This window comes from Streptomyces sp. NPDC020379 (assembly GCF_044387105.1).
GTDB lineage: Bacteria > Actinomycetota > Actinomycetes > Streptomycetales > Streptomycetaceae > Streptomyces.
Genome location: NZ_JBIRVR010000028.1, coordinates 1 through 57,112 on the forward strand (window position 1 = coordinate 1; position 57,112 = coordinate 57,112).

The following is a 57,112-nucleotide window of genomic DNA, read 5'->3' on the forward strand; positions in this document are numbered from 1 at the left end:
CACCGAGATGATGCTCGCCGCCGCCGGCGCCCTCGCCGACGTCGTCGCCGAAGACGAACTCAACGCGAACTACATCATCCCCAGCGTCTTCAACGCGCGCGCCACCGAAGCGGTGGCCTCGGCGGTGAAGCGGGCCTCACAGGAACTCCGCCCGACGGAGTGAATCCCGGGCTCTGACGCCATGCGGCGCCGCTGTGCCCGACGGTACTTGTCCGTCGGGTACAGCGGCGCTTCGCTTTTTGCGGCCGACCAACTGAACCATGTCGGCAACAGCAACATGGTTGCAGCCGAAGGCTCCTGACCCGGGAGACGGACGCGGGGCTCCGGCAAAGTCGCACAGAGGGCGTCGGTTTTGGGTATCCGGTCGGCAACATGGCAACTGACTCTGTGTTTGAGTGAGTACCATCCCGCAACAACACACCTGCCCAGAAGAGGGAGCGGTTCATGACCGACGGTACGGACGACGCCGGCATCCAGGCCCGGTACGCGGCACGGTTCGCGGCTGATCTGGAGAACAACGAGAAGGAGCAGGAGGCACTCCGCGCCCGCCTCGCGAAGCTGGAGACGGAGCGTGCCTGGCTGATGGGCATGCGGGGCACGGTGGCCAAGGAGCAGGACGCGCCGGGCAAGGAGGCCGGGAAGGCCGAGGTCACCGCGGGTGTGCCGCAGCCGCGCCGGGCGAAGAAGGCGGCCGCCGCACCGGGCCGCCGGAAGAAGGCGGCGCAGGCCAGGGACGCCGAGGCGCCGAAGCCGGCCGGCACTCGCGCCAAGAAGGGTGACGGTCCCACCCTGGGCGAGCTGGTCCTCGGCCTGCTCGGCCGGCACCACCAGCCGCGTATGGTCAGCGAGGTCGTCAACGAGCTGACCCAGGCCCACCCGGAGCGCGTCGCGAGCACCCAGGTGGTGCGCAACACCGTCGAAGCACTCGTCGCCAAGGGCAGGCTGGAGCGCGAGCGCAAGCAGGGATCGGTGTTCTACACCGCGCCCGGGGCCAAGGACGCGGCCGTGCCCGAGGCGGCCGCCCCGGCCCAGGCGTCCGAGGCCAAGACGGCCGGGGAGACCGCGGCCAAGGCCTGACCGGCACTCACCGGTGGCCCGGCCCCGAGGCGGCGGCCGGCTCCCGAGGGAGCGGGCCGGTGACGACATGGGTGCGGGTGACTCCCAGGGCCCCGGCCCGCGGCACGAGGACTCCCTCGGAGCGCGCGGGGCGGGGCCCGGTGTGTGGGCCGCGCACCTGTTGTCTCAGGCGACTTGACGGCGCATCACCTGACGGGGCGTTCCGCGGTGACCGTGAAGTAGTCGAGGGTGCCTTCACGGTAGGCGCGCAAGAAGTTGCGGGGCCAGGTGTCGGGCTTCCACGCGTCGGCCAGCCAGCGGTCCCAGCCGGGCCACACCGAGGCCCCGATGGATGTGACACGGACCCCGCTCAGACCGGCCCGTTCGAGGCTGCCGGTCAGCAGGGGGACGGTGTGCGCGACGTCCAGGCCGGACGCGAAGCTGTCGAGCAGTTCGGCCAGCCGCCCGGCACGGGCCGGACCGGCGTCGGGCACGAAGAAGCCGGCGATGGCGACGCGGCCGCCGGGCCGCAGCACGCGAGCGGTCTCCCGGGCGAAGGCCCCGAGGTCACGGAAGTGCTGGGCGGCTTCGACGCTGAGCACACGGTCGAACTCGCCGTCGTCGAACGGCATGTCCTCGGCCGCGCCTTGCACGAAGTGCAGCCGACCGGGACGGCGGCCCAGCAGGCCGGAGTTGGCCTGCCGGGCGCGTTCGAGCTGCTGGGGGTGGATGTCCATGCCGGTGACGCGTGCGAAGCCGTACTCCTCCAACGCCACCGCGGCGCCGGCCCCCAGCCCGCAGCCGACTTCCAGGGCGCGCAGGCCCTCGGTGGGCACCAGCGCGCCGAGGGCCTGGCGGTACATGGCCAGTTGGCTGCCGATCCGGTCGTCCTCGGTCAGCGACCGGCCGAGGTCGAAGCCCTGCCAGTAGCCGAAGTTGATGAATCCGCCCGCGAACATGGGCATCGAGCCGAGGTCGGCCGGGCCGTACGCCTCCTGGACGGCGGGCGGGATCGGATGCGGGGTCGCGCCGGGGCCTTGCGTCATGCTCCACCTCCGTGACGATGAGCGTGCCGCCGTACGGCGGCCGCACACCCAGCCCGTTACCCAACATCGGCGGCCCGCACCACTCCGCCCGCGTCCGCCCGGGCGTTCGCGTCAGCCGACGGTGAGGCTGCCGCGCCCTTCGAGGTAGCCGAGACCGGCGGTGAAACACCTCTTGACGTCGTTGGTGGGTACGGCGGTGCCGGAGAAGGTGTGGCCCGCCATGAGGCCGGAGGCGGCCTCGCCGCTGAGGAAGGAGTCGACCGGGGTGTAGCCCTGGCCGCCGCCGGAGGCGGGCCGGACCGTGGTCCGGCCGATCACACGCCCCGTGCGGTTCCCCCCGGAATACCAGGTGACCGTGCCGGTGCCCTGGACTCCGGTGGCTCCGGAGCAGGTCGCGAGGCCGCTGCCGCTGAGCACCAGCCGGCCGGACTTGATGCGTGACTGGCGTCCGTCGGGTGAGGTGCAGTCGTCCAGGTCGACCGTGCCGTGGGCGGAGATGCGTCTGGGTGTGCTGGAGACGGCGGGCGAGAAGGTGATGCGGCCGCCCGGCGCGGTGCGCAGGGAGCACTTGAGGGTGCCGCCCGCCCCTGCGGAGGGCTGGGCGAGAGCGGCGGTGGTGCCGGTCACGAGCAGCACGAGCGTCGCCCCGGCCGAGGCCAGTGCGCTGATGCCACGACGCACACGAGCGGTGGCGCCGACGGTGGTGTGAGCCCTGTCGGGCATAGGTCTTCTTCCTTGCGCTGGGGGGTTCTTGCGGTCGCCTGGTCGAGTTCGAGTGACGCAAGCTAGCCGAACCACCTCCCGCTTGCCAGATTCAGCCGGTTTTCCGCACCCACACGGCCTACAGGACATTTGCTCCAGTCACCCCCCTTTCGCCACGATCGCCACGCCGACGAAAGGACCCGCACATGCGATGGCGCCGTTCCGTGCCCGATCCGACAGCCCGTGCGCGGAAGGGCTGTGCGGATGGGGGCGGGGCCGTCCGGTGGGCCGTACGCCGCCCGTGGTGGGTGCTGGCGACGGCCCTGGGGCTGGGCGCGCTGCTGGCTCTCGCCGCGCTCGGCTTCCCCGCCCGCCTGTCGAACGGCGGTTACATCGCGGGCGGCACCGAGGCGAGGCGCGCCGAGAGCATCCTCAAGGAGCGGTTCGACGCGGGCATTCCCGATCTCGTCCTGCGCGTACGGGCCGACGCGCCCGTCACCGCCCCGGCCGTGGAGCGGGCGGGCCGCGAACTCGCCCGCGTGGCGGCGGAGCAGCCGGGGGTGCGCCGGGTGCTGTCCTACTGGACGGTCGGGGACTCCCGGCTGCTGAGCAGGGACGGGCACGCCGCCCTCGTCACCGTCGACCTCCAGGGCGGTGAGCACGTGGCGGCGCGGCGCGCGGCGGCGCTGGTGCCGCGGCTGACGGGCCGGCACGGCCCGCTCCGTGTCACGGCGACCGGCCCCGCCTGGGTGATGGCGCAGGCCACCGAGCTCAGCAGCCGGGAGCTGCTCCGGGCCGAACTGATCGGCGCGCCGCTGGCCGTACTGGTCCTGCTGTTCGCCTTCGGCTCGATGACGGCCGCTCTGCTGCCCGCGGCCGTCGGGGGGCTCGCGGTGGCGGGCACGTTCGCGGTGCTGCGGCTGCTGACGGCGCTCATGCCGGTCTCCGCGTTCGCGTCGAACATCACCACCGCGCTCGGCTTCGGACTGGCCGTCGACTACGGCCTCTTCGTCGTCACGCGCTACCGGGAGGAGATGGCCACCGGCGGCGGACCCGCCGAGGCGATCGCCCGCACCATGCGCACGGCCGGCCGGACCGTGCTGTACTCCGCGGCCACGGTCGTCGTCTGCCTGAGCGCGCTGCTCCTCTTCCCGCTGGGTTTCCTGCGCTCCCTGGCCGTCGCGGGGATGAGCGTGGTGGTGCTGGCGGCGGCGACCACCGCGCTCGTCCTGCCCGCCCTGCTGGCCGTCATCGGCACCCGCATCGACCGGGGTGACGCGTTCGCGCCGCTGCGCCGGGCGCGGCGGGACGGCGATGCCTCGCTGTGGCACCGCGCGGCCCGCGTCGCGACGGCGCGGCCGGTACTGGCGGGCGGCTGCGCGGTCCTGTTCCTGGTGACGCTGGCGTTCCCCTTCGCCCACGTCCGCTTCGGCGTCACCGACGAGCGCGTCCTGCCGGAGCGGGTGGAGTCACACGCGACGGCCACCAGGATCGAGCGCGAATTCGACCTGCCGTGGAACCGGACCCTGGCCGTGCTGCTGACCGGCACCGACGCCGTGGACCAGCGGGAGCGGCTGGACGCCTACGCGCGCCGTGTCTCGGCCCTCCCCGCGGTGCGGGAAGTCGCCACGGCGGGCGGGGTCTACGAGCGGGGCCGGCTCACCTCGGGCCCCACGGTCGGCTCGCTCCTCTACATCACGCGGGGCGCGACCTGGCTGTCCGTGATCGGCGGCGGTCCGCCGGCCCGGGACGAGCACCTGGTCGAGGAGCTGCGCGCGCTGCCGTCTCCCGGGCCGCACCTGGTCGCGGGCCGTCCGGCCCGGGTGCTGGACACCGAGAACGCGGTGCTCGGCGCCCTGCCGGGGGCCGCGGCGATGGTCGTCGGCAGTGTTCTGCTCCTGTTGTTCCTCTTCACGGGTTCGGTTCTCATCCCGATCAAGGCGGTGCTGATGGGGGCGCTGAGTCTGAGCGCGAGTTTCGGTGCCATGGTGTATGTCTTCCAGGACGGCCATCTCCGCGACCTGTTCGGGCACTTCACCGTCACGGGTGAGCTGGACACCGCCATGCCGGTGCTGATCTTCGGTGCCGCGTTCGCGCTCTCGGTCGACTACGAGCTGTTCCTCATCTCGCGCATCCAGGAGGAGTACCGGAACTCGGGCGACCACCGGGCCGCCGTGGTCACCGGGATCGCCCGTACCGGCAGGATGGTCACGGTCGCCGCCACCATCCTCGCGGCCGCGCTGTTCCCGCTGGCGGCCTCCGGCATCACCTTGCTCAAACTCTTCGGCTGCGGGCTGGCGTTGGCGGTCCTGGTGGACGCCACCGTGGTGCGGGGTGTGCTCGTGCCGGCCTTCATGCGGCTGACCGGACACGCCAACTGGTGGGCGCCCCGGCCGCTCGCCGTGCTCCACGAACGCCTGGACCCGGGCCGGTGGCACCGGCCCGGAGCCCAGGGCGCCGAAGGTCTGCCGGGCCCCCGGGACACCTCGGCTACGCCGGTGCCGCCGCCCGGTCACCGGCCTGCGCCCCTGCCGCCGGGGCCGGCACGGCCGTAGCCGTCCCGGTCGTGGCGGTGGTGCCGGGGCCGGTCCCGAGGCCCAGGCGGAGCAGCACCAGATGGGCGACGTCGGTGATCGTGCCGCCGCTGCGCAGGAGTTCCAGCGGCGGGATCTCGACGTCGAACCGCTGGCGCAGCGACACCAGCATCTCGGCGAGCATCAGCGAGTCGAGGCCGTACTCGTCGAGCCGCCGGTGGTGGTCGAGGTCCTTCGCGTCCATGTGCAGGACGCCGGCCAGCAGGTGGGCCAGCGCGTCGGCGACGGCGCGTACCGCTTCCTCGGGTTCCATGGCCGCGAGGGCGCGCAGGATCTCCTCCCGGCTCCGGTCCGCGGCACCCATCCGCTCGGGAAGCAGCAGACGGAAGCGGGGGGCGTCCAGGGCGGGCAGCAGACCGCGCAGGCGGGACCAGTTGTAGCGTCCGGCACCCGCCACCTCCACGTCGCCGCCGAGCAGCCGGTCGAGGGCGGTGAACGCCTGACGGAGCGTGAGGGGTTCGATGCCGACCGAGGCCAGGGTGTGGGTGAGGTCGTTGCGGGCGACGTATCCGGTCTCCCCGATGGCGCCCCAGGCGATGGCCGCTCCGGCGGCTCCGGCGGCTCGGCGTCGGCGGGCGAGGGCTTCGAGGAAGAGGTTGGCGGCCGCATAGTTGGACTGCCGGATGTTGCCCATGAGGGCCGTGCCGGAGGAGTACAGCGCGAAGAGGTCCAGATCGCGCCCGCCGAGGGCGTGGTCCAGTACGAGGGCACCGGCCATCTTCGCCTTCAGGGCGGCGGCGAACCGTTCGTCGGTGAGCTCGGTGAGCAGGTCGTCCTCGAGGTGCATGGCGCAGTGGACGACGCCCCGCACCGGGTGCCCGCCGGTGTCGATCCCCTCGACGAGGCTCCGCGTCGCGGCGAGGTCGGAGATGTCGGCGGCGTACGCGGTGGCCCGTACGCCGCGCTCGGCGAGGCGGTCCAGCAGCTCCGCGGCGCCGGGGGTCGTATCGCCGCGGCGGCCGATCAGGGCCAGGTGGCGTGCGCCCCGGTCGGCGAGCAGGCCGGCGGTGGCGGCGCCGAAGCCGCTGAGGCCGCCGGTGACGAGGTAGGTGCCGTGCGGGTCGAGGCCCGGTGCCTGGGCGGGCCGCTCGACGCGCACGGGTTCGTCGAGCGGGTCGAAGGCGACGACGACCTTGCCGACGTGCCGGGAGTGCTGCATGAGCTGGAACGCCTCGCTGACGCGGGCGGCGGGGTAGATGTGGTGCGGCAGCGGGCGGTAGGAACCGTCGCGTACGCGCTCGGTGACGTCGGCGAACAGCTTGGCGGCGACCCGGGGGGCGGAGGCCAGTGTGGTGAGGTCGACGCCGAAGAAGGCGATGTTGTTGCGGAAGGGGCGCAGGAGGAGTGGTTTGTTCTCGTAGATGTCCCGCTTGCCGAGCTCGATGAAGCGCCCGCCCGGGCGCAGGAGTTCGAGGCTGCGGGTGATGGCCTCGCCCGCGAGGGAGTTGACGACGACGTCCACGCCGGCTCCCCCGGTGAGCTCCATGGTCTCGGCGGCGAAGTCCAGGCTCCGTGAGTCGAGGACGTGGTCGACCCCCAGGTGGCGCAGCAGTTCCCGCTTGGCGGGGGTGCCCGCGGTGGCGATCACCCGGGCGCCGCACAGCCGGGCGTACTGGAGCACCGCGAGCCCGATGCCGCCCGCCCCGCCGTGCACCAGCACCGTCTCGCCCGCGGAGAGCCGGGCCAGGTGGTCGAGGCTGTAGTGGACGGTGGAGAAGACGACGGGCAGGGTCGCGGCCTCGGTGAAGCTCATGCCGTCGGGAATGTGGCCGATGGCCTGGGCGGCGGTGAGGGTGTGCGAGGCGAGGGAGGCGGGGGCCATCCCGAACACCCGGTCACCCGGCCGGAAGCCGGTCACGTCGGGGCCGACGCCGGTGACGGTCCCTGCGCATTCCAGGCCGAGGCCGACCTCGCTGAAGGTGCCTTCGACCGCCTCGGCGGGCAGCAGCCCGACCGCCTGCATCATGTCGCGGTAGTTGAGGGCGGCGGCCCGTACGGCGATCGCGACCTGGCCGGGGCCAGCCGTGACCGGTGGCCGTTCGGACCAGGGCAGTTGGTAGGAGAGGCCGGGGGTGCGGACGTCGAGCGCGAAAGGCCGCGGCCCCGTGGGACTCACCACGCGGTGATCGGCGGGCAGGGCCTTCTCGCGGGGTACGAACCTGCCGCCGCCCGATGTGAGCACGACTTCGGTCTCGGAGTGGTCGGCGAGGAGTTCGCGGGCCAGTCGCAGGGCGTCGGTGGCTGTCTCCCCGCTCCGGTCGAGGGAGACGGTGCGGACGGCCAGCCGTGGTTCCTCGTTGGCCAGGGTGCGGGCCATGCCCCACACGGCGGCGTCCTGGGTGGCGGAGGTCCGTTCGGGGGCCGGGAGCGCGCCGCTGGGCCGGGTCACCACGGTCAGCGGTGTCCGTGTGCCGTCGGGCAGTTGTGCGCAGGCGGCCGAGACGGTGCGCAGGAGCGCCGCGCGCCGGGTGGTGAGTGCCACCAGGTCGTCCGGGCCGGCCGAGGGCGCCTCGCCGAGGACGACGCAGAGGGCCGCGCCCTGCCCGAGCGGCCCGGGCACCCACTCGGCCGCGTCGTCCCCCACGAGCCGCGCCTGGGACTTCCCGCCGTCGGCCGACGGGAGAAGCGCGGCCACCTCCTCGGCGAGCCCCAGTTCGCCGGTGGTCTCCGCGGCGACGACCCAGTGAGCGGGCGCCGTGGTGGCCGGCGGTGGGAAGGTGACGGTGCGTTCGGGGGCTGCGGCGAGGACGACGGAGAAGTCCTCGCGGCAGGGCCCGGCGTCGTCGCCGGTGAGCACGGTGTCCGTGAAGCCGCACCGCGCGAGCAGCTCCGGCCACCGCTGGGCGGGCAGCAGCAGCGAGTCCGGCCGCTCGTCGTGGTCGGTGCGGTCCCAGAAGCTGTCCAGCGTACCGAAGCAGGGCGCGAGGACGTACGGGTCGTGGGACTCGACCGCCAGCAGCAGCCCGCCGGGAGCCAGCAGCGTGGCGACGCGGCGCAGCGCGGCGGCGAGGTCCTTGGCCGTGTGGAGGGCGTTGGCGGCGACGACGATGTCGAAGCCCGCCTCGGGCAGACCCTGCTCCTCGGGGTCGGCGTCGAGGTCGAAGGGGTGGTACGTCACGAAGTCGTACGCGGCGAAGCGCCGTTCGGCGCGGGCCAGGAAGACCGGTGAGATGTCGGTGTAGACGTACCGCGTGCGCTCGGCCGGGAGCAGTGGGAGCAGGGCGGCGGCCGTGCCACCCGTACCGGCTCCGATCTCCAGGACGCGCAGTGGCCGGCCGACGGGCCAGGAACGGACCACTTCGCCCAGGAGTGCCTGGGCGAGGCGGTTGTGGAAGCGCATGATGACGGCGGTGTCGTAGAGCTGCTCGACGTCGGTGAGGCTGCCGTCCGAGACCAGCAGGTCCATGGGGTCGGTGCCGTCACTGGTGAGGACGTCGCGCAGGCCGCGCACGGCGAGGCGGCTCTCCGTGGAGCAGCGCGGGAAGTCCAGTGCCAGCCGGCGCAGCAGCTCCTGGTCGTCGAAGGTGGTCCGGGTGAGCCTGAGTTGTCCGTCCTCCTGCCGTTCCACCAGGCCGTGGCGGTGCAGTTCGGGGATCATCGCTTCGAGGTAGGGCGTGCGCCGGGGTTCCATGCCCGCGGCGAGGAGGGCGGTGACGTCGAAGGGGGCGCGGGCGTCGGGCAGGAGCGCCGCGACGGCCGCCGCGTGGCGGTGTGCGCTCGCCTCCTTGAGTACGGCGACGAACTCCTCGTAGCCGTACTCGTGCCAGCCCGCGCGGAGCGCCGCCACACGGTCGGCCGCCGCTGCCGCGATGCCCGAGGGCGTGACCGGGGGCTTGTCCGTCACCGGCTCCGTGGCGTGCGGTGCCGCGCGCAGCACGGTGTGATGGAGGGTCACCGGTGTGCGGTGGCCTCCGGTCAGACGCCGCTGTCGGCACCGTTCCAGTTCGACGCTGACCGTGCCGTCCTCGTCGGTGACGACGATGTCCCAGCACGCCTCGGTCGCCGACAACGACCGCTCGCGCACATGGATCCAGCCGGAGGCGGCGGGAGTGCGCCACACCCGGGCCGCTCCGATGGCGGCCGGGAGGTACACATCGCCGTCGTTGACCACGTCGGCGATCAGCGGCGCGCCCGCCTGGAGCGCTCCGTCCAGCAGGGCGGGGTGGGCCTCGTGGTCCTCCGAGGGGGCGTCGTGCCGGTAGGCGGCCAGCACCTCGCCGTTCCCCGCGCGCAGTTCCCGCAGCACCTGGAAGGCGGGGCCGTACTGAAGACCGGCGCGCCCGATCTCCTCGTAGTGCGCCTCGCCGCTCACGACGCGCCCGCAGCGCGCGTGGACGGCGGGGATGTCCAGGGGCGCGGGTGCCCGGCCGAGGAGGGTGCGCACCCTCGCCCGTACGTGGGGGCGCGGCTGCCGGGTCTGGGCGTCGGTGCTGGTGATCTCCACCAGCCCGTCGTCGGGGGTCAGGGCCGTCTGGATCCGTACGCTGCCGGCGTCCGCCCACGGCACGACCAGGGGACGGGTGATCTCCAGGGAGTCGACCTCGGCGGCGGCGCCGAGGGTGAGGCGCCCGGCCGTCAAGGCCATGTCGACGTAGGCCGTGGCCGGGACGACGACGGAGCCGGCGAGTTTGTGGTCGACGAGCCAGGGCGTGATCGCCGGTTCGACCGCGCCCTGCCAGGTCGGCAGCGGGGACGGCAGCCGCTCGCCCAGGAGCGGGTGCTCCAGGAGCCCGGTGCCGCTGGTGCGCAGCCATGTCTGCGGGGTGCCGTTCCAGTGGCGCTCCCGCTGCCAGGGGTACGCCGGCAGCGCCGTGACCCGGCCCCGGCGGGGGAAGTACACGCCCCAGTCCACCTGGGCGCCTTGGGCGACGAGGGCCGCCACCGCCTGGCGCATGGCCGTGCGCGCGTCGATGCCGCGCCGCAGGGTGGCCGTCACCGCGGTGGGCGTGCGGGGGCGGGAGGCGGTGATGCGCCGCAGGTAGGAGCGGAGCACGGGGTGGGGTCCGATCTCCACGAGGACGTCCGCGCCCGCGTCGAGGGCGTGCTCGACGGCGGCGGCGAACCGGACGGGTTCGCGGACGTTGCGCCACCAGTAGCCGGCGTCCAGCGCGGTGCCGTCGACGGGCTCGCCGGTGACGGAGGAGATCATGGGGATGCGGGCCGGGCCGGGCCGCAGTCCGTCCAGTGCCTCGCGCAGCGGCTCCTGGATGGGGTCCATCGCGGCACTGTGGAAGGCGTAGTCCAGGTCGAGTTCGGTGCAGGTCACTCCCTGCGGCGGCAGTTCCGCGGTGAAGGCTCTCAGCTCGGCGGCGGGCCCGGCGACGGTCACGTCCCGGGCGCTGTTCACCGCGGCCAGCTCCAGCCCCGGGTGGGCGGCGAGAAGTTCCCGGGCGCGGGCCGGGGGCAGGCCGACGGCGGCCATCCGGCCCGTGCCCGCGGTGGCCGCCTGGGTGCGGCTGCGCCCGGTGACGACCCGCGCGGCCTGCTCCAGGTCGAGAGCGCCCGCGACATAGGCGGCCGCGACCTCCCCCACGCTGTGGCCGAGCACGGTGTGCGCGACGATGCCCGCTTCCCCGAGCATCCGGGCCACGCCGACCTGCACGGCGAAGAGCAGTGGCTGGGCGATCTCGGTGAGCTCCAGGCGGGCCCGGTCCGCGGGTGCGGCGAGTTCCTCGGCGACCGACCATCCCAGCCCGGGGGCGAGGGCCGCGTCGACCGCCTCGACGGCCTCCCGGAAGGCGGGGCTGTGCGCGAGGAGTTCGGCTCCCATGCCCGCCCACTGCGAGCCGTTGCCGGAGAAGACGAAGGCGACGCGGCCGTGTTCGACCGCCTGCGCGGTGGTGCCGATGGCCTCGTCGTCGCGTGGGGAGGGGATGGCCACGGGCTCCGCCGCGTCGGCGGGTGCGGCCTCTCCGGCGAACCGGCGCAGCCGCTGGGCGGCGGTGCCCGCGGTGGCCAGTACGGCCGCGCGGTGCGGGTGCTTCCCACGCCGCAGGCAGGCGGTGTACGCGATGTCGTAGAACTCCTGCGGCGTCGCCTCCGACAGCCGGTCCGCGAGGTCGGCCGCGGCCTTCTCCAGCGCCTGTCGCGTGCGGGCGGAGACGATCACCGGCAGTGCCACGGGCTCCGCGGCCGGAGCGCGCTCCCGTGGAGCGGAGGGCAGGGCCGGGGAGGAGGTGACGATGACGTGGGCGTTGGAGCCGCCGAACCCGAAGGAGTTCACGCCCACCACGGGACGCCCGGTGGCGGGCAGCGGCCCGAGCCGCTCGGCGGGGGCGAGGTTGAGCGCCGCGAAGTCGATGTCCGGGTTGGGCGGGGAGGCGTGCAGGGAGGCGGGGATCGCCCGGTGCCGGAGCACCAGCAGGGCCTTGAGGAGGCCCGCCATGCCGGAAGCGGGCTCCAGGTGCCCGATGTTGGTCTTGACCGATCCGATCGGCAGGACTCCGGCGGTGCGGTTCCTGCCGATGGCGCGGCCGATGGCCACGCACTCCAGCGGGTCGCCGACCAGGGTGCCGGTGCCGTGCGCCTCCAGGTAGACCAGTTCGTCGGGGCCGACGCCCGCCTCGGCGTACACGGCGCGCAACAGCTCTTCCTGCGCCTCCGCGTTGGGCAGGGCGAGGCCCATCGTCCTGCCGTCGCTGTTGGACGCGCTGCCGAGGATCACCCCGTGCACGCGGTCGCCGTCGGCGATGGCGTCCGCGAGCCTTTTGAGGACGACCAGGCCACCGCCCTCGGCACGTACGAACCCGTCGGCGTGCGCCGAGAAGGACGCGCACCGGCCGGTGGGCGAGAGCATGGACGCCTGGCAGAAACCCACATAGTGGTAGGGGCTGAGCAGCACGTTGACGCCGGCGGAGAGCACGGCGCGGCTGCTGCCGTCCAGCAGGGTCCGGCAGGCCCGGTCGAGGGCCACCAGGGACGAGGAGCAGGCGGTGTCCACCGCCATGCTCGGGCCGCGCAGGTCGAAGAAGTGGGACAGCCGGTTCGCGGCGATCGACGACGCCGAACCCGACATCGTGTAGGCGTTGACGGTCTCCGGGGCCATCATCTGCAGTCCGCCGTAGGAGGTGTCCGAAACCCCCACGTAGACGGCCGTGTCCGAGCCCGCGAGGCGGTCGGGGGCGATGCCGGCGTCGTCCAGCGCCTCGACGGCCAGTTCCATCAGCAGCCGGTGCTGGGGGTCCATCCGGGCCGCTTCCTTCGGCGCGATGCCGAAGTATCCGGCGTCGAATCCCATGACGTCGTCCAGGAAGCCGCCCGCGGCCGTGTAGCTCTTCCCGGGGCGCGGCATCGCGGGGTCGACGAACCTGCGTGCCTCGAAACGGTCCGGCGGCACCTCGCCGATCACGTCACGGCCCTGCTCCAGCACCTCCCAGAGCCCGTCGAGATCCCTGACTCCGCCGGGGAACCGGCATGCCGCGCCGACCACCGCGATCGCCGGATCCGAAGCCGCGGTCCTGTTTTCACGCATGTACGAACAGCTTTCCTCTTGGGTCCGAAGGACAGGAACGCCCGACGGGCAGGGCGAGTACGTGCTGCGCGGTCATCGCTCCACCGCGATGCCGTGCGGCCGAGTCTCGGGGATCCAGCCGCACGGCACGTGCGCGAGACCATAACTCATCCGGATATATCGGTTGCGTTCATCTCGCTGTGCCATTCGGGTACCAAGCGTGAAAGCCTCCAGCCACAGCTTTTCCCTTTGTGTGACTGACACATGGTCCGCAACGCACTCCGCCCGCCGGTCGTGGGACCGGCGGGCGGGAACAGGGGAGTGCGGATCAGCCGACGTGGACGCGCGGACGGCGGGTGAGGTCGGGTTCGGCGCGGCGCAGGACCTCACGCGTGACCGGGGCGACCTCGCCGTCACCGAAGACGAGGAACCGCAGCAGGTGGCTGAGCGGGTGTCCTTCGGTCCAGTTGAAGTACGCGTGGGGCACCTGGCCGGTGCGGTCGCGCAGTTCGAGCAGGACCGCGGCGATGGTGTTCGGCACTCCGGCGCCCTGCACCCGCAGGATTCGGATGCCGTAGCACTCCTCGCCCGTGACGGTGACGTCGGTGGCGAAGTCGGAGGAGTCGCGCACGGTCACTTCGAGGAAGAGGACGGGGCCACCGCTCGGGATGTGGGTCTCCTCGCGCTGGGTGTACTCCTTCGCGTGGTACTCGGCCGCGTCGCTCTCCTGCGGTTCGTTGGCGATGACCCGCAGCGGCCCGGAGCGGACGGCGTCGTCGATGAGCCGCGCGGCGGTCTCGTCGAAGGTGACGTCGGCGGCCCGCAGTTCGAAGGCCCGGTGGACCCGGGAAGCCAGCGAGGTCAGCAGGATGCCCACGATGAACAGCGACGCGATCTTCAGGCCGTCGGGACGCTCGATGACATTGGTGACGAAGGTGTAGCCGAAGACGAGGGTGATGAAGCCGAACCCGATCGCGGCGGGGCGGTGGCCGCGGTGGTGGGCGGCGATGGTGGCGGCGAAGGACGCGGAGAGCATCAGCACGAGCACGCCGGTGGCGTAGGCGCCGCCCTGGGCGTCGACGTCGGCGTCGAAGAGGAAGGTGACGGTGAAGGCGATCGCCATGAAGAGCAGGACGAGCGGCCGGACGGCCCCGGCCCACTCCGGCGCCATCCCGTAGCGCGGGAGGTAGCGGGGCACGAGGTTGAGCAGACCGGCCAGAGCGGAGGCACCGGCGAACCACAGGATCGCGATGGTCGAGATGTCGTAGACCGTGCCGAACGCCTCGCCCAGGTGCTGGTGCGCCAGATAGGCCAGCGCGCGCCCGTTGGCCGCGCCGCCCTTCTCGAACTCCTTGGCCGGGATGAGGATCGTGGTGGCCAGGCTGCTGACGAGCAGGAACCCGCTCATCATCAGGGCGGCCGTGGTGAGCAGCTTGCGGGTGTCGCGGATCCGGCCGGCGGGCTTCTCACGGCTGTCGGAGGCGTCCCCGCGGACCTGCGGCATCACGGCGACACCGGTCTCGAAGCCGGACATGCCCAGGGCCAGGCGCGGGAAGACCAGGAGGGCCACACCGATCATGGCGATGGGCGAGGAGTGCTCGGCGGACGCGGCGTGCCACCAGTCGCCGATGGCGACGGGGTGGCCGGCTATCTCCCAGACCGCGCTGACGAGCACGATGACATTGAGCAGGAGGTAGACCGACACGAGCACCACGGCCACGTCGATCGCCTCGCGGAAGCCCTTGAGGAAGACCGCGCCGAGGGCGGCGATCAGCACCAGCGTGATCCACATGCCGCCGCCGTGCATCCAGTGCGGCGCGAAGGGGTTCTCCACGGCGTGCGCGGAGGCGTCGGCCGCCGACAGCGTGATGGTGATCATGAAGTCGGTGGCGGCGAAGCCGAGCAGCACCAGCACGAAGAGCTTCCCCGCCCACCAGGGCAGCAGCCGCTCCAGCATCGCGATCGAGCCCTCGCCGTGCGGGCTCTCCTTCGCCACGCGGCGGTAGACGGGCAGGGCCCCGAGCAGCGTGAGCGCGATGAGCACGAGCGTCGCCATCGGCGAGAGCAGTCCGGCGGCCAGCGCGGCGATACCCGGCTGGTAGCCCAGCGTCGAGAAGTAGTCGACGCCGGTCAGACACATCACCCGCCACCACCGGTTGCCCTTGTGCTCGGCCGGCGGGGTGCCGTGCGGGCCGGGGTGCCGGGCCGACTGCTCGCTCAGCCCCTCCAGGAGCCAGGCCCGCCAGGGGCGGGTGGCTGATTCCGGCTCGGGTGGATTGTCGACCTGTGTGGCGCTCATGGGTGGTCCCCTGTTGGGTCATGCGGGCAAGAGGAGCGAGTATCCACCAGGCCCTCGCCTGCCCACTCCTCGGGGTTCCACAGCGACGGAATGACCGCACCTTCCGGACAGTTGATCACTAAGCGGGACACATTCCGCATAGGGGGCCCGGAGGTTCACGGCCCTCCGGACCCCCATGGCGGGGATGCCGTACGGATCAGGCCGGCGCGATCTCGGCGGCCGCGCCGCCGGGGATCAGCCCCGCCGGCCGCGGGCGCGCGGACGCAGGAGCACCGCCGCCAGTACGGCCGGGGTGGTGAGCAGCATGGTGAAGATGACCACGGAGGTCGCGCGGAGCAGCCTCTTGCCGGCCGACAGGGCGGCGTCGTGGTACGAGGGGTGGCTGCGCCTGGTGCCGGGCGGACGGGTGGGCGGCTTCGGAGCCGAGGTCGAGGGCGCCGAGGGCGGGGAGACGCGAGGCGGCGCCTGGACGATGGGGGCGGCCCCCGGCGGGAGTTGAGCGGGGGGCGCGGGGGCGGCCGGGGCCGCGGGTGCGGCGGGCGCCGGTGGCACGGCGGGTGCGGCCGGCGCTGCCGGTGGCGGGGCAGGCGCGGCGGGAGCCGGAGCCGCGGGCGGTGCGGGGGCAGCGGGGGCCGGGGCGCCGGCCGCCGGTGGAGCCGGAGGCGGTGCGGGAGCGGCCGGGGCGCCGGCCGCCGGTGGGGCAGGTGCGGGAGCGGGCGGGGCGGGCGCCGGGGCACCGGCCGCGGGCGGAGCGGGAGCAGGCGGAGCCGGGGCAGGGGCACCGGCCGCAGGCGGTGCGGGAGGAGCTGGGGCAGGAGCGGGAGCGGCGGGAGCAGGGGCCGGAGCCCCCGCCCCGGGAGCACCGGGGGCCGGGGCGGCGGGAGGAGCGGGAGGAGCAGGAGCCGGTGCGGGAGGGGCCGCGGGGGCAGGGGCCGGAGGGGCGGCCGGTGGCGCGGTGGGCGGCGTCGCGGGGCACCCCCACCGTACGGTGACGTGCGTGGCGAGGCTCGGGAGATCGGCGTTGGCGCGAAGGCAGTCCCGGCCGTTGTCGTCCAACGTCGCGCCCAGGGCCCCGTGCAAGACGTTCGCATCCACGTGGGAAGGCGGATGCGGCCACAGCAGAGGCGGCAGGTGGTGCGCGACGACGGTCTCCGAAGCGAGGCCGTCCACCGCGGAGTCCACCTCCACGTCGTCCGCGGCCGCCTGGCCCGTCACCGTGAGCACGGCAGCCGTGGCCAGCATCACCGCGTAGCCCGCTCTCCTCCACCCCGTCACGCGGAACAGCGTGCACACCCCGCCGGGCATCCATCCCGGGTTTCCGCCAGATTCCTCCGATGGGCGGAAAATTACCTCAACACAACACATCCGTCGGAGACGGGTGCCCAGGGGCCCCGCCACATCATCGACGGCCCGTCAGGAGCCGCTGCCCAGCACCTCTTCGCTCGATCCGGCCGGCCCGCGAGCGCGCGCCCGCACCCGGCGCCGAGCACGGGGGGACCCAGGTGTTCGAGGGCCGAACTGACGTGGTGCAAGATACGTTCTCGCGCGCCGGTCCCGCCCCCGAGGCCCGGCGCAAACTTGATCGTTGGGACAGGCAGGTATTAGGTGACGATTCATTACTCCGGGATTCCGGCGGCGTCCCGCGCCCTCGCTCCGTTCTCCGGAACGGAGGCGGGACGGCGATGAACCACGCTCTGACACTGCACGACGTCATCGTCGCCGGCATCGCGGTGGCCGCCGGCCTGGCCGCGGCCCTCGCCCTGCGGGTGATCCTGCGCTGGCTCGCCGTGCGGGCCGCCAGGACCCGCTGGGGCGGGGACGACATCATCGTCGACGTGCTGCGCACGCTGGCGCCCTGGTCCGCGGTGGCGATCGGCGTGGCCGCGGCGGCCGCGGCCCTCCCGCTGACGCACCGGGTGGGGCACAACGTCAATCAGGTGCTGACGGCCCTCGTCATGCTGACCGCGACGCTCACCGCGGCCCGAGTGATCAGCGGACTGGTGCAGTCCGTGGCGCAGTCCCGGTCCGGTGTCGCCGGGTCGGCCACGATATTCGTCAACATCACGCGCATCGCCGTCCTGGCGCTGGGCTTCCTCGTCATCCTGCAGACCCTCGGCATATCCATCGCCCCGCTGCTCACCGCCCTCGGCGTGGGCGGTCTGGCGATCGCCCTGGCTCTCAAGGACACCCTGGCCAACCTCTTCGCGGGCGTGCACATCCTCGTCTCGAAGACGGTCCACCCGGGCGACTACATCCGGCTCAGCAGCGGCGAGGAGGGGTATGTCCGGGACATCAACTGGCGCATCACCGTGGTCGAACAGCTCAACAACAACCTGGTCATCATCCCGAACGCCAAGCTCGCCGGCACGAACATGACCAACTTCAGCCGCCCCGAGCAGAAGCTGTCCGTCACAGTGCAGGTGGGCGTCGGCTACGACAGCGACCTGGAGCACGTCGAGAGGGTCACCATCGAGGTCGCCGAGACGGTGATGAAGGACGTCGCCGGAGCCGTCCCCGACCATGAACCGGCCATACGCTTCCACACGTTCGGGGACTCCCGGATCGGCTTCACTGTGATCCTCGGAGTCGGCGAGTTCAGCGACAAATACCGCATCAAGCACGAGTTCATCAAGAGGCTGCACCAGCGGTACCGTGCCGAAGGCATCCGGATCCCCTCCCCCGCCCGGACCGTCGCGTTGCAGCAGAGCGGGGACCCGGTGATCCCGCACCCCCGGGCACCCCTCGGCGCCGTACCGGACCACACCGGCTGACCCACCCCTCCGTACACCGTACGGGGTCCGCACGTCGTACACCCGCGCGTACACCGTGCCGCCGGAGGACTATCCTGGGGCCCGAGAAAGAGGAGGCCGCATGCCGATCGCCGAAGAGCAGCCGCAGCAGACGATTCAGTCGGTGTGGACCCGTCCCCAGCGCCGCAAGCGGGAGCAGCCCACGCTCAGCCGTGAGCAGATCGTGACCGTCGCCCTCGAACTGCTGGACGCCGACGGGATCGACGCGCTGAGCATGCGGAAGCTCGGCACCCGGCTGAACGCCGGGGCCACCTCGCTGTACACGCATGTGACCAACAAGGACGAGCTCATCGAACTGGTCGTGGACGAGATCTACGGCGAGATCGAGGTGCCCGACGCCGCCGGGACGCGGGACGAGTGGCGCTCGGCCGTCATCGGCTGCGCCCAGAGCCTGCGCTCCGTCTTCCACCGGCACCCCTGGGTCGTCTCCGCGCTGGGCGAGGCGGGAGTGGTCTCCTTGGGTCCGAACGCGATGCGGCTGTCCGACGGCATGCTCGGCATCTTCGAGGAGGCCGGCTTCTCACTGGAACAGGCCGACCTCGCGGTGAACGCGGTCGTCTCGTACGCCATCGGGGTCGCGAGCACCGAAGCCGCGTGGCTGACCAGGCTCGCCCGCAGCGGGATGAGCGAGCAGGAAGGGGTGGACAGCCTGTGGCCGGCGGCCGAACGGGCCGCGCAGGCGTACCCGCGGCTGAGCAGGCTGTACGCCGCGCGGCGGCACGAGGACTCGGGCAGCACCCGCAACGACAATTTCACCGACGGGCTCGAATGCGTCCTCGACGGCCTGGAGATGCGGCTCCGTCCCTAGGGCTCTCTGCGTTTCTGCCGCCTGATCCCGAGAGCCAGCAGGCATACGACGATGACCGCGGTGTACACACCGGCGAACGACGGGCCAGCGAAGAACGGCACCCCACCGCTCTGGCCGGAGAATTCGTTCATCGTCCCGTACGGGAGCCAGGCAGCGACTTCGAAGCCGAGCAGGGGCTTTCCCGCCGCACCGAGCGCCGGTTCGAGGGCCAAGGGCCACATGACAAGGAGCGTGTCGGCCAGGCCGCCACGCAGCAGGAGTCCTACCGCGACGCCCAGCACACCGCCGATCGCGAAGGTCACGGGCAGGGCCAGCAGCGGCCGCCAGCCTTCGGCGCACGACGGAACCAGGGCCACCGCCGGCTCCACGAGCAGAGCGACACCCAGCGCGGTGGCCTCAACCAGAAGACCCGCCGCCGCTGCGACGAGGGCAACGACTGTCGCCTTGCCGATCAGCAGCCTGTTCCAGGAGGGCACCGCCAAGAAGGAGGACCAGATGGTGCCTGCCCGCAGGTCCTGGCTCACGCTCCGCACACCCAGCAGGGGTATGAGGAGTTGGGTGAACGCCGGGCCGTATAGCGCCTCCTCCAGCCCGGGTGCCCGCCCCTTGCCCGGGCTGTGCACGGCGAGGCCGCTGACGGCGATGGCCAGAGCGGCGATCACTCCGAGAACCACCAGGTGGAGCGGAGCGTGCGCAGTTTGACGAGCTCTGCGCGAAGGACTGAGGTATTCACTGTTCAGAACTTTTCTCGGGACGTACAGCTGGTGGCCGGCTGGAGTACTCGACCGAGTCGGCGGTGAGGCGCAGATACGCCTCCTCCACAGTGCGCCGGCGGGGTGTCAGCTCATGGAGCACCAGTCCTGCCTGCAGGGCGGCGTGACCGATCTCCTCCGCCGAGAGTCCCCTGACGAGGCGGATGTCGGGATCGGCAGGCCGGAGGTTGGGGGCGGCGTCGATCGTTCCTCCCGCTTCGGCGACCACCGTCACGAGACGTTCCTGATCTTTGGCGCGGACGAGCACATGTGTCTGTTGGAGGGCGGTGAACTCGGCCGTGGTGCACTGCTGTAGCAGCCTGCCGCGGCCGATGATGACGAGGTCATCGGCAAGGAGGGCGGTCTCGGCAAGCAGGTGACTCGACACGAGGACGGTGCGCCCGTCGGCCGCGAGGTCGCGCAGCAGCCCCCGCAGCCAGGCGATGCGCTGCGGGTCGAGGCCGTTTGCGGGCTCGTCGAGGACGAGGACCTCAGGGTCACCGAGCATCGCAGCCGCCATGCCGAGGCGCTGGCGCATGCCGAGAGAGAGCGCCGAAGCGCCGGTCGCCCACGGTGGAGAGCCCGACCATCAGGAGCACGGCGTCGACGCGGCCTTCAGGCAAGCCGTTGGAGCGGGCGAGCCAGTCGAGGTGGGCCCGGGCAGTGCGTTGCGGATGCACCCAGCCGGGATCGAGCAGGGCACCGACCGCACGCAGGGGTGAGGGGTAGTCGGAATAGGGCCGGCCGGCGAGAAGAGCGGTGCCGGCGTCGGGCCGGACCAGTCCCACAAGCATGCGCATGGTGGTGGTCTTCCCGGCGCCGTTGGGGCCGAGGAAGCCGGTGACCGTGCCGGGGTGTACGTCGAACGTCAGGTCGTCGACGACCTTCTACCTTCGGTAGCTCTTGGTCAGGCCCCGGACGTTGATGCCGCCCATGGCCTCACATCCTGAGCGCGGAGACGACGGCTGTTGCGGCCGCGGCGGCGAGTAGCGTCACGACCCAGGCAGCTTTCGCCCGGGGCAGCCCGCTTCTCACAGCCCGTCTGCAGCGACCGACGGAGATGACTGCTGCCACCATGCCGACGGTGCCGAGCACGGTGGCGAGGCAGAAGACCCACAGGTGGCTGCCCCAGGTGCGCACGAGGAAGGAAGCGGCAGCCAGGGGCAGCACCGGCCATATGTCACCGCTGGCGGAGCTCGGCGACGGTGTGGGTGGGCGGAGGGAGGGCTGACTGGTACTCATGTGTTCCTTCTCGATGGGCCGGGAGTGGCCAGCGGGGGTGCGATGGAGGGGCGAGGACCCCCGCCGGCCACGACTGGTGGAGCGTTGCGCTCGATTCCCCTGGGTTACGAGACGAAGTCGCGCACGGCCTCGTAGATCTCATAGACGGTGGCACCGACCTCGACAGCCTTGCGGACCACCCACGGGACGTACTTCTCGTACGCTTCCTTGAAGGCGTCGTAGCCCTTCTTGGCCGCGCTGCTGAGCGCGTTCCAGGCCTTACTGCCCACGGCCTTGAGCTTGTCGATGACCCAGCGCAGCTTGCCCGCGCGCTCGGCCGGTTCACTAGTCGGTGCGGTCGCCAGAGCGGTGTTGTCCGCCTTGGTAGTGGACGGGGTGACGACGGTGAAGGCCGTCGGCTGAACCGTCTGGGCGGTGGCGACCGACGCGGACGGCGCCACGGCCGACGCGGAGGGGGCCGCGGCGCCCATGAGGGCACCGGCGAGGACGACGCTCGCGATAATCCGGTTCTTTCTCACGTGTTCTCCAGGACAGCTGTGCCAAACCACTACGGCCTGTTGGCCGACGGTGCACACACCTTGGAAAACGGCCGCCCCCCTTCCTTCCGCGGATGCTCCCGAGAGGTCCCATGGAAGCCGATCATGGACGAAGAATGTCCCGGGCCTGTCCCCGTTCCGTCCCCGGAACTGCCGAACGCTGGCCACGCCGCGTGGCCGGCAGGCGGCGGACACCGCGTCTTTTCTCACCTCCTGGGATCCCCTGGACGAGCCGAGTCACGAACTCTTGGTCCGCTCCTTGATCGGGATGGGCGCCCCCGGCCGGGCCGCGGAGTCGCTGCGGGCCCTCGACAAGCGGCTGCGTCGAGAGCTCGATGTGGAGGCCGATCCCCAGCTCTTCGCTCTGCTCCGACAAAGGTCCTGACGAACCGTCGAGGTCGGACGGCGGCCGTAGGGAGGGGTTTCAGATCATCTGATCGTTGGTCCGGTGTGCCGTTGACGGATGCGCAGTGGGCGCGGATCGAGCCGTTACTGCCGGACCGGACCCCCCAACGGGGTGGCCGGTGACGGGATCACCGTGAGGTGATCGACGCGATCGCCTGGAAGTTCCAGACCGGGTCGCAGTGGGTCCACCTGCCGGAGAAGTACGGCTCGGCGGATCCAAGCCGTTGAACGGTTCGTCCAGGATCAGGATCCGGGGCGAACCCAGCAGTACCTGCGCCAGTCCCACGCGTTGAGCCATGCCCAGGGAGAGTTGGCCGAGACGGAGCGCTGCCTGCTCGAGCCCGACGCGGGCCCCCGCAAGCAAGGGCACGTCAGAAAATACCTTGGGTAAGGCTGGGGCCTTTCGCAGTGCAGGCGTCGGGGGCGAGTGAGCCGACCCGCTGACGGGGCCGGCCCACTGTCATGCCACGTCCCGGAGCCGCGGGACTCAGCTCCACCCCATGCCCACCCCGTACAGCAGCCCCGAGGCCGCGTGCACGGTGACAGGAACGATCGCTCCGTTCCAGGGCCTGCGTTGCTGTACCGCGCACAGTGCGAGTGCGATGGCGGGGCCCGCCCAGCCGAGGACATAGAGAACCACGGTGATCCCGTCGAACCAGTCGAACAGGCTCGCCGTGCGGCCCACCCGCGACAGCAGACACAGACAAGAGAAGACCAGGGCCGAACCCCACAGGTTGGCTTCCAGAGACTTGGGGCCGTGCACCGTTGAGCTGTTGTGACGCGTCATTTCTTTCAGCACGTTCAGCCGAGCAGCTGTCCGACGACCCAGTCGATCGCGTCCGCGCCACTGGCTGCAATGAGGATTCGGACGGGGTGATACCAGCTCAGGCCGTCGGCCCACTTCTTGAAGGAGCCCGCTCCGCCTTTGGCCGCCTTGACCGCTGCGTCAAAGAACTTCGGCCCCTGCTTCTTGATGGCAGCGATTATCGCCTTCCCCGCGCTGCTGGCCGCACCGCGTGTCACGCGGGGAGAGGAATCGCCCTCCGCGACGGCCTCGACCAAGGCCCGGCCCTCAGCGCTGAGCTCCGAGGAAAACTCAGGGCTCTGCAGCAGCTGGCGCGCCTGGGAAGCAGTGAGTTCGGGCTGCGCGACCGACACGGACCGCGTGGTGGATGCACTCTGGGTTCCCGCGGCGTTGGCAGCCGGTGCAGCGATGCCCAGGGCGATGGCGGTCACGGCAGTGGCAACGGCCATACGGATGTGGTTCTTGTTCATATACTCTTTCCCTTTGCGGGCGGCGGGAAGAGGGAATACAGGACTTCCGGAAGGTGCGGAAACTCAACGGCCCTGAGCCTTCTTCCCCTCGGATCTTTCGAAGCCTGCGGTGTGATCACCCCAGCAGGCCAGAACTGACACTAGTTCAACTTTTGAGCAAGCGTCCAGATGAAAAGTCCTGGAAAACGGCCCCAAAATAATGACCCATTCGGCCCATGGCACACACCCGTCAAGCAGTACTGAAGCCTGCCGGTCCCACCGCCACGAGCGACGTGCCCAGCAGGTCAGAGGACAAGGTGAAGACGGTCCTGGCCGACAAAGCGTATTCATCCCGCGCTATCCGCGAACACCTGCGGCGCCGCGGGATCAAGGCCGTGATCCCCACCCCCGCCGACCAGCAGGCACACCGCAAGCGGCGAGGCAGCCACGGCGGCCGGCCACCCGCCTTCGACCGCGAGACCTACAAGCAACGCAACACCGTCGAACGCTGCATCAACCGCCTCAGGCAATGGCGCGGCATCGCCACCCGCTACGAGACGACCGCAACCGTCTACTTCGCCGGACTCCACCTCGCAGGCATCTTCCTCTGGTCAGCACGCTGATCCGAAAGAAAACGGCCTAGCCGGTATCACTTCGCCCTGCCCTCCGGAGGGCAGGGCGAAGTCATGTCATCCTTTGCCGGACTACCAGCCGGTGCCGATCCGGGAGCGGTCGCCCAAGGCGTTGCCGCCGGTGCCCGGGTAGAAGTAGAGACCGCCGGTGGAGCCGGCGGGTGCCTCGACGGCGTCCACGTCGCCCTTGCCGTCACCGTTGAAGTCGGCGCCGGTCAGCTGTCGCATGGTGTCCCAGCCGGTGCCGATCCGGACGCGGCCGCCCAGGGTGTTCGTGCCGTCGAGCGTGCCGCTGCCGGGGTAGGCCCACAGCGTGCCGTCCCGGTCCACCGTCACCAGGTCGGCGATGCCATCGGCATTGAGGTCGCCGGGGCTGGTGAGCTCGGTCATCGGGTCCCAGCCGGTGCCGATCCGGACGCGCTCGCCCAGGGTGCCGCCACCGGTGCCGGGATAGGCCCACAGCGTGCCGTCCCTGTCGACAGCGATGAGGTCGGGCTTGCCGTCCTTGTCGACGTCCATCGCGGTCAGCTCGCGCATGGTGTTCCAGCCGGTGCCGATCCGGACGCGGTCCCCCAGGGTGCTCATGCCTCTGGCGGCACCGGTGCCCGGATAGAGGTAGAGGTTCCCGGTGCCGGAGTCGACGGCGAGCAGGTCGGCCTTGCCGTCGCCGGTGAAGTCGCCCGCGGCGAGCTTGCCCAGACCGCCCCAGCCGGTGCCGATCCGGACGCGGTCGCCGAAGGTGCCGTGCCCGGTGCCGGGGTAGAGCCACAGGTTTCCGGTGGCGGTCTCGACGCCGGCCAGGTCGGCCTTGCCGTCGCCGGTGAGATCGGCGGCGGTCAGCTGGGCCATGCCTGCCGGGGCGGGAGCGTCCGGCCAGGGCATACGCACCACCATGCGCTCCCCGCTGGCCTCGTTGACCATCCACAGCTCGTCGCTGCCCGGCCAGTAGGAGAGGTTCTGGAGGCTCACGCCGGTGCGCGTGGCGAGGCGCACCGGCTCGTCGAGCCGGGCCTCGTACAGACAGCTGGGGATGTCGGCGCCGCCGTCGACGAACTCCGGGCAGGCCGCCGCGAGGGCGAACCGCCCGTTCTTCATGGCGACACCCTGTGTGCCGCCCATCGGGGAGGCGAAGGCGTCCGACGCCTGTACATGTCCCGAGGCATCGGCCTTCAGCCGGCCGGTGGCCGGGTCGATGGGCCAGCGCACGATCGGTGCGGTGGCCCTGCCGAACTTGTTCTCCACGCTGAAGGGGTCACCCTCCGCGGTGACCAGGGCGGGGTCGGTGCCACTGAGGTCGAGCGTCGCCGCGGTCAGGCACGGGCGCTGCGGGACGTCGGCGCCCTCGTACGTTCCGCAGCCCGAGCCCGCGCCGGTGTACGCGTAACTGCCGGTGCGCGGCAGGACGTAGTCGTAGCCGCCGCCGTGTGTCCGGCCCGCCGTGTCGACGCCGACCGAGCTACCGAAGGTGGCGTCGTCCATTCTCCAGATCTCGTTCAGGTCGAACACGTCGAAGCCGCTGCCGATGGCCGCGACATACAGTCGGCTGCCCGCCCACACCACGTTGTTGGCGTGCCCCGCCAGGGCCGCGAAGTTCTTGCTGTCGTCGGACAGCCCGACGAGGAGGGCGTGCCGGTAGCTGATGTGGGCCGGGTCGGTGACGTCGGCGAAGGTGATCCGTTCCGCCTTGTCACCGGACGCGTGCCAGCTGGAGATGAGCACCTTGCGGCCGTTCACCAGGGCCTGCGCCTGAGGTGACTCACCGGAGCCGGCGAGCCCTTGCGGGAACCAGGCGCTGGTGCCGTCGTCCTCGGCCGACCAGCAGAAGCCCTGGCCGCCGGCGATGCCGGCCGAGTGGCAGAGGGGGCGGGCCGGGGTGTTGTTCGCGGTGTCGGCCAGGACGCCGTTGATACCGGTACGGCTCAGCGAGGAGTGGGCGGACTTGAAGGTGGCGACGCGCCCCGCGTCCCGGCCGTTGTCCCACTGGAAGCCCAGGCCGTCGGTGCTGATGCGGGTGACGGCGTTGTAGGTGGCGACCGCGCCGTTGGGTAGGGAGATGGGGGCGGCGACGGCCGGGCCGCCGGCCGCGAGCCCCGCCGCCAGGGACGCCAGCGCGCCCAGGGCCGCGAAGACCGCGCGAGGGCCGCGGGTCGGTCTGGTCATGGCGATGCTTGCCCTTCCGGGAGATGGGGGGAGACCGCCGCCGGACCGTGGGTGCGACGACGGCCCATGAAGATCCTGTCAGGAGTAGCTGTCCCAGCCGGCACCGAGGTCGGTCGGGTCGGTAAAACCACCGTCACCCTTGCCCCAGTACACCAGCGCGTGACCGTCGGACTTACGACGCACCAACAGGTCCGAGACCTTGTTGCCGTTGATGTCACCCACACCCGTGATCACGTCGTAGCCGTCCCAGCCACCACCCAGATCCGTCGGATCGGTGTACGTGCCATCGCCCTTGCCCCAATACACCAGCGCATGGCCGTCCGACTTACGACGCACCAACAGATCCGACACACCATTGCCGTTGAGGTCACCCGCGTTCGTGATCACGTCATAGGCATCCCAACCAGCGCCGAGATCCGTCGGGTCGGTAAAACCACCGTCGCCCTTGCCCCAGTACACCAGCGCATGACCATCGGACTTACGACGCACCAACAGGTCCGGCACACCGTTGCCGTTGATGTCACCCACACCCGTGATCGAGTCATAGGCATCCCAGCCGGCACCAAGGTCGGTCGGATCCGTATAGCCGCCATCGCCCTTGCCCCAGTACACCAGCGCATGACCGTCCGACTTACGACGCACCAACAGGTCCGAGACCTTGTTGCCGTTGATGTCACCCACACCCGTGATCACGTCGTAGGCACCCCAGCCACCGCCCAGGTCGGTGGGCGCGGTGTACGTGCCATCGCCCTTGCCCCAATACACGAGCGCGTGGCCGTCGGACTTCCGGCGCGCCAACAGGTCCGAGACGCCATTGCCGTTGATGTCACCCACGTTGACCAGCGGCGACGTGGTGGAGGCCGCGCCCTCGTCGGGATAGGGGACGGCCTTGTCCGTGCTGAGGCCGGTTCCCGGGGCACACGTCCACGCGCGTGCTCCCTGCTCCTTGAGGATCAGCTCGGCGATGAGTATCTGCTGCTTCTTCGTGGCCAGGTCGGGGCGGGCGGCGTACGCGGTGCCGCCGTAGTGCCGCCAGTTGTCCATGTTGATCTGGAGGCCGCCGTAGGACGTGTGGGTGGAGTTGATGATGCTCCAGTCGCCGCCGCTCTCGCACTGGGCGACCTTGTCCCAGGTGGCGACCGACGCGGCGCTCGCGGGGGTGGCGCCGAGGGCACCGGCGGCGAGGGCCGCGCTGACGGAGAGCACGGTGGCGGCGCGGAGGCGGGCGGTGGAGGGCATACGGGTCTTCTCGGGCATGGGGTTCCTTGCCGTGTGTAGGGGTGGGGTGTCGCCGATGCCAGGGGGCCGGGCTGTGCGGTCGGAGCCCGGCCCCCTGACGGCGAGCGGATCAGGAGTAAATGCCCCAGCCGGCACCGAGGTCGGTCGGGTCGGTATAACCACCGTCACCCTTGCCCCAGTACACGAGCGCGTGACCGTCCGACTTACGACGCACCAACAGGTCCGAGACCTTGTTGCCGTTGATGTCACCCACCCCCGTGATCACGTCGTACCCGTCCCAGCCACCACCCAGATCCGTGGGGTCCGTATACGTGCCATCGCCCTTGCCCCAATACACCAGCGCATGGCCGTCCGACTTACGACGCACCAACAGATCCGACACTCCATTGCCGTTGAGGTCACCCGCATTCGTGATCACGTCATAGGCGTCCCAGCCACCACCGAGGTCGGTCGGATCCGTGTAACCACCGTCACCCTTGCCCCAGTACACCAGCGCATGACCATCGGACTTACGACGCACCAACAGGTCGGAGACCTTGTTGCCGTTGAGGTCACCCACCCCCGTGATCGCGTCATAGGCATCCCAGCCACCGCCCAGATCCGTCGGGTCGGTGTACGTGCCGTCGCCCTTGCCCCAATACACCAGCGCGTGACCGTCGGACTTCCGGCGCGCCAACAGGTCCGAGACGCCATTGCCGTTGATGTCACCCACGTTGACCAGCGGCGACGTGGTGGAGGCCGCATTGTCGACGATCTTGTCGTAGCGACGGGGGCTGAAGGTGCCGTGGCCGGGCCAGTACGGGTAGGGGACGGTGCTGTGCTTGGCGTAGCCGTTGGGTTCGCCGCCCGACTCCTCGTACGCCTCGTACTTCGTGTGCTCGGCGTCGGCCCAGCCGCCGAAGATGGCCACGTGGCCGCTGGCGCCGGCGGAGGGGTTGAGCAGGATGTCACCGGGCTTGAGGGACTCCTTGCTGATCGAGGAGGTGAAGTCCAGCAGCGTGCCGGTCGTCTCCCCGTAGTTGTTCGCGGAGGAGGAGCTGAGGTGCCAGGCCATGGAGACGAAGCCCGAACAGTCGGTGCGGTATCTGCCGTTGGCGTCGGAGCGGTACTTCGTCATGCTGTAGGGGACCGCGATGTCCGTCCAGGTCTTGGCTCTCTGTATGACCTCGTCGCGGCTTATCGTCCCGCCGACGTTGGAATCGCCGGTCAGCGAGTGTCTTTTACCCTTGGGGGCCGCGGCGTCCAGCTGGGCGCGCGTCGCGGTGGTGGGGTTCGGCACGGTCGGGGTGAACGAGTTCAAGGTGCCGCGATCCGCGCCCTTCTTCACGTCCTGCGTGACAGAGGGGGCCTTGGCTTGCGTCGCCGCGAACGTGACGCCGGCGTCCGTGAGTGTCACAGCACCGACCACGGCGGTGGCGAGGGCAACGCGAAGTGGCAGGTTCATGTCATCTTCCTTCTAAAAGGCGAGGGTGCGCGGAAGTTCCGCGCGGCTGCCGAGCGAGCCCCCCGCTGCGAACCGATGGGAACACCGTACGCAACTCCGTACAGTGTTCGCAAGCCCCGCACGCCGTGCGCTCAACCGCACGGAACCGGAACATCCACCACCGCGCCTCGGCTCAGGTGACACCCCATCACCGGCCACGCCGTACGAACTGAAGACCTCTCATTCCGTCAAATCAGTGAAAAACAGCGGGAGTTCACTGACATTTGCAGGCGCCGGGCATGCCTCTGATGTCCCGGCAGCGGTCGGGTACGGCATCGGACCAGGGCGTGACGGCCCCCACCCGTGCAGGAGCGATCCATGGAGCACCGCGCCCGCTCTACCGCCCCCCGGCACGAACCCATCGCGATCATCGGCACGGCCTGCCGGCTTCCGGGCGGCATCACCGACCTCGGTGGGCTGTGGACCGCCCTCGCCGAGGAGCGGGACCTGATCAGCCCCGCACCGCCGGCGGACCGGGTCGACGCGGCCCGGTTCCTCGACCCCGACCTCGAACGGCCGGGCAAGGCATACACCATGGCGGGCGGCTATCTCGGGGACATCTCCGGCTTCGATCCCGAATACTTCGGGATCTCACCCCGCGAGGCGAAGCACATGGACCCCCAGCAGCGGCTGCTGCTGGAGATGGCGGCCGAGGCGTTCGACGACGCGGCCGTCGACCCCGCCCGCCTGGCCGGTTCCGACACGGCCGTGTTCGTCGGCATCAGCGACATGTCGTACGGCCTCCTCCAGATGGCCCGGCTGGAGGAGATCAGCGCGTATTCCATGAGCGGGTCGACGCTGTCGGTCGCGGCCAACCGTCTCTCGTACGTCTACGACCTCCGCGGCCCCAGCATGGCCGTGGACACCGCCTGTTCCTCCTCGCTGGTGGCGCTGCACCAGGCGTGCGAGACGCTGCGCTCGGGGCGCAGCCGGGTGGCCGTCGCGGGTGGCATGCACCTGCTGCTGGGCCCGCATCACTACATCGGGTTCTCCCGGGCCATGATGCTCTCGCCGCGCGGGCGCTGCGCCACGTTCTCCGCCGAGGCCGACGGTTACGCCCGCGCCGAGGGCGGCGGCCTGGTGGTGCTCAAGCGGCTGGCCGACGCCCTCGCCGACGGGGACAGGGTCCACGCGGTCATCACGGCGAGCGGGGCCAACTGCGACGGCAGCACGTCGGGGATGACCGTGCCGAGCACGGAGATGCAGCAGCGCCTGCTGCGCGACGTCTACGCGGAGGCCGGGGCCTCCGCCGACCAGGTGCTCTACTTCGAGGCACACGGGACGGGCACGCCGATCGGTGACCCGCTGGAGTGCCAGGCCGTCGGCAACGCGCTGGGGACACGGCGGACCAACGGCCCGCTGCCGATCGGGTCGGTGAAGACCAACCTCGGCCACACGGAACCGGCTTCGGGCATGGCGGGGCTGTTCAAGGGGATGCTCGTGCTGCGCCACGGCCGCGTCCCGGCCTCGCTGCACGGGGATCCGCCCAACCCGCAGATCGACTTCGAGGGGCTCAACCTGTCGCTCGTGGACGGGATGCGCCCGCTCGGGGCGGTCGAGGGCGGCGTGGTGGGGGTGAACAGCTTCGGGTTCGGCGGCGCCAACGCCCATGTCGTCCTCGGCCCCGCGCCGCGGCCGGCCCCCGCCGCCGGGAACGGACGGCCGCCGGGCCCTCTGCCGCTGGTGGTGTCCGCGCGCACCCGTCAGGCGCTGGCCGCCACGGCCCGGTCGGTCGCGGGGCGGCTGCACGAGGTGGAGGACGACCAGGAGTTCTACGACCTGTGCTGGACCGCGTCCCGGCGGCGGGCCCGGCACCCGCACCGCGCGACCGTCCTCGCGCACGGCCCGCGGGACGCCGCCGCGCGGCTGGCCGCCCTGGCGGGGGACGACAAGGAGCTTGCCGCCGCGGCCGCCCAGGTGGACCGGGTCCCGGACGGGGGCCTGCTGTTCGTCTTCTGCGGCAACGGCTCCCAGTGGGCCGGCATGGGCGCGGCGCTGATGGCCCAGGAGCCGGTCTTCCGTGGCGCGGTGGAGGAGGCCGACGCGCACCTGCGGCCGCTGCTGGGCTGGTCGGTGGCCGAGTTGCTCGCCGCGGGGCCCGAGGAGACGGCGGACCGCATGGCGGGGACCGGCTGTGCCCAGCCGGCGCTGTTCGCCTTCCAGCTCGGCCTCGTGGCCCTGCTGGCGGAGTACGGCGTGCGGCCCGCCGCCGTGCTGGGGCACAGCGTGGGCGAGGTCGCCGCGGCGTACGTCAGCGGGGCACTGGAACTGCCGGACGCGGCGCGCGTGGTCGCCGGGCGCAGCCGGGCCCAGGAGCCGACCGCCGGAGCGGGGCGGATGGCCGCGGTGGGGCTGGCCGAGCAGGAGGCGGTGGAGGCGATCGCCGCCTACGACGGGCGGCTGGAGATCGCGGCGGTCAACAGCCCGCGGGATGTGACCGTTTCCGGGCGGACCGAGGCGCTGCGGGAGCTGGGCCGCGAGCTCGCGGCCCGCGAGGTCCCGTTCCGTGAGCTCGATGTGGATCACGGCTTCCACAGCGCGGTGATGGATGTCATCGAGGAGCCGCTGCGCGCGGCGCTGTCCGGGCTCGTCTCCCGCGCGCCACGGCTGCCGATGTACTCCACGGTGACGGGCGGCCCGGTCGAGGCCGGGCAGTTGGACGCCGATTACTGGTGGCGCAGCGCCCGCAGGCCGGTGCGGTTCGCGGACGCCGTGGGCGCCGCGGCCGAGGCGGGGCTCGCGGCGGCGGTCGAGATCGCGCCGCAGCCGAGTGTGGCGGGGCCGCTGAACCGTATCGCCGCCGACGCCCGGGGCGGCGCCTTCCCGGTGTTCTCCCCCGTCGGCCGGGAGAAGTGCACCGGCCAGGCGGTGCGGGAAGCGGCCCTGCGGCTGCTGGCCGTCGACTCCGGCAGCGACTGGGAGCGGTGGTTCCCCCGGGCCGGCTCCGTGGCCGACCTGCCCGCCTACCCGTGGCAGCGCGAACGCCACTGGCAGGGCACGCCGGAGCACTGGGTGCGCACCAGCGGCGACGGCGTGCTGGTGCACTCGCTGCTGGGCGAGCGCGCCCCCGTGCTGGAGCCCACCTGGCACACGCCGGTCGAGCGCACCCGCACGCCGTGGCTGGCCGACCACCGGGTCGCCGGTTCCGTGGTGATGCCGGCCACCGCGTACGTCGAACTGGCCCTGGCCGCCGGGCAGCAGGTCTTCGGCGGCCCGGTGGAGCTCGACGACCTGGAGATCACCCGGGCCCTGCCGCTGTCCTGGGACACGGCCATGGACGTACGCCTGCAGACGTCGCTGTGCGACGAGGACGGCATCGTGCGCGTGGCCAGCCGCACGGGCGACTCGGGCGGGTGGCGGCTGCACGCGCGCGGGCGCGTGCGGCGTCAGGCCACCGGACAGCCGGAGCCGGTGGATCTGCCCGGGGTGCGGGAGCGGACGTTCTGGGACGTGGCCGGAGAGGACCACTACACCTCGCTTGCCGAGGCGGGTCTGGCGTACGGGCCCGCGTTCCGGGTGCTGCGCGAGCTGCGCGTGGGTGACGCGGAGGTCCTCGCCTCCTACCACTGCGCCCCCGCGGACGACGGGTACGGCGGCTACGTGGTCCACCCGGCGCTCCTGGACGGGGCGTTGCAAGCGGGTGCGCCGCTCATCGCGGACGCGGAGAGCGGCTATCTGCCCTCCGGCATCGACCGGTTGCGTCAGTGGGGCACTCCCGCGGAGGACGGCCTGGTCCATGTGCGGCAGCGCTCCAGGACGCCGCGCTCGGTCGTGTGGGACATCACCGTCACCGACGAGGACGGCACGGTGACGCTGGAGCTGACCGGCTGCCGCCTGCAACGGCTGAGCCTGCCCGTCGCGGACCGCGGCGAGGAGTTCGTCACCGCGCTGCGCGCCGCGCCGCTGCCCGGGCAGCCGGTGCCCGCGTGGGTGCCGCCGTCGCCGGGGGAGATCGTGGCGGCCGCGGAGGAAGCACTGACACGGCTGCGGGAGGGGCCGGCCGCCGAGTTCCTCGCTGTTCCCGTGACCACGGTCCTCAAGCGCTTCACGGCCCACACGGCGGCCGCGGCGTTCGAGGAACTGCTGCCCGGACGGGACGCCTTCACCCTCGACGACCTTCTCGCGGCGGGCATGCTGCCACGCCACGAGAAGCTCGTGCGGCTGCTGGCACGCATGGCGGAGGAACACGGTCTGCTGGCCTCCGACGGCGAGGGCTGGCGGCGGCTCGCCGAGGGGCGGCCGTCCCTCGCCCTGAGCCAGGCGTCCGGTCTCGCCGGGTATCTGGCCCCGGCCGCGCTCAACCTGCGGTTCGCCCTCCATCTGCCCGCTCTGCTGACCGGTCGGCGGGACCCCCTGGAACTGCTGTTCCAGGACAGCGGGCCGGAGCTGATCCAGCAGTTCTACGACCTCAGCCCGCTGACCTCGTTCCACAATCGCATGCTCGGTGAGCTGTTGCGCGCGCTGCTGGACGCCTGGCCCGCCGACCGGCCACTGCGCGTGCTGGAGGTCGGCGCCGGCACGGGCGGGCTGGCCGCACACCTTCTGCCACTGCTGGACGACCGTGTCCAGTACGTGTTCTCCGATGTCTCGGCGGCGTTCTTCCCGCCTGCTCAGGCACGGTTCGAGGCGTACCACCACCGCCTCGCCTACCGCACCTTCGACCTCGACACCGAACCGGCACGACAGGGCCTCACCGAGGGGTCGTTCGACGTCGTCGTGGCCGGGCTCGCCCTGCACACGGCCGCGGACCTCAAGGCCGGTCTGCGGCGGCTGGCCCCACTGCTCGCCCCGGGAGGGCACCTGCTGGCCGTGGAGTTCCACGACCCGCAGGTCCTGGCGCTGATGTTCGGCACGCTGGAGAACTTCTGGAGCGACCGCGACCCTCTCCTCCGCCCGGAAAGCGTGGTGCTGCCCCGCGCGCAGTGGCCCGCGGTGCTGGCGGAGAGCGGCTTCGAGGAGACGGTGCGGCTGGGGTGCGGTGTGGAGGTCCTGGAGGAGCAGTTCTCGGTCCTCGCCGCCCGGACTCCGGTGGCGGGCGGGGCGCGGGAGCGGGTGCCGGAGTCCGTGGCCGCGGCGGAAGAAGCCCGGACGGTTCCGGAGCCCGGGGCGGCCGAGCAGGAGTCCACGCCGGCTGAGGAGGACGGCCCGGTGTCCGGACGGGGGCCCGAGCGCCCCGTTCCGGCTTCCTGGACGATCGTCGTCGAGGACGAAGAGGAAAGCGCGCTGGCCACCGCGCTCGCCGAGCGGTTGGCCGCGTCCGGCAAGACCACGGACGTCGTGTCCGTGCCGGACGGTGACGACGCGTGGCGGGAACTGCTCGGTCAGCGGCCGGAGGCCGCGGTCGTCCTGCTGCTGGGCGACTCCCTCGACCGCGCCGCCGACCGCGACTCCACCGCCCGCACCGAGGCCGCCGTACGCCGGGCGGCCACGCTGCGGGCTCTCGCCCGGGCGCATCGGGCACGCTCGGACGAGTCCCGCCACTTCGTGCTCGTCACCCACCCCACCGGGGCCCTGCCCGCCCCGGAGCGCCCGGCCTTCCCCGGGCAGGCGGCCGCCTGGGGCGTGGCGCGGACTCTGGCCAACGAGTCGTCGATGAACGTACGGCGCGTCTCCCTCGACCGCGGCCCCGACCTCGCCGGGGACGCTGCGCGCCTGGCCCATGAATTCCTCGCCGTCCCGCCCGGCGACCCGCTGGAGGAGGACGAGGTCGTCCTGACCCGCGGGGGCCGCTTCGTGCCCCGCGTCGAACGCCCCTGCCCGGCCACGGAGACCGTGGAGCCCGGCGGCCCCGTCCATTATCAGCTTCGCGTCGCGAACCAGGGCCTGGGCTTCGGTCTCGAATGGGCCGAGGCGGCGACGCTGCCCCCGGGCCCCGGGGAAGTGGTGATCACCGTGCGCGCGGCGGCGCTCAACTACCGCGACGTGATGGTCGCCACCGGCCTGCTTCCCCCGATGGCCGAGGACGGTCTCCCCTCGGAGGACTTCCTGGGGCTGGAGGGCGCGGGGACAGTGTGTGCCGTGGGCGAGGGGGTCGAGCATCTCGCCGTCGGGGACCGGGTGTTCGGCCTGATCCCCGGCGCCTTCGCCTCCCACGCGCGGCTGCCCGCCCTGGCGGTACGGCCGATCCCCGAGGGCATGACCTTCGGCGAGGCCGCGACCCTGCCCGTCGCCTTCTTCACCGTCCAGCACAGTCTGGAACACCTGGCCCGCCTCCGGCCGGGCGAGACCGTACTCGTGCACGGAGCGGTCGGCGGAGTCGGCCTGGCCGCCCTCCAGTACGCCCGGCACGTCGGGGCCCGGTTCTTCGCGACGGCCGGCAGCCCCGCCAAGCGGGACCTCGTGACCCAGGCCGGGGTCGAGCTCGTGCTCGACTCGCGCAGTCACGACTTCGCCGATCAGGTCCGGCTGCACACGGGCGGACGCGGCGTCGACGTCGTCCTCAACTCCCTCAGCGGGGAAGCGGCGGCCCGCTCCCGTGAACTGCTCGCCCCTGGCGGGCGGTTCATCGAGCTCGGCAAGCGCGACATCTACGGCAATCAGCGCATGCTCCAGAAACCCCTGTCCGAGAACGCCACCCACTGTGTCGTGGACGCCGCCCGGCTGGTGTTCCAGGCACCCGAGCACGCCGAGGCCGTGTTCGACGAGGTGATCGCCCATGTGCGCGCCGGGGACTACGCGCCATTGGCGTACACGGCCTATCCCGCCCACCGGATCGAAGAGGCGTTCCGGCTGATGCAGCACTCCAAGCACATCGGCAAACTCGTCGTCACCTTCGACGACCCCGTGCCCGTCCGCCGCACTCCCCCTCCCCTCCGGATCCACGCGGACGGCACCTATCTGGTCACCGGCGGCCTCGGCGGTTTCGGCGCCGAGACCGCACGCTGGCTGGCCGAACAGGGCGCCCGGCACCTCACCCTGGTGAGCCGCCGGGGAGAACAGGCGCCCGAGGCAGCGGAGTTGCTGGCGGAACTGCGTGCGGGAGGCGTCGACGTCCAGGCGCACGCCCTCGACATCGCCGACCCGGGGGCCGTACGCCCGCTGATCGAGGCCCTCGCGGAGAGCGGCCGCCCCGTGCGCGGCATCGTGCACTCCGCCATGCACCTGGACGACGACGCGCTCACCGAGCTGACCGACGAACGCCTCCGTGCCGTCCTCGCCCCGAAGTGGGGCGGTGCCGCCCTGCTGGACTCCTTGTGCCCGCGGGCGGACCTCGTCCTCTACTCCTCCGCCAGCGCGCTGGGCGGCACGTTCAACCAGGCCGCCTACGTGGCGGCGAACCTCGCCTCGGAGGCGCTCGTCCGGGCCCGGCGCGCCGCGGGCCGCCCCGGGCTGGCCGTGGCCTGGGGTGCCATCGGGCGCGTCGGCTACGTCGCCCGCAACGACCTGACCTCGACGCTGAGCGCCGCCGGCCTCCTGCCCGTCGAACCCCGGGACGCGCTCACGGCTCTCGGGCGGTTCACCGGCGAGGGAAGGGAACAGGTGGTGTTCGGCCGCTGCGACTGGGGCCGCCTCTCGGTGCTCGCCCACAGCGTGGTCAACCGCCCGCGGTTCGTATCGCTCGTGTCGACCGAGGCGGAGGGCACGGGCCTGCGGTGGGAGGACCTGCTCGGCAAGCTCGCCGGCATGCCCCCGGCCGAGGCCGCGACCGCGGTCGAGGACATGATCACCCAGATGGTCGCCGAGACCCTGCACATGCCGCAGGAGGAGGTCGACCGGCACCGTCCGCTCCAGCAGTACGGGATGGACTCGCTCATGGGCATGGAGATGCTCACCAAGTTCCGCACGCACCTCAATCAGGAGGTGCCGGTCATGGAACTCCTGCACTCCGACGGCTCCATCCACGGCATCACCGAGACGGTCCTGCCCCACCTGCTGAAGCAGGCCCGTTCCGGCGAGCCGGCCGACCTGCCCTCCACGCTGCCCGCGGAGCTGCCCGGCACGCTGCCCGCGGAGCTCAGGGCCAGACTGTCCGCGGCCCTCCCGTCCCGGCCGACACCCCGATGAGAGCAGGTGCAGGGTGACCATCGTGATGACAGGCGCCACCGGATTCCTCGGCTCCAGACTGCTGCGCGCCATGCTCGCCACCGGGACCGCCCCGGTCACCGTGCTCGGCCGGGACGGCGCCGGTCAGCCGCTCGCCGCCCGCCTGGAGAGCGCGCTGCGCGCCTGCGGCGCGACCGCGAGCGAACTCCTGCGGGCCCGCGACCGGCTGACCGCGGTCCCCGTGGACCTGACCCTGCCCCGGCTGGGCCTGGAGGAGGCCGCGCACCGGCGGCTCGCCGAAGGCGCCGACGCGGTCTGGCACTGCGCCGCGGCCATCTCCCTGGTCGGCACCGCCGACACGCTCGCCCCGGTCAATGTGACCGGCACCCGCCACCTCACCGAACTCGCCGAGCACACGCCCGCTCACGCCCCGTTCGTCCACACCAGCACCGCCTATGTCGCGGGCGGCGCGCCCGTCGGCACCGGCTTGTCCTTCGGCGACGCCATCACCGGCTACGAGCAGACCAAACAGCAGGCCGAAGAGATCGTGCGGGACTGGGCCGACCGGCACCGGCGCCCCGCGCTCGTCCTGCGCCCGAGCCTGCTGGCCACCGAGCACCCGGTGCCCGAGACCGCCGCCCAGCAGCCCTTGTCCATGCTCGGCGCGGGACTTCGCACGCTCGTGGAGCAGGCGCCGCCGCTGCTGCGCCGCGCCCTGCTCCGCAAGCGCGCCGGGGTGCCACGAGTGCGCCTGCGGCTCCAGGGCGACCCGGCTTCCCACCTCAACATCGTGCCGGTCGACTACGCCGTCGACGCCATGCTGCGCCTCGCGCGTCTGCCGCACCCGCCCGGCAGCACGGCGTACCACGTGGTCCATCCCGAGGAGACCTCCGCGCGGGTCCTGATCACCGCCGTCGGCGAGATCCTGCCCGGCGTCGAACTCGCCCTGCGCCCCGCGGTCGAGCGCCCCAACCTCATCGAGTCGCGGATCAACCCGGTGCTGGCGAATTTCCTCCAGCGCGACTGGCACAGCCGGGCCGACGCCGGCGCCCCCCTGCGCGACACACTGCCGGACCTGCCCGCCCCCGCCGCCGTCGACAGCGCCTATATCCGCGCCGCCATGAACGTCCGTCTGCCCGCGCCCCGTTGAGCCGGGCGCCCGCTCGCGCCACCTCTGGAGGACACCACAGTGACCAAGGACAGCCCCGGGCCTCCCGGAGGCGGAACATCCTGGCGGAAGGCCGCCGTCATCGCCCTGCCGGCGCTGGTGGCCGTGGCGGCCATGGGCGTGGCGATGGCCGACGGGGTGCTCGCCTCGTCGTTCGCGGTGTCCGGCTCGGCCTTCCAGGTGTCGGCGGGCGAACTGACCAGCGACGGCCTGGCGTCGTTCGCCCAGCTCGACCGGTCCGCCGACGGCACACAGCATCCGGCGGCACTGCTCGGCATCGGCGACGCCACGCTGTCGGACTTCTGCCAGTCGTCCCGGTTCACCACGCCCGTGGGCACCGTGGTGTTCAAGCTGACCGCGGGCGGCGACGCGGGGAAGATCACCGCGAGTGATCTGGTGCTCGACGGGGAAGACCTCGTCGGGGACGCGCACCTCGGCACCGTCGAGCTCGGCCGCGACGCCTCCACGCTCGACCGGGTGCCCGGTTTGCGGGGCGCGCCGGGGCAGTTCGGCCTCCAGGCGTCGCAGGTCACCGTATCCGGGGTGAAGTCGCACGCCCGCTCCGCCACCGGCGGGAACTTCCGCCTCAAGGGCCTGAAGCTGGACGTCAGCCTGGACGGCAAGGCGTGCTTCTGACCTCCCCGCGCGCCCGCGCCGCGCGCCACTGGCGGCGGACCCGACCCTTCTGGGCCGGGCTGCTCCTCGTCCTCGCCGGCGCCGAACTCGTCGTCATGCCGATGGTGCCGCTGACCGTCCTGTTCGGCCTGGGGCCCGCCGGGATCGCCGCCGTCGGGATCGGGACGGCGCTCGTCGCGGCCGGGCTGTTCCTGTGGTTCCTCCCGCACACCCACCACTACGTCGGCGTGCACGCCGTCATCCTCGCGGTGTTCTCGTTCGCCGCGACCAACCTCGGCGGTTTCCTCGTCGGCATGCTGCTGGGGATCGCCGGGGGCGCCATGGGCTTCGCGTGGACACCGGCGCCTGCACCGGAACCGGAACCGGCGCGGCCGGAGACGGCGCTGACGGCCGGTCCGGAACACCCGCCGACGCTGGCCCTGGCCCTGCCCCTCGTCCTCCTGGCGACCCTGGGCACACCGGCTCTCCGCCCGCTCGCCCCCACCCATCTCACGGCCGCCCGCACCCCCCCGACGGTCACCACCACCCGCTTCGCCCCCGACGGCTTCACCCTCGCCTCCGTCACCGACGTCCCCACCGCCGCGGGCCCGCGCAGGGCCATGGTGCTCAGGATGCGGGCCGCGACGCTGACCGACTACCGGCTGCGCACCCACGACGGCTCCCGGGCCCTGACCCTGGACGCCGGACGGCTGAGCATCAGCGGCGACGTGACGCTCTACCTCACCCGCCTCAGCGGCTGCGTCGAGGGAATCCTGTGCACGACCTTCACACCCGACACCCTGCCCGTGCCGCCCGTGGCGCCCCCGTTCGTCTTCATGACCCATGTCTCCGCCGACCAGGCCCTGGTCACCAGCGACACCGTCACCGCGGCCGGCCTGGCCATCGGCGGAGGGGCGGAAGCGGACGGCGATTGACCAGGCCCTGCGACGTCCTCGCCGGAATCCTCACACCGCGCCCGAATCACCCCATTGGTGATTGAACCGAGGAAAAAGGCGCCTTGATGGCTTCTGCCTCCTAGGGTGGCCACCGGTACGGCCGGGGCCGCCGCTTCCGGCCTGCCGCCGTGCGGTCAGGAGGGCTGATGGAGTATCTGCGCCTGTTGCGGAAGCCCACCGTGCTCGGGCTGTGGCTGGCCAGGGGCCTTTCCGTCATCGGTGAGCGGCTGTACGGGGTCGCGGTGATGTGGAGCGTCTACGCGAGCACGGGCTCGGCCTCGCTCATGGGCCTGGTCGCGGTCCTCGAATCAGCCCCCTACGTCGTGCTCGGCACACTGGGGCGGCGCCTCGTCGCCCGCTTCTCCTCGTGCCGCGCGCTGGCGTGGCTGGACGCCGCGCGGGCGGCCGTGACGGCCGCGCTGCCGTTCCTCTGGTCGCCCGACACCCGCGGGACGTGCGTGCTGTTCGCCGTCGTGCTCCTGCTCGGCATCCTCGGCGCCCTCTTCGCCCCGAACCTGGAAGCCCTGGTGCCGGGGCTGGCCGAGGAGGGACGCGTCCACCAGGTGACCGGACTGTTCGACCTGACCGCGCGCATCGCCCTCATCACCGGCCGGGCAAGCGCCGGGCTGCTGCTCCTGGTCGTCTCCAGGATCGAGCTCTTCGTGTGCGACGGAGCGGCGTTCGCCGTGTCCGCGGTGGCGCTCGGCCTGCTGGCCCGGAACGGCGGCGCGCCGGCCGCCCGGCCCACGGCGGCGCGCCCGTCGCCGCGGGCCCGGCCGCTGCTCCGCTCCCACCCCCGTGTCGGGCTGGCGATCGGGGTGTACGGCCTGCTGCCGCTGTGCTCGGCCGCGACGACCGTGGGGATGCCCGTGCTCCTCGCCACCCGGTACGGCGCCGGGGCGGGTGTCTACGGCCTGCTCACGGCCGCCGTCGGCGTCGGCGCGCTGATCGGCAATCCGCTGGCCGGCCACTGGCGGCCGACGGGCTGGTTCGCCGTCTGCTGCGGCGCGTGGGCGGTGGACGGGGTGGCGACCGCGTGCATGGGGCTGGTGGGACGGGTCTCGACGCTGGGGCTGCTGTCCGCCCTGACCGGGCTGGTCGCACCGCTGGCGGCGGTCTCGCTGCGGGCGCGCCTGGGGCGGTTCCCGCCCGCCGAGCGGGTGCGGCTGATGGCCGTCGAGCACACCGCGACGCACCTGGGCAGCATGGCGGGCATAATGCTGCTCCCCCTGGTGATCCGGGTGTCCCCCCGCGGCTCCTTCCTCACGGCCGGGGCGACGGTCGCCGTGCTGGCGGCCGGGGCGCACGCCCTGTCCACCCGGTTCCTCCGGACCGCGCCCGCGCCGGGCGCGGCGGAGGGCGACGGCACGGCGGTGGCGGGTTACTGACAGGGGACGCGGCTCCGGTCGGGGCGACCTTGCTCGTACGGGCTTGCTCGTACGAGCCGGTGAACATCACCGCTCCACGGCCCGGCAAACCGGGTTCGCGCACCAAGCGGTGTCCTATAATCCGGCCATGCGTCGACGTCCCCTTGTGGCGATCACCGTTCTGGCCGCGCTCGCCACCGTATCGGGCTGCTCCAGCGACACCGCACCGGAGGCCGGCGGCCCGGCCTCCCCTTCCTCCTCACCCTCGTTTTCCCCTTTCTCGGCGGCACCGCAGCCACCCCAGTGGACGGTCGGCCGGATGCAGAGCGCCCATCCGTTCCGCCACCAGCTGGGCGTCTCCCACACCCCGCCGCCGACCGAGACGAACGCCCGGGTGGGCGCGGTGTTCAGCCACGACGGGTCCGGCGACCACTTCTGCACCGGAAGCGTCGTGGACAGCCCGGGGAAGTCCATCGTCATCACCGCGGCACACTGCATCCACTCCGGGAAGGACGGCGACTACAAGACCGACCTGTCCTTCGTGCCCGGCTACCGCAACGGCCAGTCGCCCAACGGCATCTGGCCGGTCAGCAAGATGGTGGTGGACGACCACTGGGCGCAGTCCTCCGACCCCGACTACGACGTGGGCTTCGTCATCCTCGACAAGGTGGGCGGCAAGCGGATCGCCGACATACTGGGCGCGAACCGCTTCGGCTACAACACGGGCTTCGACAAGCACGTGCAGATCACCGGATATCCGTCGAGCGGCGACAGCCCCATCTCGTGTGTCAACAGAACCACGAAGTTCCAGACGGACCAGATGAAGGTGGACTGCACCGGCTACAGCGGCGGCACCAGCGGCAGCCCCTGGCTGACCGACTTCGACCGCGTCACCCACACCGGAGAGGTCATCGGCGTCATCGGCGGCTATCAGGCCGGCGGCGACACCGACGACACCTCCTACAGTCCGTATTTCAACGACGCGATCAAGGCGCTGTACGACAAGGCGGTCAAGGAAGGAGGCTGAGCGCCTAGCCGACCGTGAAGGCCACCGGCGCCGTCGCGTTGTCCGCGTTGTCGTAGCCGATGGCGCAGTACGTCCAGGGCGCCCCGGAACCCTTCAGGCTCGCGGGTATGCCCAGGTAGGGCCGGTAGCCCTCCGGGGCGGAGCAGTCGGTGCCGGACTTCGGCCCGTACTTCACCTTGTACGAGGTGATCTCCCACGGCAGGTAGACCGGGCGCACCCAGTACGTGGCGTCCGCCCCTTCACCGAAGTGCTGGATGTCGGCCTGGGGAGCCACTGTCGGCGGTGTGTTGTCGACGCGCGCGTAGGCGTACGACGGGTGCGCGAGGGACTTCGCCCACGCGCCGCCGCCCATGCGGGCGTCCGGGCCGCCCACGGCGCACAGCACGTAGAGGTTGTCCCGCTCGGGGAGCAGGCCGGTGTACCCCACCCCCGCGGCGGGCAGGGGCCGGGGCCGGGTGTAGCCGCGCGGGTCGGTGCAGTCGACGGCGCCGAACGGGCCGGTCTTGAAGGCCACGTACGCGTGGTGCGCGCCCTGGCGCGGGGTGATCTCGGCGTCCCAGCGGGCGGGGCCCTTCGGGGTCTCGCTCCGCGTCTGCTGTCCGGACGAGGCGACCTCCACCTGCTCGCCCCGGTCCAGCCGGCAGCCGTTCCGGTCGAGTCGCAGGCCCGTGGCGTCCAGGCACGAGGCGACCGCGTCGACCGGTGTCGCGTAGACGGTGTTGTCCTTGGGGATCACCAGTCCGGACGCGCTGCCCTCGCAAGGGCGGCCCAGGCCGCAGCCGAGGTAGCCGGGGGTGGACACGGTGTTGAGCATGCCCACGATCCGGTCGCCGTCCGTGGTGGTGACGGGCCCGCCCGAGGAGCCGCCGCTGATGCCGAGGCAGTCGGTGCGGGTGAAGTCCCGCCACAGCCAGGTGTGTTCGTGCAGGGCGACCGAGGAACCCGTCACCGCGCAGGCCGACAGGCGCAGGAACTGCCGACCGGGGTCCACGCCGTCGGTCGGGGCGTGCGCGGCCTGGAGAGGCGTGCCGGGGGTGGGCCGCGCGGCGGCGAGCGTCCGGGGTGTGACGTCCGCCTTGGCCAGTTCCCCGTAGGTGGCGTTCAGTTGGAGCACCGATACGTCGATGCCCTTCATCGTCGCGTAGGCGACGCGCTCGACGGGGAACGTCTTGTGTTCGGTGGGGTTGTCGTGGAAATACGCGGGCGTGAAGGTCCAGTCGGGCCCCGCGGGCTTGTCCGCGACGACTTCGTCGGTCCCCATGGTGTCACTGACGCAGTGGCCGTTGCTCAGGATGAGCGCCTTGGCCTTGGGGTCCGGCTTGCCCGGGGCGTGGACGAGTGTTGCCGTGCAGGTGGTCCCGCCGCCCCCGACGAGACGGCCTGACGCGCGGAACTTCCGTCCGGCGGCGGATCCGGAGTCGATCAGCGGTGCGTCCTCGGGCCCGGCCTGCGTCTTGGCCGCGGCCCCGGCCTGCGGTGGCTGCACGGCCTGCGCCTGGCCGCCGTAGAGCAGCCCCGCGGCGACGACCCCACAGGCGCCGACGGCCAGCGGGCCGCGTATCCGGGCGAGAGCACGGGTGTGAACGGCGTCTCTCAAGACAGTCCTCCATGATCGGCAATCGGGGAGACGCCCCGACTTTCGCAGAGCCGTCGACCGCCGACGAGGGGGAGCATCCGCTTCCGGTCACACCCGCACGGCGAGGGCGGGCCCGGTTTCAGGGGTGTGCCTGTGCTGCGTGCGGCCACGATCGACGCGAAAGTGACGGTGTGACAACTCGGATTCCGCACACGACGAATCACCGGGTCGCCTCTGGGTTCGCGTACAGACGCTGACGGACGGGATCCGGCCGGCTGCCGGAACCGGCGCCCCGAGCCCGCAAGTCCCAGGCACCAGGGCCGAACCGCCCATCGTCGTGCGACCGCGCTCCGTGCCACTCTGCGGCAGGAACACGGAGAAGAGCCGGATGGCATGAGCCTGACGGTTCATCGACGGCGCGGGCGCGTGACGGCGCCCGCCAAGGACAGGAGGGCACATGAGAATTCGCTACCGCACCATGGCGGCCGGCGCCGCTCTCGCGATCGCGGGCGGAGGGATGCTCGGCATCGCGGCACCGGCCTCCGCTTCGGGAGCCGCCCCCGCCTTCTCCTGCGACACGTGGCACTACCAGCGGGGCACCGACGGCCACGGTGCTTCGATCACGTGCCACGGCAGTCCGTTCGTGGGCTACGCCATCTGCCATCGTCCCGACGGTCTCACCTACGCCGCCTCGGGCAACCTCGCTCGTTCGGGAGGCACGTCGACCACCTGGTGCGACCGCGACGCCGAGGTCGTCGACGCGGGCGCCTTCCCTCTCCCGCTGCCGTGACGAAACGGGCAGAGGAGCGGCTTGCGCACGCCGACCGGTCATCGTCCCGCCGTACCCGTCGGCACGGCCGTCCTCACGGGTACGGCAGGGCTCGTCGTCACGGCTCCTGCCGGCGAAGAGACGCCCGGCGCTTCGCCCGGAGGCATGCCTCCAACTGCGCGACCGTGAGGTGTGGTTCTTCAGCAGCGGCGGGATGGTCCGGGCGGCTGACCTCTTCGAGGCGGCGTCGGACGCACTCGCCGCCCGGGATCCGTCACCCGACGCGCACCGGTTCTCCCCTGCCACACCCTCACACTCCAACTCATGGGTCCACTACGCCCACTTGGGTTCTGTCAGGGTTCACTGCCACCCTCCCGTCCCTCCGCGCCTCACCCGCAACCCGGTCAGCCCATGTTCCCCCGGATGACGCGAATTCGTACGGACAAGTCCGTTCCGGAAAGGCAGCGTTGGGCCGGATCACTCAGCCGACGAAGGTGAGGAAGGATCTCCATGAAGACTCCGAAGCCGCTCAAGGCCGCTGCCCTGCTGGCCGTGCCACTGGTCGTGAGCATGGCGCTGGGTGCCGCCCCCACGGCGGCGCATGCGGCGGGTGCGCGCCCGGCGGCCGGCGCCGAGGACGTCACGCTGGCGAACGCCGACAACGGCCGGCAGCTGGACGTCACGACCGGTGACGGCGTCAAGGTGCGGCTGACCGGCTCCCGTTCGCAGGGCGTGACGTGGGCGTGGAGCGTGCCCACGAGCGGGTCGCCGAGCTTCGACCGCACGGCGGCCGGTACGTCGCGGAACGGCGACGCGACGGCGACGTTCCGGGCGGTACGGCCCGGGACCGCCGAGATCGAGGCGTATCAGCGGTGTATTCCGGACCCGGGCCACTTCTGTGCGCAGGTGATCATCCCATGGAAGGTGACCTTCACGGTGAAGGAGGGGGCGCGCGCCGAGCTCTCCCTCCTCGACCTCATCGGCCGGGCGACAAACCGGGTGCGCGAGTCGGATCCGCAGGCGGTGCTGATGGTCGCGGCAGGGGACTCGCCGAGCGGGCCGACCAGGGACATGGCGGAGGTGACACACTGGCGGTTCGTCTTCAACAACCGCGACAACTCCTCCGCGGAGATCAGCGGCGACCTCGACGGCACCCTGGGGCCGGTCACCGAGCACAAGAGCCGGTGGGTCGGCGCGCTACCGGTCGACGAGGAGATCACGATGACGCCTGCCCAGGCGTACGACCGGCTCGTGGACGCCGGTCACGGTGACGCGTTCCGCTACGTCTCGCTCGTGAAGCCGATGGGCACTCCCCCGTGGCACCTGCAGTACCACTTCTCGAACCACCCCGGCGGCTGCGACGGCTACGCCGTCTTCGTCGGCTCGGGCGGCGTGTCCCCCATCTGCGGCAAGTGAGCGTGACCGCGCGCCGGACATCGGTTTCACCTTCCGGCCGCTGATCCGGCACAGGGGCGCCGGACCCGGCAGGCGTCACCCCCCACCCACACGGATCACCGTGGGGTACGGGCCGACCGCCTCGCGCGCAGGACGCCCGCGATCCGCAGACACCAGTCCCGGTGGCCCTCTTCGAAGGCCAGGCCGCGCAGGCAGGTCAGATAGGGCCCGATCCGCGTCCCCCGGCTGAGGAACTCCTCCTCGTCGGTGTCGCCGCGCATCCGCCGCAGGAGTTCGCCGAAGAGCTTGATCCTGGCGTCGGCCGCGGCCGCCCGCTCCTCCAGCTGCCCGATCACCGGCCCGGTGTCGACGCGGTCGGCGGCCTGGACCTTGACGAGCAGGTCGTCGCGGATGAACGAGGGCTTCGACACGGCCGCCGCGAACTGCTCCAGCTCCGCGAGACCGGCGTCGGTGACCTGGAAGAGACGCTTGTTGGGCCGGGCCTCCTGGACCACCTGACGGCCCGTGACCAGTCCTTCCCTCTCCAGCTTGGCCAGCTCGGCGTACAGCTGCTGAGGCAGGGCGTGCCAGAAGTTCGCGACGCCGACGTCGAACGCCTTGGCCAGCTGGTATCCGCTGAACTCGCCGTCCAGCAGCGCCGCCAGCACCGCGTGCCGCAATGCCATCGAAGTGCCCCCTTCCCTTTCCTCTCCCTCCCGGGCAGCATACTCAAGGAAATGACTAGTCAGATCCTTGAGTATCAGGAGGAGTCATGGAGACCGCCGCCCGCTTCCGCGCCGCCGTCGAGGCACACGATTTCGACGCGATGGAGGAGCTGTTCGCCGAGGACATACGCTTCTACAGCCCCGTGAAGTTCACCCCCTTCGAGGGCAGGCCCATGATGCTCGGGCTGCTCAAGGTGCTGCTGCGCACCTTCGAGGACTTCCGCTACGTCGGCCACTTCACGGGCGAGGCCGAGACCAGCGCCGGCGGTGCGGAGACCCCGTCCGCGGTCCTCCCCTTCCGGGCCGGCGTGCACGGCAAGCAGGTCCACGGCATCGACCTGTTGCAGTTCGACGAGTCGGGCAGGGTGCGGGAGTTCACCGTGATGGTCCGGCCGCTGTCCGCCGTGCACGCCCTGAGCGAGGCGGTGTTCGCGGGCCTGGTCGCCGACGGCCTCGTTCCCCCGCCCGCCGGCGACTGACCCTGTCCTACGCCGGGGCCGGTCCGGCCGTGACGCCGCGGATCAGGTCGGCGGCCTTCTCAGCGATCATGATGGTGGGCGCGTTGGTGTTGCCCCGTACGAGGGTCGGCATGACCGAGGCGTCGGCCACCCGCAGCCCGCTCACCCCGTGCACCCGGAGCTCGTAGTCGACGACCGGCCCCATCGCGCAGGTGCCCGCGGGGTGGTAGAGCGTGTGCGTCTCCCGCCGGGCGTGCTCCAGGAGGCCGGCGTCGCTGTCGGAGCGCGGCACGAGGTGATCGCCGCGCCGGTGCGCCCGCAGGGCCGGGCGCCCGGCGATGTCGAGCAGCACCCGCAGGGCCCGGACCGCCGCCGCGCGGTCCTCCTCCGTGGCGAGGTAGTTGTGCAGGATCCGCGGCTTGGCGCCGGGCAGGGTGGACCGCAGGGAGACCTTGCCGCGGCTGGTGGCACCCAGCAGCACCGCGCCGTGGTGGAACCCGTGTCCGGCCGGCGCGCCGAGGCCCTCCTCGTGGAACATCCCGGGCAGGGCGTGGATCTGCACGTCCGGCGCCTCCAGGCCGTCGCGCGTGCGGACGAAGCCGCCGGCCTCACCCGCGTTCGAGGTGAGCGGACCGCGCCGCCCGGACTCCAGCAGCGCGAGGTTCTCGGCGGTCCGCGCGGTCAGCAGGGTCTCGGTGTCGGTGAGATGGATCAGGGGCAGGTGCCCGTGGTCCTGGAGGTTCTCGCCGACGGGGAGGTCGGCGCGGGGTGCGATGCCGAGCGCTTCGAGCTCGGCGGCGATGCCGATTCCCGAAAGCATCAGGATCTGGGGCGAGTTGTACGAACCCGCCGCGAGGACGACCTCCCGTTCCGCGCGCATCTCCGCCGGCACGCCGTGCCGTTCGGCCTCGACACCGACGACCCGCTCGCCGGAGAAGAGCAGCCGGGTGCACCGGGCGCCGGTGAGCACCTGAAGGTTCGGCCGCCCCAGGGCGGGGCGCAGGTACGCGTCGGCCGTGCTGCACCGCATGCCGTCGCGCTGGGTGAGGTCGTAGCGGCCGAAGCCGTCCTGCTCGGCTCCGTTGAAGTCCGGGTTGAAGGGGTAGCCCGCCTCCAGCGCCGCCTCCACGTAGGCCGTCATCAGCGGATGGCGGGAGCGGCCTTCGCTGACGGTGAGGGGACCGCCGGCCGCGTGCCATCGCGACGGGCCGCCATGGTGGTCCTCGGCGCGCAGGAAATACGGGAAGACCTCGTCCCAGCTCCACCCCTTGGCACCGGCGTCCGACCAGGCGTCGTAGTCGGCGTGGTTGCCGCGGATGTAGATCATCGCGTTCATCGAGGACGAGCCGCCGAGCATCCGGCCGCGCGGGAGGTAGCGGCGGCGGCCGTCCAGGCCCGGCTCGGGCTCCGTCGTGTAGTCCCAGTCGTACGCGGTCCGGAAGAGCTGCGCGAACGCCAGCGGGAGGTGGATCTCCGGGATGTCGTCGGCGGGCCCGGCCTCCAGCAGCAGTACGCGGACACCCGGGTCCTCGCTGAGCCGCGCGGCCAGCACACAGCCGGCCGATCCCGCCCCGACCACGATGTAGTCGTGGGTCCCGTCAGGCATGGGCTTCCCCTCCCCGATGACCGGCGTGCCGTGCGGGCGCACGGCAGTCGCCGCGCCGCCCGCGCCGGAGCCCGGCCCCGCGGCGGACGAGCGTGAGAATCCGACCCCGGCAGCGTAGGTGACGGCGACAGGGCCCGGACACCCGTCGCACGGGCCGGGACCACAGCGGGCGGCGCGATTCCCGCGAGAACCTCAACTGGCCTGATACCTCATGGTGATGACCGCCGACCGGGGCATAGGTTCGCTGCGTAATCCCGACCTTTTGGAGGTACGTGATGAAACGACAGCTCGTCACCGGCGCGCTGGCCGCCGCGTGTCTGCTCGTACCCTTCCAGGCGCACGCCATGACCGCGCAGGCCGCGTCCCCGAGCGCCACGGTGTGGGACAAGTGCGAGGCCGCGCTCGACTCGCCGCACGAGTCGCACACCAACCCGGACGTGATCAACGTCCACGCCGACCTCAAGGGCTGCAAGCAGAAGATGCCCGAGTACTCGATATCCGTCACCCTCTACAAGGAGGGCACCCAGGTCGCGCACAACAGCGGCTCCGGCAAGAACAAGTTCAAGGCGCGGGTCGTGGCCAACTGGCCGCCGCCGAAGGGCCAGTGCCACTCCTATTCGGCCAAGGCGACCTTCACCATCACGGCCGAGGGCAAGGCGCACACCACCACCCTGGAGAACCACAGCCAGGGCAAGATCTGCATCAAGAAGTAGGCGCTCACCGTGGCCGGTCCGGCCATGGTGCCCGCCCGGCCACATCCCTCCTTCCTCAAGGCGCACAGCATGAACGGCTACACCGTCTTCCTCGCGGTCTCCGACCGGACCGGCCGGCCCCATCCGGCCTTCGCCCTCACCGCGCTCGCCGTGGAGACCGCGCGCCTCGGGGAGTCCGAGGAGCGCGCGGCGTCCGCGCTCGCCGGTCTCGCGCCCGGCACGGCCTGGCTCGGCCTGGCCCCGTCCGTACGGCGGGAGGTCGTCACCCGGGTGCGCACCGTCCCGCACCACGCGGTGGACCACACCGAGCACGACCGGGGGCCCGCACGCTCGGCCGATCCCCTGGCCGACTGTCTGCGCAGCCTGACCACGGGCTCCTTCGCCGAGATCACCGCTCAGCCGTACACCGTGTACGTCACCGGCGGGCACCTCGTCGGCGACGCGGCCTCGGCCCCCTTCCTCTCCGGCGCCCGGGCCGTCCATCTTGACGCCGAAGCGCGCTTCCCCGCGCTCGTGCGCCTGACCGCTCTCCTCGCCTCGGCCGCCGCGCCCTCGATCGACGGCGCCGTCCCCGACGAGGAGGACCTCTACGACGCCTTCGACCAGTACACGCTCGGCGGTCTGGCCTGAGCCGTGCGGGGCGGCACTCCCCGGAGTGGCGTGGGAGCATCCCGTGCCGTACACACGGAGCGAGGAACGAGGAAGAGGAGCGGATGCCATGCGCGTCGTCGTGAGTGAGTTCATGAGCCTGGACGGTGTCGTCCAGGCGCCGGGCGGGCCCGAGGAGGACACCGACGGCGGCTTCGCCCATGGCGGCTGGTCGCATCCGTTCTTCGATCCGGAGCTGGTGGGCGGCGCCTTCACCGACGCGCTGACCAAGGCCGAGGCCCTGCTGTTCGGCCGCCGCACGTGGCAGACGATGGCCGCGGCGTGGCCCGAGCGGGCCGGGGACCCGTTCGCCGACCGGATGAACGCCCTGCCGAAATACGTCGTCTCCGCCACGCTGGGCGACTCCGACCTGGCCTGGGGCAACAGCACACGCATCCCCGGCGGGGAGGCCATGGCCCGCGTCCGGGAGCTGCGCGGTGGCTCCGGCGGCGACCTGCTGGTCATGGGGAGCCCGACGCTCGTACGCGCGCTCCTGAGCGAGGGCCTGGTCGACGAGCTGCGGCTCGTGATCATGCCGGTGCTGCTCGGGGGCGGCAAGACGATCTTCCCGGAGGACGGCATGCTGCGCACGCTGGAGCTGGTCTCCTCGGTCGCCGGCGGCACGGGCGCGCAGGTGTGTACGTACCGGCCGGCCACCGAGGGGTAAGGCCGCGGCGCGCGCCCTCGCACCCGGATGGCCCCCGGGGCCGGCATGGGCTTCCCCGCCGTCGGGGCTCAGGCCGGAGCGTAGCCGCGGGCGCGCACGAGCTGCTGGATGAGGTGGGTGAAGGCGCGGGCGGCGGCGCTCTGGTAGGCGCTCTCGCGCCGCAGGAGGGCGACGGTGCGGGCGGGCAGGGCCGGTTCGAGGGGGACGGGCTCGAGGTGCGGGTGGTCGTGGGTGACGGCGTCGGGCAGGACGGTGGCCAGCGGGGTGCGCCGCACGATTTCGGTGAGGGCCTGGACGGAGTTGGCCTCCATCGCGATGTGCGGCCGCACCTTGTGAGCGGTGAAGTAGGCGTCGATGTGCCCCCGAGTGGCGAAGTCCGCGCTGAGCAAGGCCAGGTGACGCCCCGTGAGGTCACGTACGGGCAGCGGATCCTGCTGGCCGCCGGGCCGGGGGGCGCCGGTGACGAGGCCGAGGGTCTCGGTGTAGAGGGCGGTCGCGGTGATGCCGGGCAGGTGGGGGCCGTGGAAGGCGATGCCGAGGTCGAGTTCGTCGGCCAGCAGGCCGGTCTCGATGCGGTCCTGGGCCATCTCCTGGACGTCCAGGGTGATGCCGGGGTGCCGGGCGTGGAGCTCCGCGGCGAGCGGGCCGACGAGGTAGGCGGTGAAGGTGGGGGTGAGCGCCAGGCGCAGGTGGCCGCGGGAGAGGTCGGCGACGTCCAGGACGGCGCGTTCGGCCGCCGCGAGATCGCGCAGGGCGCGGCGGGCGTAGTGGACATAGGTCGCACCGGCGTCGGTGAGCCGTACGGTCCGCCCGGTGCGGTCCAGGAGCTGCGCCCCGACGTTGCGTTCCAGCTGTTTGATCTGCTGGGACAGCGTGGGCTGGGAGATGTGCAGTTCCTCGGCGGCGCGGGTGAAGTTGGCGTGCTCGGCGACGGCGAGCAGATAGCGCAGGTGACGGAGTTCCAGGGCCATGTCCGCAACTATAGATGTCATCGATAGAAGTCATGGCTAGCAACTCTTGGACTCTATAGGTGCAAGTCGTGCACGGTGGATCCCGTCAGCCCCACGGGGCAGGCAGCCACCGAAGGGAGTGACCATGCAAGACCTCACCGAGGGAGTCGCGCGGTTCCGGCGGGACGTCCATCCGGTCAAGGCGGAGCTCTTCGCCCGCCTGGCCACGCACCACCGGCCGACGACGCTGTTCATCAGCTGCTCCGACGCCCGTGTCGTGCCCGAGCTGATCACCCAGAGCGAGCCGGGTGAGCTGTTCGTCATCCGTACCGCCGGGAACCTCGTTCCCGCCTACGCGCCCCGCCCGGACGGCATCGCGGCCAGTGTCGAGTACGCGGTCGCCGCTCTGGGCGTCACCGACATCGTCGTCTGCGGACACTCCGCCTGCGGCGCGATGACCGCCCTGGCCGAAGGCCACGACCTGGGCACCATGCCGACGACCGCCGACTGGCTGCGGCACGCGGACGCCGCACGGGCCCGCACCATGGTCGCCGGGGTGGACGCCCTCGTACGGAGCAACGTCCACGCCCAGCTGGCGAACCTCGCCACTCACCCGTCGGTGGCCCGCGCCCTCGCGCGGAACACCGTCACGCTGCACGGCTGGTGCTACGACATCGGCAGCGGCACCGTCGAGGAACTCGACGTCGAGGGCCGCTTCACCGCGGCGGCCTGACCCCCTCCGCCTTTCCCGGCATCCACGACTCGTCACGCACGACTCATCATCCACGGAAGGAATCCCCCCATGATCCACGCCCAGTTCGACGCCACCGCCCGTCAGACGCTGGCCGCCACCGCCGTCGAGGCCAAGGTCCGCAAGGACCTGTCCTGGCAGCAGATCGCCGACGCGGCGGGCCTGTCCGTCGCCTTCGTCACCGCCGCCGTGCTCGGCCAGCACCCGCTGCCCGAGGCTTCGGCCAAGGCCGTCGCCGAGCTCCTGGGCCTGGACGACGACGCCCCGATGCTGCTGCAGACCATCCCGACCCGCGGCTCCATCCCCGGTGGCATCCCGACCGACCCGACGATCTACCGCTTCTACGAGATGCTCCAGGTCTACGGCACCACGCTCAAGGCCCTGGTCCACGAGCAGTTCGGTGACGGCATCATCAGCGCCATCAACTTCAAGCTGGACGTGAAGAAGGTCGCCGACCCCGAGGGCGGCGAGCGCGCGGTCATCACGCTGGACGGCAAGTACCTGCCGACCAAGCCCTTCTGATAATCAGTCAGTTAAATGGGGCGGGCCGCTGCCGGCCCGCCCCTCCTTCCCGAAGGAATTCCCGTGGACTTCGCACAGCGCACCATCGACATCGCCCGCCGCAACGTCGAGGAGGGCGGCCGCCCGTTCGCGACCGTCATCGTCAAGGACGGCGAGATCCTGGCCGAGAGCCCGAACCTGGTGGCCCAGACCTCCGACCCCACCGCCCACGCCGAGATCCTCGCCATCCGTGAGGCATGCGTGAAGCTGGGCACCGAGCATCTGACGGGCACCACCATCTACGTCCTGGCCCACCCCTGCCCCATGTGTCTGGGCTCGCTCTACTACTGCTCCCCCGACGAGGTCGTCTTCCTCACCACCCGCGACGCCTACAAGCCCCACTACGTGGACGACCGCAAATACTTCGAACTCGACACCTTCTACGGCGAGTTCGCCAAGGACTGCACGGAGCGCCGCCTGCCCATGCGCCACGAGGCACGCGACGCGGCGGTCGACGTCTACAGGGCGTGGCAGGAGCGCAACGGCGGCGAACGCCGCGTGGCCGGGGCACCCACCGCCTGACGTCCGTCACGGGCCCGGCCAGGGGCCGGCTCAACCGCACGAGGCCGCGCCCTCGGTCGGGGGCGGCCTCCTTGGTCAGGTGCCGGCGAATCGTACGGAGTGCCCGTCCGTGGCGAAGCGCGCCCGCACGCCGGGACTGTCGAGGAGCCTTGCCGGGTAGCCGGGTCCGGTGCGCACCGCGACCTCTTGGTGGTGCAGTGGTTCACGGCATGAGGAGCAGACGACCTCGGCCCGGGTGTCGTGGTCGCAGGCGGTGTGGTGCATCACCACGGGGACGCCGGTGTCGTCGATCAGCCACCGGTCGCCCCAGGCGTTGATCGCGGCGAGCACGCCGAAGAAGTCCCGGCCCTTGTCCGTCGGCAGGTACTCGTGCCGGACCGGCTCGCTCTGATAGGGGCTGCGCCACAACAAGCCCGCGTTCTCCAAGAGCCGGAGCCGGTCGGTCAGGGTGGTGCGTGCGATGCCGAGCGAGCCGATGAAGCCGTCGAAACGCGACACGCCGTAGAACACCTCGCGCAGAACCAGCAGCGTCCAGCCGTCGCCCAGGATGTCCACGGTGCGGGCGATCGAACAGGGCCAGCTGTCGAACGAGGTCCGTCTCATGTCGACGACCTTATCGGTCTCATCATGAGATTCACTTGCCCTCGGCGTCCCGGCCCGGCTGGTTCGCGTGATCTCATCATGTGACCCAGGAGGAGAAGTGATGAGCTCCACGCCCGCGGGCACACCGGCGGTCACCGTTGAGCGGGACGGCCACGTTCTGCTGATGGGCCTGAACCGGCCCGCCAAGCGCAACGCCTTCACCCAGCAGATGCTCAGCGAGTTGTCGGCCGCCTACGGTCTGCTGGAGTCCGACGACAACCTGTGGTGCGGCGTCCTGTTCGCCCACGGCGGCCACTTCACCGGCGGCCTGGACATGCTCGACGTCGGCGCCGAGCCGGCTACGATCGAGCGGCTGCGCCCGGACATCGCACGGCTGTTCTCGGCCGCCGACGGCGCCGAGGGAATCCAGTCGTTCACCGAGCGCCGTGACGCCGTCTTCACCGGCCGCTGACCAGCCCGCCCCGCCCCACGTGCCGAGACGTTCGTGATGCTCGTCGGCAGATCCGCGCTCTTCCGCTCCGGGATCGCCGGGCGGCCCGCTCCCCCGGCGGACGCCCGGCCGCGCGGTCTCCTGCTCGGTCCGGTCGAAGGGCGTGGTGACGCACCGCGGCCCGGCCGGGCCGCCCTCCGCCTACCCGTCCGGCCGCCTCACGACTGGCAGGCGTCATCCTGCCCGAGGATGCTGGAGCGTGTTGCGGCACGAGAGAGCGGGAGCGGGCACGTGAGGGCACCGGCTGCGAGGCGCACTGCCGTGGGGCGCTGGTGCCTGCGCCACCTCCAGCTCCTGCCCGTCCTGCTGCTGATCGTGGGCGCGGTCCTCGACTACAACACCTCCCCGCACTTCAGCGCCGAGGCGTTCTACACCGCCGCGCCGATGACCGCGGCCGCGCTGCTGTCACTGCGCGCGACGATCCTGGCGGCCATCGGCGCCTGCGCCGCCGATTTCGCGCTGCTCACCCACTTCGGGTTCATCGGGGACTCCGGCGGGCGCAGCGAGCTCGCGGCGGTCGCGACCGTCTCGGTCTTCGCCGTCGTCGTCAACCGCCTCATGTATTTCAGCGACGCCCGGCTGCAATCGGCACGCAAGATCGCTCTCGCCGTGCAGCGCGCCGTGCTGCCCGAGCCGCCGGCGGCGATCGGGCAGCTGCGTATCGCCGTGCGGTACCAGTCGGCCGTGCGGGGCGCGCAGATCGGCGGTGATCTGTACGGCGTGCAGGACACCCCGTACGGCATGCGCTGCCTGGTCGGTGACGTGCGAGGCAAGGGGATGGAGGCCGTCAAGGCGGTGGACGTGGCGCTGGGGGTGTTCCGGGAGGCCGCCGACGAGGAACCCACCCTCGTCCGGATCGCGGCCAGGCTGGAGCGCGCGCTGGCACGCGAGGCACGGCGGCGGCCGGGGCCGGAACAGACCGAAGGCTTCGTCACCGGTGTGCTCGCCGAGATCCCGCCCTCCGGCGACGAACTGCGGCTGGTCAACCGCGGCCATCCGGCGCCCCTGCTCCTGCACGGCGGCAAGGTGCGCAGCGTGGAGCCGTCCGTACCCGCCCTCCCGCTGGCGCTCGGGGAATTCAGCACCGGCGAGGACCGGACCGACACGCTCCCCTTCCCTCCGGGCACGACCCTCCTCCTCTACACCGACGGCCTCACCGAGGCCCGCGACCGCGCCGGCACCTTCTACGACCCCGGCACCCGCCTCCCCGGCCGCGCCTTCCCGGGCCCGGACGCCCTCCTCGACGCCCTGCTCTCCGACGTCCGCCACCACACGGGCGGCCGCATCAGCGACGACATGGCACTGCTGGCGGTGACGCGGGCGGGGGGCGGTGAAGTTGCGTGACGGCCGCCGCCGTGCGGCATCACGGGAGCGGGAGGAGGACGCGGTCACTCCGCGGGCCGCTGAGCCGGCTCCTCGGTCGTCGGGAGGTCGATGACCGGGACCGGTTCGAGGCCGATCTTCTCCGCCATCCGGGTCAGCAGCGCGTCCTGTGCGGCGAGGTGGCCCTGGATGTGCGCCATCTCGTGCAGAGTCGCGCTCGCGTCGTGGAAGGTCGCCTCGGAGCGTTTGTCCGACGCGGCGGCCTGGACGTTCTGGCCCACCATGATGACGGACAGCAGGACGAGCTGGAGGAACGTCTGCGCCACCCAGGAGACCATGGCCGCCGCGCCCGCGTCGATCGCGTCCGGGAGGCTGATCAGGTCGAAGAGGGCGAAGGCGTAGGCGCACCACATGCTGCCGACCGCCCGCGTGACGACGATCGCGACCTTCGTGTTGAAGCGGGTGACCGCGCTGCCGCGCGCGTGCTGGTCGGTGACCTTCACCGGTCCCTGGGCGTCCCGCGCGGCGATGTGCGGATGCGGCAGGTGCTGATAGATCGTCATGACATGGCTTCCTGTCGAGGGGGTGGCGGCCGACGCGGGCCGCACGGTCGGAAGCCGGTCCACACCCGGCGTGCCTCTCCCCGCCCTGCCCGCGATGCGGTTCTACCCTGCGACGCCTTTTCCCCGCGCCCGGGTTTGGTCACAGCTGCGCAAGGTTCCCGCGCGGCGCTGGGCGTCGCGGGGGACGCGCCGCCGGCGACCGCCGAGGAGTTCCGTTCCGTGCCCGCTCCCCGGTGGTCACCCGGGGATCCGGCCATGCGATCCACCGGAGGCAGCTAACATCCGGACACATGTCCATTCACGAAGTAGAGATCAACGCGCTCCAGGGCGGCTCCGCGAACCTGCGGCAGTACCGGGGCAAGGCCGTCCTCGTCGTCAACGTGGCCTCCAAGTGCGGCCTGACCCCTCAGTACGCCGCTCTGGAGCGGCTGCACGAGCGGTACGCCGCTCAGGGCTTCACCGTCCTCGGCGTCCCCTGCAACCAGTTCATGGGCCAGGAGCCCGGATCCTCCGAGGAGATCGCCGAGTTCTGCTCGGCGACGTACGGGGTGACCTTCCCCATGACCGAGAAGGTCGAGGTCAACGGGGACGGCCGGCACGCCCTGTACGACGGGCTCGTCTCCACCCCGGACGCCGGGGGCCACACCGGTGACATTCGCTGGAACTTCGAGAAGTTCGTCATCGCTCCCGACGGCACGGTGGCGGCACGCTTCGCCCCGCAGACCGAGCCGGACGCCGCCGAGGTCGTGGCGGCCATCGAGGCCAACCTGCCAGCCTGACCGCCGGGCACCGGACCGGACCGCGCACCGCACGGATGCGGTGCGCGGTCCCGGAAGGAGGCAGATTTTTTTCTTGCTGCTTACTGGCACGACCCACTTGGCCCACTGGTGTCCACCTCGGCGACCTCTCCCCAAGACTCCCCATTCGGGTCAGGATTTGACTCCGCTGCGCCGTCCCACCAGTCGACGTAGAAGGATTCCGTGCAGGTACTGGCCGAGGTCCTGCCGGCCACGTTGTTGTCGAGCGTGAGCGCATCACTTGAACTGGCCGTGCCGCCGGCCGTTGGGCTGCACAGGAGCATGCCTGAGTTCCACTCGCACGTACCTACCCGTGCCCCGGAGTTCTTCTTCACCAGATTCGGCGTCGCATCCGTATACAGACTGGCGTCGTTGAGGGACCCGATCCGGAACACAGAGTTCTGATCGTAG

46 protein-coding genes and 3 pseudogenes (1 of these 49 cut by a window edge) are annotated in these 57,112 nt (G+C 71.9%); 27 read left to right on the plus strand and 22 right to left on the minus strand.

Annotation, left to right across the window (positions count from 1 at the left end):
* The first annotated feature begins 444 nt into the window (after positions 1–444).
* Entirely contained in the window at positions 445–1,077 is a 633-nt protein-coding gene (locus tag ACH427_RS28185) for a hypothetical protein (RefSeq protein ID WP_398873869.1), read from the plus strand.
* Between the two features lie 185 nt (positions 1,078–1,262).
* On the opposite strand, the gene ACH427_RS28190 is transcribed toward ACH427_RS28185, so the two are convergent.
* Positions 1,263–2,102, minus strand: a complete 840-nt coding sequence (locus ACH427_RS28190; RefSeq protein WP_398873872.1) for a class I SAM-dependent methyltransferase — start codon at positions 2,100–2,102, stop codon at positions 1,263–1,265.
* 111 nt (positions 2,103–2,213) lie between these two features.
* Positions 2,214–2,825: a hypothetical protein gene (locus ACH427_RS28195; RefSeq protein WP_398873874.1), complete on the minus strand. Its 612-nt coding sequence runs from the start codon at positions 2,823–2,825 to the stop codon at positions 2,214–2,216.
* Between the two features lie 185 nt (positions 2,826–3,010).
* On the opposite strand from ACH427_RS28195, the gene ACH427_RS28200 reads away from it, so the two are divergent.
* Positions 3,011–5,359, plus strand: coding sequence for an MMPL family transporter (locus ACH427_RS28200; RefSeq protein ID WP_398873876.1), 2,349 nt, complete (start codon positions 3,011–3,013; stop codon positions 5,357–5,359).
* Here ACH427_RS28200 and ACH427_RS28205 read toward each other — a convergent pair.
* Together ACH427_RS28205 and ACH427_RS28210 are read right to left on the minus strand one after the other, a co-directional pair.
* Positions 5,295–12,869, minus strand: coding sequence for an SDR family NAD(P)-dependent oxidoreductase (locus tag ACH427_RS28205; protein WP_398873878.1), 7,575 nt, complete (start codon positions 12,867–12,869; stop codon positions 5,295–5,297). The two genes, ACH427_RS28200 and ACH427_RS28205, sit on opposite strands and share 65 nt — an antisense overlap.
* 307 nt (positions 12,870–13,176) lie before the next feature.
* Entirely contained in the window at positions 13,177–15,147 is a 1,971-nt protein-coding gene (locus ACH427_RS28210) for an amino acid transporter (protein WP_398873880.1), read from the minus strand.
* A 304-nt stretch (positions 15,148–15,451) separates the two neighbouring features.
* On the opposite strand from ACH427_RS28210, the gene ACH427_RS28215 reads away from it, so the two are divergent.
* The 4 genes from ACH427_RS28215 (at position 15,452) to ACH427_RS28230 (ending at position 18,765) form a co-directional block, all read left to right on the plus strand.
* Positions 15,452–15,646 carry a hypothetical protein gene (locus tag ACH427_RS28215; RefSeq protein ID WP_398873882.1) on the plus strand — a complete coding sequence of 65 codons (195 nt, stop codon included), beginning with the start codon at positions 15,452–15,454 and terminating at the stop codon, positions 15,644–15,646.
* A 46-nt stretch (positions 15,647–15,692) separates the two neighbouring features.
* Positions 15,693–16,139 carry a hypothetical protein gene (locus ACH427_RS28220; RefSeq protein WP_398873884.1) on the plus strand — a complete coding sequence of 149 codons (447 nt, stop codon included), beginning with the start codon at positions 15,693–15,695 and terminating at the stop codon, positions 16,137–16,139.
* A gap of 690 nt (positions 16,140–16,829) precedes the next feature.
* Positions 16,830–17,918 carry a mechanosensitive ion channel family protein gene (locus tag ACH427_RS28225; protein WP_398873886.1) on the plus strand — a complete coding sequence of 363 codons (1,089 nt, stop codon included), beginning with the start codon at positions 16,830–16,832 and terminating at the stop codon, positions 17,916–17,918.
* A gap of 100 nt (positions 17,919–18,018) precedes the next feature.
* Positions 18,019–18,765 (plus strand): TetR/AcrR family transcriptional regulator, encoded by a 747-nt coding sequence (locus ACH427_RS28230; protein ID WP_398873888.1) that lies wholly within the window; start codon positions 18,019–18,021, stop codon positions 18,763–18,765.
* On the opposite strand, the gene ACH427_RS28235 is transcribed toward ACH427_RS28230, so the two are convergent.
* The 5 genes and pseudogenes from ACH427_RS28235 to ACH427_RS28255 all read right to left on the minus strand — a co-directional run bounded on the left by ACH427_RS28235 (position 18,762) and on the right by ACH427_RS28255 (position 21,277).
* The gene (locus ACH427_RS28235) at positions 18,762–19,439 is read right to left on the minus strand and encodes a hypothetical protein (protein ID WP_398873890.1); all 678 of its coding nucleotides are present in this window, start codon (positions 19,437–19,439) and stop codon (positions 18,762–18,764) included. The genes ACH427_RS28230 and ACH427_RS28235 overlap by 4 nt on opposite strands.
* A gap of 55 nt (positions 19,440–19,494) precedes the next feature.
* Entirely contained in the window at positions 19,495–20,055 is a 561-nt protein-coding gene (locus ACH427_RS28240; protein WP_398874003.1) for an AAA family ATPase, read from the minus strand.
* Positions 20,041–20,389 (minus strand): annotated as a pseudogene (locus ACH427_RS28245) (ATP-binding cassette domain-containing protein); the annotation flags it as partial. The pseudogene ACH427_RS28245 and the gene ACH427_RS28240, both read right to left, overlap by 15 nt.
* Positions 20,390–20,456: 67 nt before the next feature.
* A complete protein-coding gene (locus ACH427_RS28250) occupies positions 20,457–20,759 on the minus strand; it encodes a hypothetical protein (protein WP_398873891.1) in 303 nt (100 codons plus the stop codon).
* 104 nt (positions 20,760–20,863) lie between these two features.
* Entirely contained in the window at positions 20,864–21,277 is a 414-nt protein-coding gene (locus tag ACH427_RS28255; protein ID WP_398874011.1) for a hypothetical protein, read from the minus strand.
* Here ACH427_RS28255 and ACH427_RS28260 point away from each other — a divergent pair.
* Together ACH427_RS28260 and ACH427_RS28265 are read left to right on the plus strand one after the other, a co-directional pair.
* Positions 21,228–21,680 (plus strand): bacterial transcriptional activator domain-containing protein, encoded by a 453-nt coding sequence (locus ACH427_RS28260; RefSeq protein ID WP_398874005.1) that lies wholly within the window; start codon positions 21,228–21,230, stop codon positions 21,678–21,680. The genes ACH427_RS28255 and ACH427_RS28260 overlap by 50 nt on opposite strands.
* Before the next feature lie 158 nt (positions 21,681–21,838).
* Entirely contained in the window at positions 21,839–21,928 is a 90-nt protein-coding gene (locus ACH427_RS28265) for a hypothetical protein (RefSeq protein WP_398873893.1), read from the plus strand.
* Positions 21,929–21,935: 7 nt separating this feature from the next.
* Here the strand turns inward: ACH427_RS28265 and ACH427_RS28270 are convergent.
* From ACH427_RS28270 to ACH427_RS28280, 3 genes and pseudogenes are all read right to left on the minus strand, one after another.
* A pseudogene (locus ACH427_RS28270) lies at positions 21,936–22,070 on the minus strand (ATP-binding cassette domain-containing protein); the annotation flags it as partial.
* A gap of 117 nt (positions 22,071–22,187) precedes the next feature.
* The gene (locus ACH427_RS28275; protein ID WP_398873895.1) at positions 22,188–22,487 is read right to left on the minus strand and encodes a hypothetical protein; all 300 of its coding nucleotides are present in this window, start codon (positions 22,485–22,487) and stop codon (positions 22,188–22,190) included.
* A 14-nt stretch (positions 22,488–22,501) separates the two neighbouring features.
* The gene (locus ACH427_RS28280) at positions 22,502–22,975 is read right to left on the minus strand and encodes a hypothetical protein (protein ID WP_398873897.1); all 474 of its coding nucleotides are present in this window, start codon (positions 22,973–22,975) and stop codon (positions 22,502–22,504) included.
* A gap of 254 nt (positions 22,976–23,229) precedes the next feature.
* Between ACH427_RS28280 and ACH427_RS28285 the strand changes: the two are divergent.
* Positions 23,230–23,577: pseudogene (locus ACH427_RS28285) on the plus strand (transposase); the annotation flags it as partial.
* A gap of 81 nt (positions 23,578–23,658) precedes the next feature.
* On the opposite strand, the gene ACH427_RS28290 reads toward ACH427_RS28285, so the two are convergent.
* From ACH427_RS28290 to ACH427_RS28300, 3 genes are all read right to left on the minus strand, one after another.
* Positions 23,659–25,746: an FG-GAP repeat domain-containing protein gene (locus ACH427_RS28290; protein ID WP_398873899.1), complete on the minus strand. Its 2,088-nt coding sequence runs from the start codon at positions 25,744–25,746 to the stop codon at positions 23,659–23,661.
* A gap of 78 nt (positions 25,747–25,824) precedes the next feature.
* Complete coding sequence (locus ACH427_RS28295; RefSeq protein ID WP_398873901.1) at positions 25,825–27,003, minus strand: FG-GAP-like repeat-containing protein; 1,179 nt, start codon at positions 27,001–27,003, stop codon at positions 25,825–25,827.
* A gap of 91 nt (positions 27,004–27,094) precedes the next feature.
* A complete protein-coding gene (locus ACH427_RS28300) occupies positions 27,095–28,429 on the minus strand; it encodes an FG-GAP-like repeat-containing protein (protein WP_398873903.1) in 1,335 nt (444 codons plus the stop codon).
* A gap of 357 nt (positions 28,430–28,786) precedes the next feature.
* On the opposite strand from ACH427_RS28300, the gene ACH427_RS28305 reads away from it, so the two are divergent.
* The 6 genes from ACH427_RS28305 to ACH427_RS28330 all read left to right on the plus strand — a co-directional run bounded on the left by ACH427_RS28305 (position 28,787) and on the right by ACH427_RS28330 (position 41,584).
* Positions 28,787–36,472: an SDR family NAD(P)-dependent oxidoreductase gene (locus tag ACH427_RS28305; protein ID WP_398873905.1), complete on the plus strand. Its 7,686-nt coding sequence runs from the start codon at positions 28,787–28,789 to the stop codon at positions 36,470–36,472.
* Positions 36,473–36,485: 13 nt separating this feature from the next.
* On the plus strand, positions 36,486–37,601 hold the full coding sequence (locus ACH427_RS28310) for an SDR family oxidoreductase (protein ID WP_398873907.1): 1,116 nt from the start codon (positions 36,486–36,488) through the stop codon (positions 37,599–37,601).
* A gap of 39 nt (positions 37,602–37,640) precedes the next feature.
* The gene (locus ACH427_RS28315; RefSeq protein ID WP_398873909.1) at positions 37,641–38,255 is read left to right on the plus strand and encodes a DUF6230 family protein; all 615 of its coding nucleotides are present in this window, start codon (positions 37,641–37,643) and stop codon (positions 38,253–38,255) included.
* On the plus strand, positions 38,246–39,169 hold the full coding sequence (locus ACH427_RS28320; RefSeq protein WP_398873910.1) for a DUF6114 domain-containing protein: 924 nt from the start codon (positions 38,246–38,248) through the stop codon (positions 39,167–39,169). The genes ACH427_RS28315 and ACH427_RS28320 overlap by 10 nt, the downstream gene beginning before the upstream one ends.
* A gap of 167 nt (positions 39,170–39,336) precedes the next feature.
* Entirely contained in the window at positions 39,337–40,578 is a 1,242-nt protein-coding gene (locus ACH427_RS28325) for an MFS transporter (protein WP_398873912.1), read from the plus strand.
* Positions 40,579–40,705: 127 nt separating this feature from the next.
* A complete protein-coding gene (locus ACH427_RS28330; protein ID WP_398873914.1) occupies positions 40,706–41,584 on the plus strand; it encodes a trypsin-like serine peptidase in 879 nt (292 codons plus the stop codon).
* Positions 41,585–41,588: 4 nt separating this feature from the next.
* On the opposite strand, the gene ACH427_RS28335 is transcribed toward ACH427_RS28330, so the two are convergent.
* Positions 41,589–43,181, minus strand: a complete 1,593-nt coding sequence (locus ACH427_RS28335) for a trypsin-like peptidase domain-containing protein (protein ID WP_398873916.1) — start codon at positions 43,179–43,181, stop codon at positions 41,589–41,591.
* A gap of 436 nt (positions 43,182–43,617) precedes the next feature.
* Here ACH427_RS28335 and ACH427_RS28340 point away from each other — a divergent pair, with 436 nt between their 5' ends.
* Together ACH427_RS28340 and ACH427_RS28345 are read left to right on the plus strand one after the other, a co-directional pair.
* Complete coding sequence (locus tag ACH427_RS28340) at positions 43,618–43,950, plus strand: hypothetical protein (protein WP_398873918.1); 333 nt, start codon at positions 43,618–43,620, stop codon at positions 43,948–43,950.
* Between the two features lie 489 nt (positions 43,951–44,439).
* Positions 44,440–45,345: a hypothetical protein gene (locus tag ACH427_RS28345; RefSeq protein ID WP_398873920.1), complete on the plus strand. Its 906-nt coding sequence runs from the start codon at positions 44,440–44,442 to the stop codon at positions 45,343–45,345.
* A 95-nt stretch (positions 45,346–45,440) separates the two neighbouring features.
* Here ACH427_RS28345 and ACH427_RS28350 read toward each other — a convergent pair whose 3' ends face one another.
* Positions 45,441–46,010, minus strand: coding sequence for a PadR family transcriptional regulator (locus tag ACH427_RS28350; RefSeq protein ID WP_398873922.1), 570 nt, complete (start codon positions 46,008–46,010; stop codon positions 45,441–45,443).
* Positions 46,011–46,096: 86 nt separating this feature from the next.
* On the opposite strand from ACH427_RS28350, the gene ACH427_RS28355 reads away from it, so the two are divergent.
* Positions 46,097–46,528: a nuclear transport factor 2 family protein gene (locus tag ACH427_RS28355; protein ID WP_398873924.1), complete on the plus strand. Its 432-nt coding sequence runs from the start codon at positions 46,097–46,099 to the stop codon at positions 46,526–46,528.
* A 7-nt stretch (positions 46,529–46,535) separates the two neighbouring features.
* Here ACH427_RS28355 and ACH427_RS28360 read toward each other — a convergent pair whose 3' ends face one another.
* Positions 46,536–48,113: a GMC family oxidoreductase gene (locus tag ACH427_RS28360; RefSeq protein ID WP_398873926.1), complete on the minus strand. Its 1,578-nt coding sequence runs from the start codon at positions 48,111–48,113 to the stop codon at positions 46,536–46,538.
* A gap of 275 nt (positions 48,114–48,388) precedes the next feature.
* Between ACH427_RS28360 and ACH427_RS28365 the strand changes: the two genes are divergently transcribed.
* The 3 genes from ACH427_RS28365 to ACH427_RS28375 all read left to right on the plus strand — a co-directional run bounded on the left by ACH427_RS28365 (position 48,389) and on the right by ACH427_RS28375 (position 50,141).
* A complete protein-coding gene (locus ACH427_RS28365) occupies positions 48,389–48,826 on the plus strand; it encodes a hypothetical protein (protein WP_398873928.1) in 438 nt (145 codons plus the stop codon).
* Between the two features lie 69 nt (positions 48,827–48,895).
* Complete coding sequence (locus ACH427_RS28370) at positions 48,896–49,456, plus strand: hypothetical protein (protein WP_398873930.1); 561 nt, start codon at positions 48,896–48,898, stop codon at positions 49,454–49,456.
* A gap of 88 nt (positions 49,457–49,544) precedes the next feature.
* Positions 49,545–50,141 (plus strand): dihydrofolate reductase family protein, encoded by a 597-nt coding sequence (locus ACH427_RS28375; protein ID WP_398873932.1) that lies wholly within the window; start codon positions 49,545–49,547, stop codon positions 50,139–50,141.
* A gap of 68 nt (positions 50,142–50,209) precedes the next feature.
* Here the strand turns inward: ACH427_RS28375 and cynR are convergent, their stop codons facing one another.
* On the minus strand, positions 50,210–51,112 hold the full coding sequence (cynR, locus tag ACH427_RS28380) for a transcriptional regulator CynR (protein ID WP_398873934.1): 903 nt from the start codon (positions 51,110–51,112) through the stop codon (positions 50,210–50,212).
* Positions 51,113–51,236: 124 nt separating this feature from the next.
* Here cynR and ACH427_RS28385 point away from each other — a divergent pair, with 124 nt between their 5' ends.
* The 3 genes from ACH427_RS28385 (at position 51,237) to ACH427_RS28395 (ending at position 52,925) form a co-directional block, all read left to right on the plus strand.
* Complete coding sequence (locus ACH427_RS28385; protein ID WP_398873936.1) at positions 51,237–51,824, plus strand: carbonic anhydrase; 588 nt, start codon at positions 51,237–51,239, stop codon at positions 51,822–51,824.
* Positions 51,825–51,893: 69 nt separating this feature from the next.
* Complete coding sequence (cynS, locus tag ACH427_RS28390) at positions 51,894–52,364, plus strand: cyanase (protein ID WP_398873938.1); 471 nt, start codon at positions 51,894–51,896, stop codon at positions 52,362–52,364.
* 63 nt (positions 52,365–52,427) lie between these two features.
* On the plus strand, positions 52,428–52,925 hold the full coding sequence (locus tag ACH427_RS28395; protein WP_398873940.1) for a nucleoside deaminase: 498 nt from the start codon (positions 52,428–52,430) through the stop codon (positions 52,923–52,925).
* A gap of 75 nt (positions 52,926–53,000) precedes the next feature.
* Here ACH427_RS28395 and ACH427_RS28400 read toward each other — a convergent pair whose 3' ends face one another.
* Positions 53,001–53,528 (minus strand): winged helix-turn-helix transcriptional regulator, encoded by a 528-nt coding sequence (locus ACH427_RS28400; RefSeq protein ID WP_398873943.1) that lies wholly within the window; start codon positions 53,526–53,528, stop codon positions 53,001–53,003.
* Between the two features lie 100 nt (positions 53,529–53,628).
* On the opposite strand from ACH427_RS28400, the gene ACH427_RS28405 reads away from it, so the two are divergent.
* Complete coding sequence (locus tag ACH427_RS28405; protein ID WP_398873945.1) at positions 53,629–53,979, plus strand: enoyl-CoA hydratase-related protein; 351 nt, start codon at positions 53,629–53,631, stop codon at positions 53,977–53,979.
* A gap of 270 nt (positions 53,980–54,249) precedes the next feature.
* Complete coding sequence (locus ACH427_RS28410; RefSeq protein ID WP_398873947.1) at positions 54,250–55,362, plus strand: PP2C family protein-serine/threonine phosphatase; 1,113 nt, start codon at positions 54,250–54,252, stop codon at positions 55,360–55,362.
* Positions 55,363–55,406: 44 nt separating this feature from the next.
* Here ACH427_RS28410 and ACH427_RS28415 read toward each other — a convergent pair whose 3' ends face one another.
* The gene (locus ACH427_RS28415) at positions 55,407–55,904 is read right to left on the minus strand and encodes a hypothetical protein (RefSeq protein WP_398873949.1); all 498 of its coding nucleotides are present in this window, start codon (positions 55,902–55,904) and stop codon (positions 55,407–55,409) included.
* Positions 55,905–56,194: 290 nt separating this feature from the next.
* On the opposite strand from ACH427_RS28415, the gene ACH427_RS28420 reads away from it, so the two are divergent.
* Positions 56,195–56,683, plus strand: coding sequence for a glutathione peroxidase (locus ACH427_RS28420; protein ID WP_398873950.1), 489 nt, complete (start codon positions 56,195–56,197; stop codon positions 56,681–56,683).
* A gap of 80 nt (positions 56,684–56,763) precedes the next feature.
* On the opposite strand, the gene ACH427_RS28425 is transcribed toward ACH427_RS28420, so the two are convergent.
* Positions 56,764–57,112 carry the 3' portion of a hypothetical protein gene (locus ACH427_RS28425; protein WP_398873952.1) on the minus strand. Its footprint extends 194 nt past the window's final position, so only the last 349 of its 543 coding nucleotides appear in the window; its start codon lies beyond the right edge, outside the window; it ends in the stop codon at positions 56,764–56,766.

Excerpts from the sequence above, each read along its gene's own strand:
- ACH427_RS28305 (WP_398873905.1), top strand. The coding sequence starts at position 28,787 with ATGGAGCACCGCGCCCGCTCTACCGCCCCCCGGCACGAACCCATCGCG.
- cynS (WP_398873938.1), top strand. The coding sequence starts at position 51,894 with ATGATCCACGCCCAGTTCGACGCCACCGCCCGTCAGACGCTGGCCGCC.
- ACH427_RS28260 (WP_398874005.1), top strand. The coding sequence starts at position 21,228 with ATGAGGGCACCGGCGAGGACGACGCTCGCGATAATCCGGTTCTTTCTC.
- ACH427_RS28280 (WP_398873897.1), bottom strand. The coding sequence starts at position 22,975 with ATGAACAAGAACCACATCCGTATGGCCGTTGCCACTGCCGTGACCGCC.
- ACH427_RS28365 (WP_398873928.1), top strand. The coding sequence starts at position 48,389 with ATGAAACGACAGCTCGTCACCGGCGCGCTGGCCGCCGCGTGTCTGCTC.
- ACH427_RS28370 (WP_398873930.1), top strand. The coding sequence starts at position 48,896 with ATGAACGGCTACACCGTCTTCCTCGCGGTCTCCGACCGGACCGGCCGG.
- cynR (WP_398873934.1), bottom strand. The coding sequence starts at position 51,112 with ATGGCCCTGGAACTCCGTCACCTGCGCTATCTGCTCGCCGTCGCCGAG.
- ACH427_RS28275 (WP_398873895.1), bottom strand. The coding sequence starts at position 22,487 with ATGACGCGTCACAACAGCTCAACGGTGCACGGCCCCAAGTCTCTGGAA.
- ACH427_RS28415 (WP_398873949.1), bottom strand. The coding sequence starts at position 55,904 with ATGACGATCTATCAGCACCTGCCGCATCCGCACATCGCCGCGCGGGAC.
- ACH427_RS28420 (WP_398873950.1), top strand. The coding sequence starts at position 56,195 with ATGTCCATTCACGAAGTAGAGATCAACGCGCTCCAGGGCGGCTCCGCG.
- ACH427_RS28360 (WP_398873926.1), bottom strand. The coding sequence starts at position 48,113 with ATGCCTGACGGGACCCACGACTACATCGTGGTCGGGGCGGGATCGGCC.
- ACH427_RS28195 (WP_398873874.1), bottom strand. The coding sequence starts at position 2,825 with ATGCCCGACAGGGCTCACACCACCGTCGGCGCCACCGCTCGTGTGCGT.
- ACH427_RS28375 (WP_398873932.1), top strand. The coding sequence starts at position 49,545 with ATGCGCGTCGTCGTGAGTGAGTTCATGAGCCTGGACGGTGTCGTCCAG.
- ACH427_RS28355 (WP_398873924.1), top strand. The coding sequence starts at position 46,097 with ATGGAGACCGCCGCCCGCTTCCGCGCCGCCGTCGAGGCACACGATTTC.
- ACH427_RS28400 (WP_398873943.1), bottom strand. The coding sequence starts at position 53,528 with ATGAGACGGACCTCGTTCGACAGCTGGCCCTGTTCGATCGCCCGCACC.
- ACH427_RS28205 (WP_398873878.1), bottom strand. The coding sequence starts at position 12,869 with ATGCGTGAAAACAGGACCGCGGCTTCGGATCCGGCGATCGCGGTGGTC.
- ACH427_RS28345 (WP_398873920.1), top strand. The coding sequence starts at position 44,440 with ATGAAGACTCCGAAGCCGCTCAAGGCCGCTGCCCTGCTGGCCGTGCCA.
- ACH427_RS28405 (WP_398873945.1), top strand. The coding sequence starts at position 53,629 with ATGAGCTCCACGCCCGCGGGCACACCGGCGGTCACCGTTGAGCGGGAC.
- ACH427_RS28325 (WP_398873912.1), top strand. The coding sequence starts at position 39,337 with ATGGAGTATCTGCGCCTGTTGCGGAAGCCCACCGTGCTCGGGCTGTGG.
- ACH427_RS28350 (WP_398873922.1), bottom strand. The coding sequence starts at position 46,010 with ATGGCATTGCGGCACGCGGTGCTGGCGGCGCTGCTGGACGGCGAGTTC.
- ACH427_RS28215 (WP_398873882.1), top strand. The coding sequence starts at position 15,452 with ATGGTGAAGATGACCACGGAGGTCGCGCGGAGCAGCCTCTTGCCGGCC.
- ACH427_RS28295 (WP_398873901.1), bottom strand. The coding sequence starts at position 27,003 with ATGCCCGAGAAGACCCGTATGCCCTCCACCGCCCGCCTCCGCGCCGCC.
- ACH427_RS28385 (WP_398873936.1), top strand. The coding sequence starts at position 51,237 with ATGCAAGACCTCACCGAGGGAGTCGCGCGGTTCCGGCGGGACGTCCAT.
- ACH427_RS28190 (WP_398873872.1), bottom strand. The coding sequence starts at position 2,102 with ATGACGCAAGGCCCCGGCGCGACCCCGCATCCGATCCCGCCCGCCGTC.
- ACH427_RS28185 (WP_398873869.1), top strand. The coding sequence starts at position 445 with ATGACCGACGGTACGGACGACGCCGGCATCCAGGCCCGGTACGCGGCA.
- ACH427_RS28225 (WP_398873886.1), top strand. The coding sequence starts at position 16,830 with ATGAACCACGCTCTGACACTGCACGACGTCATCGTCGCCGGCATCGCG.
- ACH427_RS28230 (WP_398873888.1), top strand. The coding sequence starts at position 18,019 with ATGCCGATCGCCGAAGAGCAGCCGCAGCAGACGATTCAGTCGGTGTGG.
- ACH427_RS28290 (WP_398873899.1), bottom strand. The coding sequence starts at position 25,746 with ATGACCAGACCGACCCGCGGCCCTCGCGCGGTCTTCGCGGCCCTGGGC.
- ACH427_RS28240 (WP_398874003.1), bottom strand. The coding sequence starts at position 20,055 with ATGCGCCAGCGCCTCGGCATGGCGGCTGCGATGCTCGGTGACCCTGAG.
- ACH427_RS28210 (WP_398873880.1), bottom strand. The coding sequence starts at position 15,147 with ATGAGCGCCACACAGGTCGACAATCCACCCGAGCCGGAATCAGCCACC.
- ACH427_RS28340 (WP_398873918.1), top strand. The coding sequence starts at position 43,618 with ATGAGAATTCGCTACCGCACCATGGCGGCCGGCGCCGCTCTCGCGATC.
- ACH427_RS28200 (WP_398873876.1), top strand. The coding sequence starts at position 3,011 with ATGCGATGGCGCCGTTCCGTGCCCGATCCGACAGCCCGTGCGCGGAAG.
- ACH427_RS28300 (WP_398873903.1), bottom strand. The coding sequence starts at position 28,429 with ATGAACCTGCCACTTCGCGTTGCCCTCGCCACCGCCGTGGTCGGTGCT.
- ACH427_RS28330 (WP_398873914.1), top strand. The coding sequence starts at position 40,706 with ATGCGTCGACGTCCCCTTGTGGCGATCACCGTTCTGGCCGCGCTCGCC.
- ACH427_RS28250 (WP_398873891.1), bottom strand. The coding sequence starts at position 20,759 with ATGAGTACCAGTCAGCCCTCCCTCCGCCCACCCACACCGTCGCCGAGC.